The organism is Solibacillus sp. FSL W7-1324 (assembly GCF_038008025.1).
Taxonomy (GTDB): Bacteria; Bacillota; Bacilli; order Bacillales_A; family Planococcaceae; genus Solibacillus.
The window spans coordinates 2,545,568-2,603,238 of the sequence record NZ_JBBOYH010000001.1 but is presented as its reverse complement, the minus strand read 5'-3'; the positions used below and the strand labels follow the sequence as shown (position 1 = coordinate 2,603,238).

The 57,671-nt window shown below is 38.7% G+C and carries 51 protein-coding genes (1 of these 51 cut by a window edge); 41 read left to right on the top strand and 10 right to left on the bottom strand.

Annotation, left to right across the window (positions count from 1 at the left end; genetic code table 11):
- Positions 1–921, top strand: partial view of an alanine dehydrogenase gene (gene ald / locus MKY71_RS12850; protein ID WP_339172589.1) — the 3' portion only. The gene continues 213 nt to the left of window position 1, outside the view; only the last 921 of its 1,134 coding nucleotides appear in the window; its start codon lies off the left edge, out of view; it ends in the stop codon at positions 919–921.
- A 266-nt stretch (positions 922–1,187) separates the two neighbouring features.
- Here the strand turns inward: ald and MKY71_RS12845 are convergent, their stop codons facing one another.
- Both MKY71_RS12845 and MKY71_RS12840 read right to left on the bottom strand, forming a co-directional pair.
- On the bottom strand, positions 1,188–1,823 hold the full coding sequence (locus MKY71_RS12845) for a 5,10-methylene tetrahydromethanopterin reductase (protein WP_339172585.1): 636 nt from the start codon (positions 1,821–1,823) through the stop codon (positions 1,188–1,190).
- 205 nt (positions 1,824–2,028) lie between these two features.
- Positions 2,029–3,117 (bottom strand): M24 family metallopeptidase, encoded by a 1,089-nt coding sequence (locus MKY71_RS12840; RefSeq protein ID WP_340732862.1) that lies wholly within the window; start codon positions 3,115–3,117, stop codon positions 2,029–2,031.
- A gap of 117 nt (positions 3,118–3,234) precedes the next feature.
- Between MKY71_RS12840 and MKY71_RS12835 the strand changes: the two genes are divergently transcribed.
- Both MKY71_RS12835 and MKY71_RS12830 read left to right on the top strand, forming a co-directional pair.
- Complete coding sequence (locus MKY71_RS12835) at positions 3,235–3,915, top strand: metal-dependent hydrolase (RefSeq protein ID WP_339195395.1); 681 nt, start codon at positions 3,235–3,237, stop codon at positions 3,913–3,915.
- A 214-nt stretch (positions 3,916–4,129) separates the two neighbouring features.
- A complete protein-coding gene (locus tag MKY71_RS12830; RefSeq protein ID WP_339172577.1) occupies positions 4,130–5,437 on the top strand; it encodes a DRTGG domain-containing protein in 1,308 nt (435 codons plus the stop codon).
- A 46-nt stretch (positions 5,438–5,483) separates the two neighbouring features.
- Here MKY71_RS12830 and MKY71_RS12825 read toward each other — a convergent pair whose 3' ends face one another.
- The gene (locus MKY71_RS12825) at positions 5,484–5,795 is read right to left on the bottom strand and encodes a YtpI family protein (protein ID WP_339172574.1); all 312 of its coding nucleotides are present in this window, start codon (positions 5,793–5,795) and stop codon (positions 5,484–5,486) included.
- 92 nt (positions 5,796–5,887) lie between these two features.
- Here MKY71_RS12825 and MKY71_RS12820 point away from each other — a divergent pair, with 92 nt between their 5' ends.
- The 8 genes from MKY71_RS12820 (at position 5,888) to MKY71_RS12785 (ending at position 16,083) form a co-directional block, all read left to right on the top strand.
- A complete protein-coding gene (locus tag MKY71_RS12820) occupies positions 5,888–6,832 on the top strand; it encodes a DHH family phosphoesterase (RefSeq protein WP_339172571.1) in 945 nt (314 codons plus the stop codon).
- A 19-nt stretch (positions 6,833–6,851) separates the two neighbouring features.
- Positions 6,852–9,926 carry a DNA polymerase III subunit alpha gene (dnaE, locus tag MKY71_RS12815; protein ID WP_340732860.1) on the top strand — a complete coding sequence of 1,025 codons (3,075 nt, stop codon included), beginning with the start codon at positions 6,852–6,854 and terminating at the stop codon, positions 9,924–9,926.
- A 237-nt stretch (positions 9,927–10,163) separates the two neighbouring features.
- Complete coding sequence (locus tag MKY71_RS12810; RefSeq protein WP_340732859.1) at positions 10,164–10,799, top strand: FadR/GntR family transcriptional regulator; 636 nt, start codon at positions 10,164–10,166, stop codon at positions 10,797–10,799.
- 26 nt (positions 10,800–10,825) lie between these two features.
- A complete protein-coding gene (gene accD, locus MKY71_RS12805) occupies positions 10,826–11,698 on the top strand; it encodes an acetyl-CoA carboxylase, carboxyltransferase subunit beta (RefSeq protein ID WP_339172562.1) in 873 nt (290 codons plus the stop codon).
- Positions 11,691–12,647, top strand: coding sequence for an acetyl-CoA carboxylase carboxyltransferase subunit alpha (locus MKY71_RS12800; RefSeq protein ID WP_339172560.1), 957 nt, complete (start codon positions 11,691–11,693; stop codon positions 12,645–12,647). Before accD ends, MKY71_RS12800 begins: the two co-directional genes overlap by 8 nt.
- 155 nt (positions 12,648–12,802) lie before the next feature.
- Complete coding sequence (gene pfkA, locus MKY71_RS12795) at positions 12,803–13,762, top strand: 6-phosphofructokinase (protein ID WP_339172557.1); 960 nt, start codon at positions 12,803–12,805, stop codon at positions 13,760–13,762.
- A 28-nt stretch (positions 13,763–13,790) separates the two neighbouring features.
- Entirely contained in the window at positions 13,791–15,551 is a 1,761-nt protein-coding gene (gene pyk, locus MKY71_RS12790) for a pyruvate kinase (protein ID WP_339172554.1), read from the top strand.
- Positions 15,552–15,693: 142 nt separating this feature from the next.
- Positions 15,694–16,083 (top strand): FxsA family protein, encoded by a 390-nt coding sequence (locus tag MKY71_RS12785; RefSeq protein WP_340732858.1) that lies wholly within the window; start codon positions 15,694–15,696, stop codon positions 16,081–16,083.
- On the opposite strand, the gene MKY71_RS12780 is transcribed toward MKY71_RS12785, so the two are convergent.
- Positions 16,067–17,035, bottom strand: coding sequence for an AI-2E family transporter (locus MKY71_RS12780; RefSeq protein WP_340732856.1), 969 nt, complete (start codon positions 17,033–17,035; stop codon positions 16,067–16,069). The two genes, MKY71_RS12785 and MKY71_RS12780, sit on opposite strands and share 17 nt — an antisense overlap.
- Positions 17,036–17,298: 263 nt before the next feature.
- Between MKY71_RS12780 and citZ the strand changes: the two genes are divergently transcribed.
- The 3 genes from citZ to mdh all read left to right on the top strand — a co-directional run bounded on the left by citZ (position 17,299) and on the right by mdh (position 20,903).
- Positions 17,299–18,414 (top strand): citrate synthase, encoded by a 1,116-nt coding sequence (gene citZ / locus MKY71_RS12775; protein WP_008407756.1) that lies wholly within the window; start codon positions 17,299–17,301, stop codon positions 18,412–18,414.
- Between the two features lie 79 nt (positions 18,415–18,493).
- Positions 18,494–19,756 carry an NADP-dependent isocitrate dehydrogenase gene (icd, locus tag MKY71_RS12770; RefSeq protein ID WP_339172549.1) on the top strand — a complete coding sequence of 421 codons (1,263 nt, stop codon included), beginning with the start codon at positions 18,494–18,496 and terminating at the stop codon, positions 19,754–19,756.
- Positions 19,757–19,964: 208 nt separating this feature from the next.
- Positions 19,965–20,903, top strand: coding sequence for a malate dehydrogenase (gene mdh / locus MKY71_RS12765; protein ID WP_340732852.1), 939 nt, complete (start codon positions 19,965–19,967; stop codon positions 20,901–20,903).
- Between the two features lie 47 nt (positions 20,904–20,950).
- Here the strand turns inward: mdh and MKY71_RS12760 are convergent, their stop codons facing one another.
- From MKY71_RS12760 to MKY71_RS12750, 3 genes are read right to left on the bottom strand one after another with little or no spacing between them, the layout of a single operon-like run.
- Entirely contained in the window at positions 20,951–21,718 is a 768-nt protein-coding gene (locus tag MKY71_RS12760; RefSeq protein WP_339172545.1) for an ABC transporter permease subunit, read from the bottom strand.
- Between the two features lie 12 nt (positions 21,719–21,730).
- Positions 21,731–22,669: a sulfonate ABC transporter substrate-binding protein gene (locus MKY71_RS12755; RefSeq protein ID WP_340732851.1), complete on the bottom strand. Its 939-nt coding sequence runs from the start codon at positions 22,667–22,669 to the stop codon at positions 21,731–21,733.
- Between the two features lie 13 nt (positions 22,670–22,682).
- Positions 22,683–23,456: an ATP-binding cassette domain-containing protein gene (locus tag MKY71_RS12750; protein ID WP_340732850.1), complete on the bottom strand. Its 774-nt coding sequence runs from the start codon at positions 23,454–23,456 to the stop codon at positions 22,683–22,685.
- Between the two features lie 363 nt (positions 23,457–23,819).
- Between MKY71_RS12750 and MKY71_RS12745 the strand changes: the two genes are divergently transcribed.
- The 16 genes from MKY71_RS12745 (at position 23,820) to MKY71_RS12670 (ending at position 45,715) form a co-directional block, all read left to right on the top strand.
- A complete protein-coding gene (locus tag MKY71_RS12745) occupies positions 23,820–24,530 on the top strand; it encodes a response regulator transcription factor (RefSeq protein ID WP_339172539.1) in 711 nt (236 codons plus the stop codon).
- Positions 24,530–26,068 carry a two-component system histidine kinase PnpS gene (pnpS, locus tag MKY71_RS12740; protein WP_340732847.1) on the top strand — a complete coding sequence of 513 codons (1,539 nt, stop codon included), beginning with the start codon at positions 24,530–24,532 and terminating at the stop codon, positions 26,066–26,068. Before MKY71_RS12745 ends, pnpS begins: the two co-directional genes overlap by 1 nt.
- Positions 26,069–26,335: 267 nt before the next feature.
- Positions 26,336–27,307, top strand: coding sequence for an FtsH protease activity modulator HflK (gene hflK / locus MKY71_RS12735; RefSeq protein ID WP_339172534.1), 972 nt, complete (start codon positions 26,336–26,338; stop codon positions 27,305–27,307).
- On the top strand, positions 27,304–28,377 hold the full coding sequence (gene hflC / locus MKY71_RS12730) for a protease modulator HflC (protein WP_339172531.1): 1,074 nt from the start codon (positions 27,304–27,306) through the stop codon (positions 28,375–28,377). Before hflK ends, hflC begins: the two co-directional genes overlap by 4 nt.
- 167 nt (positions 28,378–28,544) lie before the next feature.
- Complete coding sequence (locus MKY71_RS12725) at positions 28,545–28,985, top strand: DNA polymerase I (RefSeq protein ID WP_340732844.1); 441 nt, start codon at positions 28,545–28,547, stop codon at positions 28,983–28,985.
- Between the two features lie 241 nt (positions 28,986–29,226).
- Positions 29,227–30,378: an ATP-grasp domain-containing protein gene (locus MKY71_RS12720; RefSeq protein WP_340732842.1), complete on the top strand. Its 1,152-nt coding sequence runs from the start codon at positions 29,227–29,229 to the stop codon at positions 30,376–30,378.
- Positions 30,379–30,434: 56 nt separating this feature from the next.
- Positions 30,435–32,117: a methyl-accepting chemotaxis protein gene (locus MKY71_RS12715; RefSeq protein WP_339172525.1), complete on the top strand. Its 1,683-nt coding sequence runs from the start codon at positions 30,435–30,437 to the stop codon at positions 32,115–32,117.
- 411 nt (positions 32,118–32,528) lie between these two features.
- Positions 32,529–35,159, top strand: coding sequence for a DNA polymerase I (gene polA, locus MKY71_RS12710; protein ID WP_340732841.1), 2,631 nt, complete (start codon positions 32,529–32,531; stop codon positions 35,157–35,159).
- Between the two features lie 12 nt (positions 35,160–35,171).
- A complete protein-coding gene (gene mutM, locus MKY71_RS12705; protein ID WP_339172521.1) occupies positions 35,172–36,044 on the top strand; it encodes a bifunctional DNA-formamidopyrimidine glycosylase/DNA-(apurinic or apyrimidinic site) lyase in 873 nt (290 codons plus the stop codon).
- A 12-nt stretch (positions 36,045–36,056) separates the two neighbouring features.
- The gene (gene coaE, locus MKY71_RS12700) at positions 36,057–36,653 is read left to right on the top strand and encodes a dephospho-CoA kinase (RefSeq protein WP_340732840.1); all 597 of its coding nucleotides are present in this window, start codon (positions 36,057–36,059) and stop codon (positions 36,651–36,653) included.
- Positions 36,654–36,837: 184 nt separating this feature from the next.
- Positions 36,838–37,857: a glyceraldehyde-3-phosphate dehydrogenase gene (locus tag MKY71_RS12695; RefSeq protein WP_339172515.1), complete on the top strand. Its 1,020-nt coding sequence runs from the start codon at positions 36,838–36,840 to the stop codon at positions 37,855–37,857.
- Positions 37,858–38,105: 248 nt separating this feature from the next.
- Positions 38,106–38,573, top strand: coding sequence for a transcriptional regulator NrdR (gene nrdR / locus MKY71_RS12690; protein WP_339172514.1), 468 nt, complete (start codon positions 38,106–38,108; stop codon positions 38,571–38,573).
- 22 nt (positions 38,574–38,595) lie between these two features.
- Entirely contained in the window at positions 38,596–41,337 is a 2,742-nt protein-coding gene (locus tag MKY71_RS12685; RefSeq protein WP_340732839.1) for a DnaD domain protein, read from the top strand.
- Positions 41,330–42,289 carry a primosomal protein DnaI gene (gene dnaI, locus MKY71_RS12680; RefSeq protein WP_339172510.1) on the top strand — a complete coding sequence of 320 codons (960 nt, stop codon included), beginning with the start codon at positions 41,330–41,332 and terminating at the stop codon, positions 42,287–42,289. Before MKY71_RS12685 ends, dnaI begins: the two co-directional genes overlap by 8 nt.
- A gap of 534 nt (positions 42,290–42,823) precedes the next feature.
- Entirely contained in the window at positions 42,824–44,755 is a 1,932-nt protein-coding gene (gene thrS / locus MKY71_RS12675) for a threonine--tRNA ligase (protein WP_339172508.1), read from the top strand.
- A 135-nt stretch (positions 44,756–44,890) separates the two neighbouring features.
- Complete coding sequence (locus MKY71_RS12670) at positions 44,891–45,715, top strand: manganese catalase family protein (protein ID WP_340732838.1); 825 nt, start codon at positions 44,891–44,893, stop codon at positions 45,713–45,715.
- Positions 45,716–45,774: 59 nt separating this feature from the next.
- On the opposite strand, the gene MKY71_RS12665 is transcribed toward MKY71_RS12670, so the two are convergent.
- Positions 45,775–46,611, bottom strand: a complete 837-nt coding sequence (locus MKY71_RS12665; RefSeq protein ID WP_339195348.1) for a manganese catalase family protein — start codon at positions 46,609–46,611, stop codon at positions 45,775–45,777.
- Positions 46,612–47,068: 457 nt separating this feature from the next.
- Here MKY71_RS12665 and infC point away from each other — a divergent pair, with 457 nt between their 5' ends.
- From infC to MKY71_RS12640, 5 genes are all read left to right on the top strand, one after another.
- Positions 47,069–47,572: a translation initiation factor IF-3 gene (gene infC / locus MKY71_RS12660; protein ID WP_139377776.1), complete on the top strand. Its 504-nt coding sequence runs from the start codon at positions 47,069–47,071 to the stop codon at positions 47,570–47,572.
- Positions 47,573–47,607: 35 nt separating this feature from the next.
- Entirely contained in the window at positions 47,608–47,808 is a 201-nt protein-coding gene (rpmI, locus tag MKY71_RS12655; RefSeq protein WP_008407727.1) for a 50S ribosomal protein L35, read from the top strand.
- A gap of 75 nt (positions 47,809–47,883) precedes the next feature.
- Positions 47,884–48,243 (top strand): 50S ribosomal protein L20, encoded by a 360-nt coding sequence (rplT, locus tag MKY71_RS12650; RefSeq protein WP_079528354.1) that lies wholly within the window; start codon positions 47,884–47,886, stop codon positions 48,241–48,243.
- Between the two features lie 133 nt (positions 48,244–48,376).
- Positions 48,377–48,637, top strand: coding sequence for a DUF1294 domain-containing protein (locus tag MKY71_RS12645; RefSeq protein ID WP_340732837.1), 261 nt, complete (start codon positions 48,377–48,379; stop codon positions 48,635–48,637).
- Positions 48,638–48,764: 127 nt separating this feature from the next.
- Entirely contained in the window at positions 48,765–49,355 is a 591-nt protein-coding gene (locus tag MKY71_RS12640) for a peroxidase-related enzyme (RefSeq protein WP_339195346.1), read from the top strand.
- Positions 49,356–49,639: 284 nt separating this feature from the next.
- On the opposite strand, the gene MKY71_RS12635 is transcribed toward MKY71_RS12640, so the two are convergent.
- The gene (locus MKY71_RS12635) at positions 49,640–50,020 is read right to left on the bottom strand and encodes a sigma-w pathway protein ysdB (RefSeq protein WP_340732836.1); all 381 of its coding nucleotides are present in this window, start codon (positions 50,018–50,020) and stop codon (positions 49,640–49,642) included.
- Positions 50,021–50,110: 90 nt separating this feature from the next.
- Between MKY71_RS12635 and MKY71_RS12630 the strand changes: the two genes are divergently transcribed.
- From MKY71_RS12630 to MKY71_RS12610, 5 genes are all read left to right on the top strand, one after another.
- Positions 50,111–50,593, top strand: a complete 483-nt coding sequence (locus MKY71_RS12630; RefSeq protein WP_340732835.1) for a dUTP diphosphatase — start codon at positions 50,111–50,113, stop codon at positions 50,591–50,593.
- A gap of 82 nt (positions 50,594–50,675) precedes the next feature.
- On the top strand, positions 50,676–51,764 hold the full coding sequence (locus tag MKY71_RS12625; RefSeq protein ID WP_339195340.1) for a M42 family metallopeptidase: 1,089 nt from the start codon (positions 50,676–50,678) through the stop codon (positions 51,762–51,764).
- A gap of 197 nt (positions 51,765–51,961) precedes the next feature.
- On the top strand, positions 51,962–53,539 hold the full coding sequence (locus tag MKY71_RS12620) for a spore germination protein (RefSeq protein WP_339195337.1): 1,578 nt from the start codon (positions 51,962–51,964) through the stop codon (positions 53,537–53,539).
- The gene (locus tag MKY71_RS12615) at positions 53,536–54,648 is read left to right on the top strand and encodes a GerAB/ArcD/ProY family transporter (protein WP_339195334.1); all 1,113 of its coding nucleotides are present in this window, start codon (positions 53,536–53,538) and stop codon (positions 54,646–54,648) included. The genes MKY71_RS12620 and MKY71_RS12615 overlap by 4 nt, the downstream gene beginning before the upstream one ends.
- Positions 54,649–54,661: 13 nt before the next feature.
- Positions 54,662–55,774: a Ger(x)C family spore germination protein gene (locus tag MKY71_RS12610; protein WP_340732832.1), complete on the top strand. Its 1,113-nt coding sequence runs from the start codon at positions 54,662–54,664 to the stop codon at positions 55,772–55,774.
- Positions 55,775–55,864: 90 nt separating this feature from the next.
- On the opposite strand, the gene MKY71_RS12605 is transcribed toward MKY71_RS12610, so the two are convergent.
- Entirely contained in the window at positions 55,865–56,317 is a 453-nt protein-coding gene (locus MKY71_RS12605; protein ID WP_339172477.1) for a CoxG family protein, read from the bottom strand.
- A gap of 290 nt (positions 56,318–56,607) precedes the next feature.
- Between MKY71_RS12605 and argF the strand changes: the two genes are divergently transcribed.
- Positions 56,608–57,573 carry an ornithine carbamoyltransferase gene (gene argF / locus MKY71_RS12600; protein WP_339176629.1) on the top strand — a complete coding sequence of 322 codons (966 nt, stop codon included), beginning with the start codon at positions 56,608–56,610 and terminating at the stop codon, positions 57,571–57,573.
- Positions 57,574–57,671: the final 98 nt, after the last annotated feature.

Genomic DNA, 57,671 nt, shown 5'->3' with positions numbered 1-57,671 from the left:
AAAGTAAAAGAACCTGTGCAAAGTGAATACAAGTATTTCCGTGAAGGATTAATATTATTTACGTATTTACATTTAGCACCGGAGCCTGAACTGACTAAAGCTTTACTTGAAAACCGCGTAATCGGTATCGCCTATGAAACTGTGCAATTACCAAACGGTTCTTTACCATTATTAACACCGATGAGTGAAGTGGCAGGGAAGATGTCAACACAAATCGGCGCACATTATTTAGAAAAACTGCCGGGCGGAAAAGGTATCTTGCTTGGTGGAGTATCAGGTGTTCCACGCAGTAAAGTAACGGTAATCGGCGGCGGTATTGCGGGAACAAATGCAGCCAAAGTAGCAGTCGGTATGGGAGCGGATGTTACGATTATCGATTTGAACCCTGAAAGATTACGTCAGCTTGATGATTTATTCGGACGTGATGTTCAAACATTGATTTCAAATCCGTATAATATTGCGGATGCTGTTCGTTCTGCTGATTTAGTAATTGGTTCGGTACTTATTCCAGGAGCGAAGGCACCTAAATTAGTGACGGAAGAAATGATTCAATCAATGTCACCTGGATCTGTTGTAGTGGATATTGCGATTGACCAAGGCGGCTGTTTTGAAACATCAGAAAAAGTAACAACACATGACAATCCTACATTTGTTAAACATGGTGTTGTACACTATACTGTTGCAAATATGCCAGGTGCGGTTCCACGTACATCAACGATCGCATTAACAAACAATACGGTTCCTTATGCATTACAGATTGCCAATAAAGGCTTTTTACGTGCATGCCTGGACAATCTTGCATTAAAGCGCGGTGTTAATACATTGGACGGTAAAGTTGTATACCGTGCAGTAGCAGACGCACAAGGGCTTGAATTTGCGGAAGTAGAAGATGTATTAGGTGCACTGACAGGATTAAATTAATCAATAGTTAACAGCAAAAGAGGCAGGAACATAAGTAGAATTATTGTTAAATAAGAGGAAAGCTTTTATTAAGAAACGGATATATTGCAAAATTGATTGGAATGGAGGGCGACTCCTGCGGGAATAGCGTGACGCCTGAGACTACAGGCTCAGGCCACGCCCGCGGAAAGCGTCCCGGAATGGAAATCAATTTTAACGCTCAGCAAAAAAACGCTATTTTTCTCAGAGGAAAATAGCGTTTTTGGGTTATATCCCGGCCTTTTATTTTATTTTACCGAGATTAATTCTGTTGTAATAGTACCTTCAAAGTCGGTAATACGGATAATACCGTAATCTTTTGCCAGGTACAATTTCATGCCGTTTGGATATTTTAATACAACTACATTTTGGAATGTACCTGCTTTTGTTTTAACTGTTGCACTTGTGCTTTCAACATACACTTGTGTTGTTTCCGTAGTACCATCATATAAATAATCCGTATCGGTAATAGTTGTCTTTTCTTTCATTGGATAGCTTAATGAAAAGAAAAATAGATCTGAGTAGGCAACACCTAAGGCAAGCTGCTGCTCATCTTCAATATACGTATATCCGATATAGTCATCTTCCAATAATTCTACCGAGTTTTCAATCGATTCATTTTTTGAAGCGGTATATGTTTTAGGACCGGCATCCTCAAATGATGGTTTATACGTATAAGTGCGGTTTACTTTTGGCATAAAACCAGTATTCGAGACAGGGTTTTTTTCTTTTACTGCTTTATTCGGTGATGCACTTTTTAAAATGACTTCATTATTTACCTTGCTTGTTTGACTTGCTTCGGCTTCCGTATTCCATTCAATTTGACTTATTGGCAATAGTGTAAGCACAATTATAAGTAACGTAGTAATTGACCATCTTTTCATAATGCACCACTTCCTTTCGGTTATTTTTGAGTAATTAATGGTCTATTCCTCATTTTTGCTATTAGAAAACAAGTTAAAAATTGTAAAGTGAGTAATTTGTTGAGTTGTCTATAAAAATTAAAAAGCGAGCAACCCTAATAAAAGGGACTGCTCGCTTAGTTTATGCAAATTTAATAGTATCTATACAATCAAATAAACTAATATATTATAAAATTACAAGTTCTTTCGTGAATGATGTAAGTACTTCAACACCATCTTTTGTAACGACTACATCGTCTTCGATACGAACGCCAGCAGCATCCGTTTTATAAACACCAGGTTCGATTGTAAATACTGCTCCTTCATTTAGAACAAATTCGTTGGCACCGTTGATCGACGGGAATTCATGAACAGAAATACCAAGACCGTGACCTAAACGGTGTGTGAAGTATTGGCCGTAACCTGCATCTGTAATGACATCACGCGCAATTTTATCCAAGTCCATTGCACGGACACCTGGTTTAACTGCTTCAATCGCAGCCTCGTTTGCACGGCGGACAGCATTATAAATTTCAATTTGCTCGTCATTTGGCTGACCGAATGCAACTGTTCGCGTAATATCTGAACAATACCCTTCGTAAATAACGCCTAGGTCGAACAGGATTAAGTCACCTTTTTTTATTTTGCGGTTTCCTGGTGTCCCATGAGGAGAAGCGGCTTTTTCTCCAGCTAAAACCATCGTATCGAAGCTCATCGCATAGCCTTTTGCTTTAATGGCTGATTCGATTGTATTCAATACTTCCATTTCTGTTACGCCTTCTGCAATGGCATCACAGCCAACTTGAATTGCGTAGTCCGCTAATTCTGCAGCTTTACGTAATTTTTCAAGTTCCGCTTCATCTTTTGAAATACGAAGCGCGTTAATTTTTTCATCGATACCTGCAAATTTTAAATGCTCATAACGTTCCTGAATTGCTTCTAAACGCTCAACCGTTAAATGAGATTTCTCAATCGCCAATGTGTCGAATGAAACATTGCGAGCCGCTACATTTTTTGCAACAACATCCCAGGCATTTTCAGTATCTTCATGTCCGACAACATCGAAAGTCCATCCTGCAGCTATTGCATCAGGCATTTCCATCTTCGGGCAAATTAAAAACGGTTCTGCATCCTTGAATACCATCACGCCAAGTAAACGCTCATGTGGCTCACTTCTAAAACCGGAAAAGTAAAAGACATTGTCAGGTGTTGTAATAAAAGCAGCATCCCAACCATTTTCATTTAGATGATTTTGTAATTGTTTTAATTTCGACATTGTATAAACTCCTTTGTTATTCAATTAATGAATTCGCGGTATAAGCATATCAAAAAAAGGAGAATTATGCATAAATATCGAATGATACAGGGAAGGTTATTTTAGGAGGTATGTTATATGCAGATTTCATTTCACGGACATTCCGTAGTAAAAATCGTGACAAATGGGACTACGATTTTAATTGACCCTTTCATTAATGGAAATGGACAAACAGACTTAAAGGTTGAAAATGAAAAGCCGGATGTCATTTTATTGACGCACGGACATAATGATCATGTTGGTGATACAGTAGAATTAGCAAAAAAACATGATGCACTTGTCGTTGCACCAAATGAGCTTGCAGACTATTTAGGCTGGCAAGGTTGCAGAGTCCACAACATGCATATTGGTGGTGCACGCCAATTTGAATTCGGGAAAGTGAAATTTACACAGGCGTTCCACGGGTCTTCCTATGTAACGGAAAACAACGAAATCATCTATATGGGAATGCCGGCCGGAATTTTATTTACAGCTGAAGGTAAAACAATTTACCATGCAGGTGATACGGCATTGTTCGGAGATATGGAGTTGATCGGAAAACGCCATCCGATTGATATCGCATTTTTACCGATTGGCGACAACTTTACAATGGGACCTGAAGATGCAGCATATGCTGTTTCGTTACTGAAACCAAAAATTGTCGTGCCTGTCCACTACAACACATTCCCGCCGATTGAACAAGATCCGGCAGACTTTGCGAAACTTGTTGAAGACGCAGAAGTTCAAGTATTGAAACCAGGGGAGTTTGTGAAATTCTAATCTCATTCTGGTAACCAAACAATTATATAATTCTTGCATAACTTAAACTGCCCAACAAACTATTTTGTTGGGCAGTTTGTCTTATTTAAACCTATCGCTTTTTCATACATTTATAAGCAATTTTACGGGTATATGTATTGAAAATACTATAATTGCGCTGTTTAAATATGGTACACTAAAGACATAAATGAATGATGAGAAATAGGTGATGTAATTGTCAACGAAACACGAGAAGATTTTACAATACATTGAATCACTACCAGTTGGCGATAAAATTTCGGTTCGTCAAATTGCAAAGGAAATGCAAGTGAGTGAAGGGACAGCTTACCGAGCGATTAAAGAAGCTGAAAACCGACGTCTTGTAAGCTCAATCGAACGTGTAGGTACGATTCGAATTGAAAAGAAAAAGAAAGAAAATATTGAACGCTTAACATTTGCGGAAATTGTAAATATTATAGATGGTCAAGTTTTAGGAGGAAAGACAGGTCTCCATAAAACATTGACGAAATTTGTAATTGGTGCGATGAAGCTTGATGATATGATGCGTTATACTGATGCAGGGAGCCTGCTCATTGTCGGTAACCGTACACAGGCACATGAATACGCATTGAAAACAGGGGCTGCTGTATTGATTACAGGTGGTTTTGATACAACTGAATCCAACAAAGAGCTGGCAGATGAAGTGGATTTACCGATTATTTCGACAACATATGATACGTTTACAGTGGCAACGATGATAAACCGTGCCATCTATGACCAGCTAATTAAAAAAGATATTTTATTGATTGAAGATGTATACGTGCCAATGGAAGATACAGCAGTATTAAAAAATAATGATACGATTGCAGATTTCCATAGACAGAACCGTCGTACGACACATGGAGCCTTTCCTGTAGTTACAGGCCAAAACAGGCTAGTCGGGATGATTACGAGCAAGGACGTAATCGGGAAAGAAGAATCGGAACCGATTGATAAAGTAATGACAAAGAACCCGATTGCTGCTTCGATGAAAACGAGTGTCGCTTCAGCAGGTCACCGAATGATTTGGGAAGGAATCGACTTGCTCCCTGTCATTGATGAGGAAGGGTTATTAAAAGGGGTTATTAGTCGTCAGGATGTTTTGAAGGCGATCCAGTTAGCGCAGCGCCAGCCCCAGCACGGAGAGACGATCGATGATTTAGTGAAAAATGAAATGCGCGTCATGGGTGAAGAAGATATTGAAGTGGAATTTACGGTTACACCACAAATGACAAACCAGTTTGGTGCAATTTCATACGGTGCTTTTACAATCCTGTTATCCGAAGTCGGTGCATTTGCATTGAAGCGTCGTAAGCGCGGGGAAGCAGTTGTTGAGAATATGAATATTTATTTTATCAAACCTGTTCAGATGGAAAGTGTTTTAACCGTCCGTCCAAGAATTTTGGACATGTCCCGTAAGTTCGTGAAAATGGATTTTGAAGTATACAGTGCGACAAATCTTGTAGGAAAAGCGATGATGACATTCCAACTATTAGAACGCTAAAAAAGGGTCATGCTGAAAGTAATCACTTTCAACTGACCCCGTTCTTTTACCTGTTTAGTTCGTATTCCTCTTTTATGTATCGCCCTTCATGCTGCATGCGTTTATAGTTATTCACACCTAAACCTGCACCAATGATAAGGAAAATAGCTGCAACGGCAAACCCGAGAATATCCGGATACAGAATCGTTGCATTCAGACCAAAGAAGATGAGAAATGCTGCAAGCGCAACTCCAGCTTTCGCAGTATACCATTTACGACGGATTGGTAATGTCGAACGGAACTGCTTTGTTTTGAAATAAAAATAAAATACTAGTGATGCTATAATACAGGCAACAAACAGAAAATTTAAATAGACCATATTGAACCTCCTAATAGCCAAACTACTAAATATTGTAACGATTTTTAATAGAAATTGATATAGGTATTCAATATGCACGAGGAGGAAATGTATTGAAACGTCAAATTATTGACAAAATTAAACAATATGAAACAATTGTACTGCATCGCCATGTACGGCCAGACCCAGATGCGTACGGCTCACAAATTGGGCTGGCAGAGTTGATTCGGGCAAATTATCCGGAAAAGGCGGTTTACACGGTTGGTGAGCATGATGATTCATTATCATTCATGGCATCTCCTCAGCAAGTTGAAGATGCACAGTTTAAAAATGCACTGGTCATTGTGACTGATACTGCGAATACCGAGCGTATTGACGATCAGCGCTATGTAAACGGCGATTTTCTTATTAAAATCGACCACCATCCGAATGATGATGCTTATGGTGATTTATTATGGGTGGATACGGATGCTAGTTCATGCAGTGAAATGATCTATGACCTTTATGAAGAAGGCAAAGCGTATGCAGACTGGAAGATGTCCGATGAAGCGGCACGCCTGTTATTCGCGGGAATTGTCGGTGATACTGGGCGATTCTTATACCCTAGTGCGGGTCCGAAAACATTTGAAACAGCAGGACACCTTGTACAATATAATTTCGACCGAAATGAAGTATTTGATGGTATGTACGAAATGGAACGCAAGCTATTAAATCTTCAAGGTTATATATACCAGCATTTTGAAATGGATGAACACGGCGCGGCATCGATTAAATTGCCTGCAGATATTTTAAAGCAATTCGATGCTACTCCTTCCGAAACATCCCTATTAGTTAGTTCATTGGGCAATGTAAAGAATATCCGTGCATGGGTGATGTTCATCGAGGATAATGATACAATTCGCGTTCGCATCCGCTCGAAAGGTCCGGTTATCAACGGCCTGGCGAAAAAATATAATGGCGGCGGGCATCCGCTGGCATCTGGTGCTACAGCATATTCATGGGAAGAGGCAGATCAAGTAATTGAAGATTTAAAGGTCATTTGCAGTGAATATAAATAATATGATGGAGGGATGACGGGTGACTGTATATCCACAAGTACGGACAAGTGCAGATTTATTGAAAAGTACAATTCGTATCGAAGAGCTCATCCCTTTTTTACATCAGCAAAAGGCAAAAAGCTGTGCAATTGTTAATACGAAATTGTACGGTCTTTTGCCTTTTTGGTTTGAAATGAAAAGGGCCGGTATTCATCCGGTAGTAGGGTTGACGATTCAGCTCGAATTGACGGAAGATCAATCGTTGCCGCTTGTTTTATATGCAAAAACAAACGAAGGTTATCGTAATTTGTTGAAAATTTCCAGCAGTATATCCATTCGACCAGAGCAGACGATTCCATTAAGATGGCTGCTTGCATATGGAAAAGGAATTGCTTTTATGTTCCCTGTTCTCGAACAGCAGGCAATATGGCTTCAGCAGGATGCAGAATCATTATTGAAAGAAATTATGAAGGCCTATCCGCATGAAGTATATATCGGGATTTCACGTTTATCCGACACAGCAGATGTGGAAAGTGCAGCAGTGCAGCTCGCAGAAAAAAATGCTCTGCCGATTGTGGCAACTCATGAAAGTCTATTTTTCAATGAAGAGGACTTTTTTGCCTATGAAGTGGCACAAGCCATCCACACCGGTGTAAAACTGAGTGATGCTGTAAAAAGCAATAAACAGGGAAATCATTTACTGACAGCAGAACAGTGGCAGCAAAAGTATCATGATCAAAAGCAATGGCTCATACAAATGGAAATGCTATTACTAAGCTGTCAAATCGAAATCAACACAAACAATGTGTATATGCCGAAATTTCCGGTTGGAGAAGGGGAAACGGCAGAGAGCTTGCTGCAGCAGCAAGTGGTGAACGGTTTACAGCGACGATTAAATATGCCTACATTGCCCACTCACTATGTTGAACGGGTGAACTATGAACTTCATGTTATTCAATCGATGGGCTATTCGGATTATTTTCTCATAGTTGCCGATTTCATGCGTTTTGCACGGGAATCACAAATATTAACAGGTCCTGGCCGTGGTTCTTCCGCATCTTCACTTGTCGCATTTGCACTCGAGATTACACAGGTGGACCCATTGCAATATGATTTACTGTTTGAACGTTTTTTAAATCCGGAACGTATTACTTTGCCGGATATTGATATCGACTTTTTAGATACGAGACGGCATGAAGTTATTCAGTATGTTGCAAAAAAATACGGCAAACAATATGTCGCACAAATTATTACGTTCGGTACACTATCTGCAAAAGCGGTTGCCCGTGATGTTGCCCGTATGTTTAACTTCGAAAGCGAAGCACTGGAAATGATATCTAAGCTGATACCGAATAAGCACGGCATTACACTGAAGGAAGCCTATGCAATGTCGGAAAACTTAAGGGCATGGGTTACAGCAGAGCCAATACGCCAAAAATGGTTTCAAACATCCCTTCGATTGGAAGGACTCCCTAGGAATGCGTCTACACATGCAGCAGGGGTCGTATTGAGTCCTGTTCCATTAGTGGATGTCGTACCAATTGAAGAAGGACATGACGGGATATTTTTAACACAGTGGCCGATGCAGGAAGTGGAGCAAAACGGGCTGTTGAAAATTGACTTTTTGGGACTCCGTAATTTGACGATACTAGAACAAATAAGAAAGTCGATACAGTTTACCCATAATACGCAAATCAATTTTAATCAAATTCCATTTAATGATGAAAAAACATTCGAACTATTACAAAATGGTGATACAAATGGTATTTTCCAGCTTGAATCGGATGGAATGAAAAATGCACTCCGCGAAATTAAACCGACCCATTTTTTAGATATTGTGGCGGTCAATGCATTATATCGTCCAGGTCCGATGGAATTTATCCCGATGTATGCAAGAAGAAAGCATAAAAAAGAGCAGGTCATTATGCCACATCCGCATTTAACGCCGATTTTGGAAGAGACTTACGGTGTTATTATTTATCAGGAACAAATTATGCGCATTGCGAATGTGATGGCGGGCTTTTCTTTTGGACAGGCTGATTTGCTCCGTCGTGCTGTGAGTAAAAAGAAGCGGGATGTACTAGAACAGCAGCGGGCAACCTTTGTAAAAGGTGCTCTGTCAAAAGGCTATACCCAGCAGGCAGCAGAAGAAGTGTATGCATTAATCGTACGGTTTGCCGATTATGGCTTCCCGAAAAGCCATGCCGTTGCCTATAGTGTCATCTCCTACCAGATGGCATACTTGAAAGCCAATTATCCGGTCAATTTTTATGCTGCGCTCCTGACAAATGCGACAGGTAATCCGGAAAAGCTTGCCCAAACTATAATGGAGGCAAAAGCAAGGGGAATCGAAATATTACCGCCGTCGGTTAATCGAAGTATGCGTCACTTTAAAGTGGAAAGCGGGAAAATTCGATTTAGTCTGTCTGCGATTAAAGGAGTACCACAGCCATTTATGCAAAAACTGTTAATTGCGCGGGAAGAAAGACAAAAGCCGTTTGATTCAATATTTGATTTGGCGGTGACGTTGACGACAGCGAATTTCAACAGGAAAATTATCGAACCGCTCATTAAAGCTGGAGCGCTTGATGAGTTCGGCAAAGATCGTGCAACATTACTCGCTACAATCGAGGGTGCACAAAAACAGGCCGATTTCGTACGACCGGGCGGGGATGACTTGTTTGAAGGGGCATTGCTCGCATTTGGCAAACCGAAGTATAGTGAAACGTCCCCAATGCCTGAAAAAATAAAACTTCAGTTTGAAAAGGATGTACTCGGTTTTTATTTATCAGATCATCCGATTGTTAAAATTCGAAGCCATTTTCCGGAAGTTACGGCAACAGTTCAGACTTTGGCGCAGCTTAAAGACAATGCATTCGTAAAGATGATCGGTCAAGTTCGGGAAATGCGCCAGCTTCGCACAAAACGCGGTGAACTGATGGCATTTGTACAAATGGAAGATGAGTTTGGCGCGGTTTCTTTAACAGTATTTCCGAAAGAATATGAGCAGGTTGTCGGGAAAATCAGGGAAGAGGGACTGCTTTATATCGAAGGCTTTTACGAGCATCGATTCAATAAGCAACAAATAAAAGTGAAGCAGATTATTATAAAATAAATAGTATTAAAGAGCGCCTTCTAATAGCTTTAGAGGCGCTCTTTTTATATAGGTTCATCTAAATTTATCGAAAAAACGTAAATCTAGTTATATATTCGCAAATTTTATTATATATAAAATATAAGTTTTATATTTTCTCTTTACAATGTGAAAAACATTTTGTATTCTTACTTTAGTAACTGGTCTGACCACTTTTATTGATAAATGAAAAGCGTTCGTCACGGTGAGGTGAAAAATGTGGAAGAGAAGCCCGCAAAAAAGATGTTTATTCAAATTGTGAAGCAATTACATGATTTAATTGCAGAACAAAATATTCAAGAAGGGCAGAAGCTTCCTTCAGAGAGAATGTTAAGCGAGCAACTGCAAGTCGGCAGGTCTTCGGTTCGGGAGGCCCTGCGCAGTCTGGAGCTTCTTGGTTTAATCGAAACAAGGCATGGCGGTGGTACATACTTGGCGAGTATGCAGCACCATCAGTTTGTGGAAATTGTCGGGTCGTTTATTTTACAGGACGAAAAGTCAATCGCGGATGTACATGCGACAAGACAAATGCATGAAAAAGAAGCGATTCGAATTATTTGTCAGTCGGATAATTTAAGGGCATTACCGATTTGGCAGAGCTTTTTTGCAAAGGTAGAGCTTGAACAGGAGCTAAAACGAGAAGACATTCTTCGCGAATGTATGATCGTTTCAGGTAACCGTCTTGCATTAAAAATTTGGCTCCAGCTTGTTTCATTCAGCAATAATTTATTGGCACATGAAATTACAGAAGAAGAGAAAATGGAATTGAAAACAATGCTTGCTTCATTGCAAATGGGTTATTTACATGAAGCAATTGAATCATATGAAAATTGGATGGTCATTATTAAAGGATGATTATGTAAAGATAAAGGGGGATTACGATGGCGATTCGTGATTTATTTACAATTAGTCGTAAAAAAAATACTGATAATATTACTAGAAAAGAAGATGAAAAATCTTTTCCGGAAGGCATCGTGACAAAATGTCCTAAATGTAAAACAATTCATGTCACAAAGGAACTCGAGAAGAACTTAAAAGTATGCGCAAAATGCCAACATCATTTTACTTTGAATGCCAATGAAAGAATTGCCTGTTTTTTAGATGAAGGTTCTTTTGTTTCAATGGACGATCATTTACAAACTACAAATCCGTTAAACTTTCCTGCCTATGTGGAAAAAGTGGAAGCGGATATGAAGAAGACAGGGCTGAACGAAGCGGTATTAACAGGTGTCGGTGCATTAAAAGGGATGCAGGTCGTTGTTGCAGTGATGGATTCGCACTTCCGTATGGGGTCAATGGGTTCGGTTGTAGGTGAAAAAATTACACGTGCTGTAGAAAAGGCAACAGAATTGAGAGTGCCGTTCATTATCTTTACGGCAAGTGGCGGTGCGCGAATGCAAGAAGGGGTATTGTCATTAATGCAAATGGCAAAAACGAGTGTTGCTTTAAAACGCCATAGTGAGGAAGGCTTACTCTATATTTCAATTTTGACGCATCCGACTACTGGTGGTGTATCCGCAAGTTTTGCATCGATCGGCGATTATAATATTGCGGAGCCTCAAAGTCTGATTGGATTTGCGGGACGTCGTGTAATAGAACAAACGGTACGTGAAAAGTTACCGGATGATTTCCAGACAGCAGAATTTTTATTAGATCATGGACAGCTTGATGCAATTTTTAACCGGACAGAAATGCGTGATAAAATTGCAACAATCGTTAAGCTGCATGTACAGGGGGGCGTATCGCATGTCTAAATTAATGGCATTTGAAGAACCGGTTGTAAAACTTCGCGAAAAAATTGTAGAGCTGAAAACAATTGCCACGGAAGCGGATGTAGATATGACTGGGGAAATTGACAAGCTGGAAACTCGCTTACAGGAACTTGAAAAAAGCGTTTATGCAAATATGGAGCCTTGGCACCGTGTGCAAGTAGCCCGTCATGCGGATCGTCCAACAACACTGGAATATATTGAACGTATTTTTGAAGATTTTATCGAAGTGCATGGGGATCGTACATTTAAAGATGATGCAGCGATTGTCGGCGGGATTGCCTCATTCAATGGTCAGCCGATTACGATAATTGGCCATCAGCGCGGGAAAACAACTAAGGAAAATATCCGCCGCAATTTCGGTATGCCCCATCCTGAAGGATACCGGAAGGCATTGCGTTTAATGAAACAGGCAGAGAAATTCAAACGCCCGATTATTTGCTTTATCGATACGAAAGGTGCGTATCCTGGTAAAGCAGCTGAAGAACGCGGTCAAAGTGAAGCGATTGCCCGGAATTTGTTTGAAATGGCCGGAATTCGGGTACCGATTGTTAGTATTGTAATTGGTGAAGGTGGAAGTGGTGGTGCACTTGCACTTGGGGTTGCAAATAAGATTCTGATGCTTGAAAACTCGACGTATTCAGTAATTTCTCCTGAAGGCGCTGCATCAATTTTATGGAAAGATGCAAGCTATGCTAAAGAAGCAGCGGAAGCAATGAAAATTACAGCCCTTGATCTAAAACAGCTTAAAGTAATTGATGGGATTATCCCGGAAGTTGCCGGTGGTGCCCATAAGGATATTGAACAGCAGGCGATTTTTATGAAAGAATATCTTACAACTATTTTAGATGAATTAAATAACGAAAACCCAGATCAATTAGTTGAAAATCGTTATATGAAATTTAAAAATATTGGACAGTATATAGAACAATAAGGTTGTTTTATAACAGTAGTATACTTCGAAGAATGCGTGTGAGCGCATTCTTCATTTTTTTCAAAAGCTTTACAATTTGTTTTCTAGAATAGTTACATATGAGCGTATTTTCTGTTAATGTGGTTAGTAACAGCGTAATAGGAGGAAAAGGTCGTATGAAGAAGATTGCGGTTTTAACGAGTGGTGGAGACGCACCAGGGATGAATGCTGTTATTCGTGCAGTCGTTCGTAAAGCGAGTTTTCACAATGTTGATGTTGTCGGGGTATATCATGGTTATGAAGGTCTCTATAACGGGAACTTCGAGCTTTTAGATATTGGTTCTGTTGGCGATATTATTCAACGAGGCGGTACGAAACTGTATTCAGCACGTTTCCCTGAATTTAAGCAGGATGATATTCAAAATAGAGCGATCGAACGCATGAAAGAAGAGGGGATCGAAGGGTTAGTTGTCATAGGCGGAGATGGTACTTATCGTGGAGCCATGCAATTATCTGATAAAGGATTCCCGTGTGTGGGCATTCCCGGTACAATCGACAATGACGTACCTGGTACAGAATATACGATTGGCTTTGATACGGCACTTAATACAGTAGTCGAATCAATCGATAAAATCCGTGACACGGCAACAAGTCATGAAAATACGTTTGTTATTGAAGTAATGGGCCGCGATGCAGGAGACATTGCTCTTTGGGCAGGATTGGCCGCAGGTGCGGAATCGATTTTAATACCTGAAGAATCGTACGAGCTGGATGATATTGTAAAACGTCTTGAGCGTGGGGCAGCCCGCGGAAAGCGCCATAGTATTATTATTGTAGCTGAAGGTGTAATGAATGGGCATAAACTTGCGCAGCTTCTGGAGGAACGTACAGGAATTAAAATTCGTACATCTGTATTAGGTCATATACAGCGAGGAGGATCTCCATCTGCTCGGGACCGTGTGTTAGCAGGCCGATTTGGTGCAAGAGCGGTAGAGCTATTGTTGGAAAACAAAGGTGGAAGAGCAGTTGGCGTGAAAAATCACGCTATAATCGATTATGATTTAAGAAAAGCATTTGAAACTAAGCACCAAGCAGACTTAAGTCTGTATACATTATCAAAAGAGCTTTCAATTTAAAGTGCATAAAAACGGAGATGACAAAACTATGAGAAAAACTAAAATTGTTTGTACTATTGGACCAGCTAGTGAATCACCAGAAATGTTAGAAAAGTTAATTGATGCAGGGATGAATGTTGCCCGCTTAAACTTCTCACACGGAAATCATGAAGAACATGCAAACCGTATTGCTTCAATTCGTGAAGCAGCAGAACGCATGAAAAAACCGGTTGGAATTTTATTGGACACAAAAGGACCTGAAATCAGAACACACTCAATGGAAAATGGTGAGTTGCATTTAGTAACAGGGCAAGTAATCGATATTTCGATGACAGAAGTTTTAGGGAATGAATCACGTTTCTCCATCACATATGATCAGCTGATTGAAGACGTAGACCAAAACGATATTATCTTATTGGATGACGGCTTAATCGAATTGCGTGTACTTGCGAAAGATACAGAACAAGGGTTAATTCATACAATCGTTGAAAACGCCGGTATTTTAAAGAATAAAAAAGGTGTGAACGTACCAGGCGTTTCTGTGAAATTACCTGGTATTACAGAAAAAGATGCTGCGGATATTTTATTCGGTATTGAGCAGGGCATCGATTTCATCGCCGCTTCATTTGTTCGTACAGCAAAAGATGTCCTAGAAATTCGTGAGCTGTTGGAACAAAATGGTGGAAGCCACATTCAAATTATTCCTAAAATCGAAAACCAGGAAGGCGTTGACAACATCGATGAAATTATCGAAGTGTCAGACGGTTTAATGGTAGCGCGTGGGGACTTAGGTGTAGAAATTCCTGCAGAAGAAGTACCGTTAGTACAAAAATCATTGATCAAAAAATGTAACCAAGTCGGCAAGCCTGTTATTACAGCTACACAAATGCTTGACTCAATGCAGCGCAACCCTCGTCCGACTCGTGCGGAAGCATCAGACGTTGCGAATGCTATTATGGATGGTACAGATGCAATCATGCTTTCAGGTGAAACGGCAGCAGGACTTTATCCGGTAGAATCTGTAGCGACAATGAACAAAATTGCAATCCGTACGGAAAATGCTTTGGATTACCGAGCGATTGTTTCGGCACGAAGCCGTGAAAAAGAAGCAAACATGACAGAAGCGATTTCCCAGGCAGTTGCCTATACTTCGATTAACCTTGGTGTTAAAGCAGTATTAGCTCCAACTGAAAGCGGAAATACGGCAAGAATGATTGCAAAATATCGACCAGGTGTATCAATTATTGCGGTTACAAGTCAGCCAAATGTCGCTCAGAAATTGACATTAGTATGGGGCGTGAAACCAATTTTAACGCAACGTGTTTCTACAACGGATGAGATTTTAGAGTTATCTGTTGATGAAGCGCTAAAACATGAATTTGTCAGCCATGGAGATGTAGTTGTAATTACTGCTGGTCTTCCGGTTGGTGAAGCGGGTACGACGAACTTAATGAAAGTACATGTAATTGGTGACTTATTGGCACGTGGACAAGGTATCGGTAAACTATCTGTTGTTGGTAATGCGATTATTGCTAACAATGCATCAGAAGCATTAGCTTACGATACTGAAGGCGCAATTATTGTAACAGTAGGCTCTGACCGTGAAATGATGCCGGCAATCGAAAAATGCGCAGGTATTATTACAGAAGAAGGCGGATTAACATCCCATGCTGCTGTAGTCGGCTTAAGCTTGGGAATTCCTGTAATTGTCGGTGTAAAAGAAGCAACGACTCTAATTCAGCACGGACAGGAAATCACAATGGATGCCGAAACGGGTGTCATTTATAAAGGCCATGCCAGCGTTCTTTAAGAGTAATAACAGTTAAATATAATTTAGTAAAGCAAAACCACCATTTCTTACAATGAGAATGGTGGTTTGTTTTATGTTATAAGCTCTTTTGAAACTTTTTCTTCACTGTTTCGTATAAAATAGTAGAAGAGGGGGTTCATAAATGAAAAAAATTTTATTTGGATTACTCGCACTCGTATTTGCCGAAATTGCGGTATTTATCGTAATTGGAAACGCGATCGGTGTTTTCTATACATTATTATTAATCACTTTCACATCCATAGCAGGAGTGTTAATCGCCAAAAAACGCGGAACAAAATCTATACAGGATATTCAAAAAAGCATGAAACAAGGTCAGCCACCAGCAGTACCGGTCATTGAAACATTTATGATTTTTATTGGCGGAATTCTGTTGGCATTACCGGGTTTCATTACGGATATTTTTGGATTATTATTTGTATCAGGCATTACACGAAACTTATTTAAACCGGTCATCTTCTATTTTTTAAGTAAAAAAATGAAGAGGGGACAAGTTGTTATTTTGCAAAAATAGCATGTTGTTTCACTTTAATGGCAATCATCAATAATATTGGACTGAGGATGATTCCATAAAAACCGAATAATAAAACTGAGGCAGCGCTGATCAGAAATGTGTGGATCATACGTAAATGTAACGTATGCGACCAGAGCATTGATTCAGTTAGCTGCCTTATCATTTGGACAATAAAGTACAGTACGAGAATAGCAATGCCCATGACCGGTTCATTTACAATAAAATAATAAATCGAAACGGGAATAAGGAAAATTCCGATTCCTAAAAAAGGCAGGCAGTCTGCAAAAGCGATTAAAAAGGCTTTAATAACAAATGCTTCAAACTTCAAAAAGTAAAACCCTATACATAACAGAATGAATGTCAGCGTAAACAATTGCATTTCGACTACGATAAAGCGGCCGATAAGCTCCATTCCTTTTTGAAAGTAGCGGGCCCATGTAGTGCGATACGCTTTCGGAATATAAGCGAAAAACCATAACCGGTTTTTATAGCTTTCCATCAAGGCGAAGTAGAATGTCACAATAAAAATGAAAAATTCAAATATAGACTGAAAACTATTCTTTATAAAATTGATCGTGTAGAACAGCAAGTCCCTTATTAAACTTTGAAGTTTTTCAACAATAAACGGAAGTAGCGGATGTTTCATATAGGTGCTGTCCAAAGACAAAAGTGTTGACTGCAGCTGAGGGAGAATGGTGATAAAACTGTGAATGATGAGCAGGATAACCGAGATGACAACAGAAATTAGAAATACGGAAAGTATAATGACGACGAGAAAGAAGGGCAGTCTGAATTGTTGCTTGAAAAAGAGGAAAACGGGAAACAATAAATAAGCAAAAAACAGTCCGAAAATTATTGGCGGAATGAAATAAAAAAGTATGATATAAAGTAAGAGAACGATAATATTCCTACTTTTTACTAGCCATTGGTTTGTTTTATTTGTATAATCCATTTATCTCAACTCCTAATTAATACCTTTAATAACTCGTTACAAATTGTAAATTCTCTTTTTTGCACGAATTCTATCAGATATGTGGTTTTTTCCTAAAATCCTACTAATTCATTCACAAAGCCGTCAAAATTGATTATAATGAAATTTGTAAGCGATTTACTTATAGGTTCAATTGAGCAGAACGATATGAGTGTGCGACTTTTTAATAGAGTAAAAAGAAAGCACTTACAAAATTAATTTACTAAGTGAAGGAGCGATTTTTTATGTCAGCAACAAAAGGTTTAGAAGGTATCGTAGCAGCAGAATCGAAAATTTCTTCAATTATCGATGATACACTTACATATGTAGGGTATGGCATCGACGACCTAACTAACAATGCGACTTTTGAAGAAGTAGTATTCTTGTTATGGAACACGCGTTTACCAAACGCTGAAGAATTAGCTAACTTAAAAGAAGAACTAGCTAAAAATATGGAAATTCCAGCGGCAATCACAGATTTATTCAAATCTATGCCTTTAAACACAGTGCACCCAATGGCGGCACTTCGTACAGCTGTATCTATGTTAGGTGCATTTGACGAAGAAGCAGATGTTATGGAAGCTGAAGCAAACTACCGTAAAGCAATCCGTTTACAAGCAAAAATTGGTACTGTAGTAACTACTTTTGCTCGTGTACGTCAAGGTAAAGAACCAGTTGCTCCAAAACCAGAATTAGGTTATGCAGCAAACTTCTTATATATGCTGAAAGGTGAAGAACCAGCAGCAATCGAAATCGAAGCATTCGATAAAGCGTTAATTTTACACGCTGACCACGAATTAAACGCTTCTACATTCACTGCACGTGTATGTGTTGCAACATTATCAGATGTATACTCTGGTGTTACTTCTGCAATCGGCGCTTTAAAAGGCCCATTACACGGTGGTGCTAACGAGCAAGTTATGAAAATGTTAACTGAAATCGGTTCAATCGATAAAGTTGAATCTTGGGTTCAAAACAAATTAGATAACAAAGAAAAAATCATGGGCTTCGGTCACCGCGTTTACCGTAAAGGCGACCCACGTGCACCTCACTTACGTGTAATGTCTGAAAAGCTTACTAAATTAACAGGCAAACCAGAATTATACGATATGTCAGTAAAAATCCATGATATGATCGTTGAGCAAAAGAAATTACCTGCAAACGTAGATTTCTTCTCAGCATCAGTATATGATTCTTTAGGTATCGAGCATGACTTATTCACACCAATCTTCGCAGTATCTCGTACTTCAGGTTGGGTAGCGCACATTTTAGAGCAGTATGCAAACAACCGTTTAATCCGTCCACGTGCGGAGTATGTTGGTCCAGATATGCAAAAATACGTTCCAATTAACGAGCGCTAATTAAAAAAGTATGTTAAAATATCTGGGACTGTGATTTGACACAGTCCTAGATTTATGATTATTAGGAGGCAAATTTCCAATGACTAACAAAATCGTAGTAGAGAATGGTAAATTAAACGTTCCAAACAATCCTGTTATTCCTTTCATCGAGGGTGACGGTATCGGTCCAGATATCTGGGCAGCAGCATCTCGCGTAATTGACGCAGCTGTAGAAAAAGCTTACAACGGTGAAAAGAAAATCGAATGGTTAGAAGTATTAGCAGGTGAAAAAGCATTCAACCAAACTGGCGAATGGTTACCAGCTGAAACTTTAGAAAAAATCAACGAATATTTAATCGCTATTAAAGGTCCTTTAACAACTCCAATCGGCGGCGGTATCCGCTCTCTAAACGTAGCATTACGTCAAGAGTTGGATTTATATGTTTGCTTACGTCCAGTACGTCACTTTGACGGTGTTCCTTCACCAGTTAAACGTCCAGAAGATGTTGACATGGTAATCTTCCGTGAAAACACAGAAGATATCTATGCTGGTATCGAGTACAAAGCTGGTTCTGACGAGCAAAAGAAATTATTAAACTTCTTACAAAACGAATTAGGCGTTAACAAAATTCGCTTCCCAGAAACTTCTGGTTTAGGTATTAAACCTGTATCTAAAGAAGGTACTGAACGTTTAGTACGCTCTGCAATCGAGTACGCTATTTCTCACAACCGTCCATCAGTAACTTTAGTACACAAAGGTAATATCATGAAATTCACTGAAGGTGGATTCAAACAATGGGGTTACGATGTAGCTGAAGCTGAATTCGGCGACAAAGTATTCACTTGGAACCAATACGATGCAATCAAAGCTGAGCAAGGCGAAGCTGCTGCTAACGAAGCACAATCTAAAGCTGTTGCAGAAGGCAAAATCATCGTAAAAGATTCTATCGCTGATATCTTCTTACAACAAATCTTAACTCGTCCTAACGAGTTCGACGTAGTAGCAACTATGAACTTAAACGGTGACTACATCTCTGACGCATTAGCTGCTCAAGTTGGTGGTATCGGTATCGCTCCAGGTGCTAACATTAACTACTTAACTGGTCACGCTATTTTCGAAGCTACTCACGGTACTGCACCTAAGTATGCTGGACAAGATAAAGTAAACCCATCTTCAGTATTATTATCAGGCGTATTAATGCTTGAGCACTTAGGATGGCAAGAAGCTGCGGACTTAATTACTAAATCAGTAGAGAAAACAATCTCTTCTAAATATGTAACTTATGACTTCGCACGTTTAATGGATGGCGCTACAGAAGTTAAATGTTCTGAATTCGCTACAAAATTAATCGAAAACTTCTAATTAAAAGTTTTACACATTTGCCTATTTATGTGAAATTATGAACAAATTGTTTAATAATGAATAATATTGTTATATAATTTACATTATTGGAAATAGTTTACTTTTAATACTTGTATATGTTAAAAAGGGAGAGAACATTATGTTTTCTCCCTTTTTTTGTATATAATTTTCTTGTGTACAGATAATTACGATGAAGGAGTGGTTCTAGGTGACATTAAAACGTAAAAAAATCTCAGTTATTGGTAGTGGATTTACAGGTGCAACCGCAGCATTTTTAGCCGCGCAGAAAGAATTAGGCGATGTAGTAATTATTGATCTTCCATCAGCGGAAAATCCTACGAAGGGGAAAGCATTGGACATGTGGGAAGCAGCGCCCGTACAAGGTTTTGATTCTTATGTAAAAGGCTCTTCCGACTATGAGGATACAGCAAACTCGGATGTCGTTTTAATAACTGCGGGTGTTGCCCGTAAACCAGGAATGAGTCGTGACGATTTAGTTCAGATTAATCAGGGTGTGATGAAAGCTGTTGCAACGGAAATAGCCCGTACCTCACCTGATGCAACAATCATCGTACTCACAAACCCAGTTGATGCGATGACTTATACGGTCTTTAAAGAATCCGGCTTTCCGAAACATCGAGTTATCGGACAATCCGGGGTATTGGATACTGCCCGTTTCCGTGCTTTTATTGCCGAGGAACTGAATGTATCGGTAAAAGATATATCTGCTCTTGTATTAGGCGGCCACGGGGATACAATGGTGCCTTTAACACGGTATGCTTCTGTAGGCGGCGTTCCTTTACAAAGCTTAATCCCTGCCCAACGTTTAGAGGAAATCGTGCAGCGTACCCGTGTTGGTGGCGGTGAAATCGTAAGTCTTTTAGGGAATGGTTCAGCTTATTATGCACCTGCTGCGGCAATGGTGGAAATGGCAGAAGCCATTTTAAAAGATCAGAAACGAGTATTGCCGGCTATAGCTTATTTAGAGGGCGAGTATGGATATGATGGGATATACTTAGGTGTGCCGACATTATTGGGAGCTGGCGGTATCGAGAAAATATTCGAACTTGAGCTGACAGCAGATGAAAAGACAGCGCTAGATCTATCTGCAGATGCTGTTAAAGATGTAATGAAAGCACTGAAATAACGAAAAAAGGGCATTTCGGCTGTATACACCGAAGCCCTTTTTTATTTTTACTGGTACACAGGATTCCATTTTAATAATTTTTTCTCTAACAGTTTTGCAATGGAATCGGCAATTTTACCTAAAATAGCATATAAAATAATGGCTAACACAACGATATCAAGTTGCATATATTCACGGGCATTCATCGACATATAGCCGATTCCTGAACTTGCCGCAACGGTTTCTGCAACAATTAATGTGAGCCACATAATTCCTAAAGAGTAACGGATACCAACTAAAATGGATGGCATAGCACCTAAAATAATCACTTTAAAAAACAGTTTGTATTTCGAAAGATTATAAATTTTTCCCATTTCGATTAACCGTGGATCAACATTGCGGATGCCATGGTATGTATTGACGTAAATCGGGAAAAACACGCTGATGGCTACTAAGAAAATTTTTCCTTCTTCCCCAACACCAAACCAAATAATCACTAATGGGATGAGTGCCAAATTCGGAATATTACGCAGCATTTGAATAGTTGTATCCAAATAACGCTGTGCAAAAGGGACGATCCCATTTAAAATTCCGATTACAAATGCGATACTCCCGCCAATCAGGAACCCGATTAGAGCACGCGTCGTACTAATTTGAAGGTGATCAAACAGAACACCGGAAACTGCTTGTTCATAGCCTGCTTTTACTACATCGGAAGGGGCAGGCAAAATGGTATTGGCAAGGATACCTGTTTTGTTCGATATTTCCCATACGACAATAATCAAAATAGGAATAATCCACGGCTCAATCAAATGGAACCATTTTTTCTTCTTCATTTTATTCACCTCTTATGGTTTCCAAATATAATTTTCAAGATCTTCTACAAGATTCGTTGTTAATCCGATGTCATAAAGATCTTCATTTAATCGTTGCAAATCTGCCTCTGCAGCTTCGTCAATATAAGTAGCGACAGATGAGCGGCGGGCTAAGCTTGTTACCCAAATATCTGCTTCGATACCTGTATTTTCTTCAAGAATTTCGGCTGCATCACTTGAATCAGCATCAATTGCTTCACCGACTTTAGATAACTCCTCCACGTAGGCTACGACTGCATCCTTATTGGATTCAATAAATTTATCAGATGCATAGTAGAAACTGCGGTGTTCCACAATGCCTTCTGCTGTAGCTAAAATTTTATTGCCTTTACTTTCTGAGACCGTCATATACGGATCCCAAGTTACCCAGGCATCAACCTCACCGTTTTGAAATGCAATTGTCGCATCTGCAGGGCTTAAAATAACAGATTCTACATCATCCAATGTCAGATCTACTGTTTCCAGAGCAGTAACTAATAAATATTCGGAGATGGAAGCTTTATTGTACGCAATTTTCTTCCCTTTCAATTGTTCGATTGATTGAATAGATCCATCATTCTTTACTAAAATCCCTTCCATTTGTGGAGATGGTTCTTCACCAGCGATGTACTTGAATTTCATTCCTTTTGATAATGCCATCATTGATGGGGCATCACTTGCATTGGCAAAATCGATCGCTCCGGAGTTTAAGGCTTCCATAATTGAACTTCCTGTATTGAATTCTGACCATTCCACTGAATAGCCTAGTTCCTTTAAACGTGATTCCAGTTCGCCATTCGCTTTTAATAGTAAGGTTGTGCCGTTTTTCTGATAACCGATTCGAACTTTCTTATTTTCGGCATTTGATGAGGAGCACCCGACTAAAATAATCGATAAAGTTAAAAGTAAAAAGACAGATAATAGTTTTTTCATTTGTAATACCTCCTTAAATAATCGCTTGTAATTCATTTTGTTTGATTGGTGTTGCTGTTTTTGGTTGCTGTCCTAATAGATGCTGAAGCAAGGTTTCCTCGAGCTCGGCAAATTGCGGATTTGAACGGGTTCTTGGACGAGGAAGTTTTACCGGCAAATCTAAAGCAACGTTCCCGTCTTCGATTAAAATAATTCGATCTGCCAATGCAATTGCTTCTGCCACATCATGTGTCACGAGCAATGATGTGTACTTTTGTTTTAACCACAATTGTTCAATAAGATTTTGCATTTCCAGTCGTGTCAATGCATCCAAGGCACCAAGCGGTTCATCCAATAACAATAGTCTTGGCTGTGCACTAAGCGCACGGGCTAAAGCAACCCGTTGTTTTTGGCCTCCTGAAAGTACATGTGGCCACTCTTTTGAGCGGTCTTCTAAACCTACATGTTCAAGTGATTTTAATGCGATCGGTTTCCAATCCTTTTTCAGCTCAGTGCCAACCCCTACATTTTCAAGTACAGACAGCCATGGGAGTAGACGATCTTCCTGGAACATAACGCGAACACCTGAAAAGTCTTCCTGTTGAATGCCATCCTTTAGAGAGTCTCCGGCAGTTTTCTGTTCTAAATTTGCAATAATACGAAGAAGTGTACTTTTTCCGCATCCGCTTTTTCCGACGATTGCCACGAATTGTCCTGCGGGAATGGTTAAATTAATATCCTTTAAAACTTGTTTTTCACCAAAACTTTTTGTTAAATTTACTAACTCAATATTGATTCCATTTGTCATGGAAGCACCTACTTTCCGTTAAAATACTTAACATATTGATTTACTCGGAATTGTTGTTAAAAAAATTTCCCCCTGCCTGACAACAAAGGTACAACAACAATTTTTCTAAATGTTACCATAATAATAAATATTCAGTCAATAGTAAAAATTATTTTACCTATCGAATTAATAAGGATTAAAGATTTAATTAAGTATACACGGGTAATGGATACCTGAATAGAGGAATAATTGTACTTTTCAAAAAAAGTTGTTACTATGAGGATAGTGATCTAATCAGTTCATATTTACGAATTAGTTGATAGCCATCCACTGGAAGATTGATTTTGAGATGGGGGTTTCAAATCGATTTTGGAGGAATTTACAATGGTTAAAACGGTTTTAGTAGTAGAAGATGAAATGCCAATTGCAACATTATTAAAATATAATTTGGAGCAAGCAGGTTTTGATGTGCTGTTGGCCCATGATGGTCAAGCTGGCCTTGATACAGCAGTGGAACAAGCACCGGATCTGATCTTATTGGATTTAATGCTTCCGAAACTTGATGGTGTTGAAGTGTGTAAAGAATTAAGACGTTTGCGCATCAATATCCCGATTATTATGTTGACTGCGAGAGACGATGAATTTGATAAAGTATTAGGTTTAGAGCTCGGTGCGGATGATTATATGACAAAGCCATTCAGCCCGCGTGAAGTAATCGCTCGAGTGAAGGCTGTGCTGCGACGTTTTTCTGGACCGGTTGTAGAAGAAACAGTTGAATCGGGTGAAGTTGTCTATTCATTCGGTAACTTGAAAGTTTTCCCTGAGCGATTTGAAGCATTTATTGATGAAGAGGCTTTGGAGTTCACACCAAAGGAATTTGAGTTGCTAGTATATCTGCTTAAAAATAAAAACCGTGTTTTAACACGTGATCAGCTGCTGAGTGCCGTATGGAACTATGATTTTGCCGGTGATACTCGAATCGTAGACGTACATATTAGTCATCTAAGGGATAAAATTGAAGAAAATAGCCGTAAACCACTGTTTATTAAAACAATCCGTGGTTTAGGTTATAAATTTGAGGAGCCAAAAAAATAATGAACGCAATGAAAAATCGTTTGTTTTATTCGTTTATTTTAGTAATTGGATCAAGTTTAGCTGTTCTAGGATTGTTCATAGGGCAGCTTTTTCCTTTTTTCGCCGATGAATTTGTTCATGAAGCAACAAAGGATTCCGAGAAGCAATTGGAGCAAGTAATCGTTCAGGAGCAGATTGAACTTACGGAAACCCAGAAAGAGGCCATTATTGGTACTTATGAAATTAATCGACATACAGAAGACTTACAACGTACAAAACAAAAAATTTATCTCATTATTGCCGCTTTATTAGTGGGCGGTTTAGTAATTATGAGTTTTATGGCATACCGGGTTGTCAGCAATTTCATTACACCGATTATGAATATTACAAAAACCGCTAGAGAACTCTCGAAAGGTAATTACCGTGCCCGTGCTTTTGCGAATGGACCGAATACGATTGTTGAGTTAAGAAATTCGATTAATATTTTGGCCCGTAATTTACAGGATATTACGAAAACAAGAGCGATTGAAGAAGAACGTTTGAAAACATTAATTGAAAATATGGGCAGTGCATTAATGATGATTGACCGTGAAGGGAATATCTCGATTGTAAACAGGAAATTCCAGACGTTGTTCGAGCTGCCGAAAGAGAAGCTTATTGGCAAGAATTTTATGATGCTCGGATTGCCGAAAGAGCTTGAAAAGTTTATTGATCATGTGTTTTTGACGGAATTACCCTATCGTCAGCAGCTTGAAATGGAAATCGCGAATGAAGAATATTATGAGCAAGTTTACGGAGCACCGGTTGTTGGTGAACATGGACGCTGGCTAGGTGTCGTAATTGTTATGCATGATATAAGTGAACTTGTGCGATTGGAGCAGATTCGAAAAGATTTCGTAGCGAATGTTTCGCATGAACTTCGGACACCGATTACATCGATTAAAGGATTTTCAGAGACGCTTCTGGATGGGGCATTTAAAGATGAGCAGATGCTGTTGTCATTTTTAACGATAATTTATGATGAAAGCAATCGGATTCAGGTACTCGTCAATGATTTGCTCGAGCTATCCAAAATTGAGCGACACGGTTTTACACTTGATGTAGTGCCGACAAAGCTGCAGGATATTTTAGTTCGGGTTGTTGATCTGACAAGTGCGCAATTGGAAAATAAAAATATGCAGTTTAATGTGGAGATAGAGCAGGATGCGGTCATTTTAGGCGATGTAAATCGTTTAATGCAAATTTTCACGAATCTCATTAATAATGCCATTGCCTATTCGAAAGAAGAAACAACCGTTACGCTGCGAATTAGTGCCAATGAACGATACGGGATATTTGAAGTGAAAGATGAAGGAATCGGAATTGAAAAAGCGGAAATTTCCCGTATTTTTGAGCGGTTTTACAGGGTAGACCGTGCACGCAGCCGAAATTCCGGGGGCACAGGTCTTGGGTTGTCTATCGTAAAACATTTAATTGAAGCGCATAACGGAAAAATCATAGTTGAAAGCGAAATTGGAAAAGGGACAAGTATTAAAGTGTTTTTACCATTGAAAGATTAAAAATTTAACAGTAAATTTACAAAACATTCAATTGAACTTTAAATTGCAGTGTTATAGTTCTTAATAGAAACCCCCGTTTCTAAAAGAAGGTAATGCTTAGCAAGAAATTAAATATTATATTGAAGAAACTGCGCAAAAAGTAAATAGCTTTCTGCGCAGTTTTTTGTGTTTTAAATTTCTGAAAGCTCATTTTGAAAAAATATGAAACTTTTACAATTCATTACCCGTAGAATAAGGGGAAATTGAAAAGTAAGGAGGCTTTATACGATGAGTGTAAAAAGAACATTAATGTGGGTAGCATTAATTCTATTGGCTGTCGTAGCTATTATTGTTGTGACGACATCCTGGTATACAGTAGATGAATCGGAACAGGCAGTAGTAATTACATTTGGTCAAGCGGATGAGACAATACAAGATTCAGGACTTCATTTTAAATTGCCATGGCCAATACAGTCTGTAGAGATTTTATCAAAAGAGACATACAGTTTACAGTTCGGTTATAAGCAAAACCCGGACGGTACGGTGGAAGCATTCGATAAAGAAACAAAAATGATTACAGGTGATGAAAATATTGTTTTAACAGACCTTGTAGTTCAATGGCGTATTGTTGAGCCAAAAAAATATTTATTTAGTTCACAGGAGCCGCGAACGATTTTACATAATGCGACTTCCAGTGCGATTCGTTCAATCATTGGCAGCTCAACGATCGATGAGGCATTAACGGATGGGAAAGCGGATATTGAAGCAGAAACACGTGAATTGCTCGTATCATTAATCGATAAGTACGACATCGGTATTGGGGTTTTAGGAGTAAAGCTTCAAGATGTAGAAGTACCGAATGAAGAAGTACGTGCTGCATTTACGGACGTTACCGATGCACGGGAGACAAAAAATACAAAGATTAACGAAGCGGAAAAATATGAAAACCAGCGTGTGAGTGAAGCGGTTGGTGAAGCAGCGGCAATCCTTTCAAAAGCGGAAGGGGAAAAAGCTTCACGTATCGAGCAAGCGACAGGTGAAGTAGCGCTCTTTAATCAGCTTTATGATGAATACCGCCTGAATAAGGATATTACACGTGAACGATTAGTGCTCGAAACATTGGAGGCAGTTTTACCGAATGCCCAAATTTATATTATGAATGATGATGGCAGTGGTACGATGAAGTACTTGCCGATTCAGCCAATGCAAACGACACCTCCTTCTACAGAAGAGAAAAAAGAAGGGAGCAAAAATGAATGAGTAACAACAAAAATAATTTTGATGGCGATTTAGATGAGTTTGTGAAAAAACTATTCGGCAACAAAAAAGGATCGAAAGAAGTAAAGGAAGTACCAAAAGCAAACGATCCGGATCAACAAGTAAATAACGGCGAAACAAAAGCAAAAAAAGCACCTACGCCATTAAAGAAAGATAAAAAGCCGGTAAATGTAAAGCAATGGGTATCTTCTGTGATTGTATTAACTGTTGTATTTGCTGCATTAATTATCGTATTTGCGAATCTGTATATTGTAAAAGAAAATGAATATAAAGTAGTTCGCCAGTTCGGGGAAGTAGTGAAGTACGAAAGTAAACCGGGACTTCATATGAAAATTCCATTCATTCAAAGTGTGACAACTCTTCCAAGCAATTTAATGACACATGATATGACGGAAGAAGAAATCAGTACGAAAGATAAAAAGCGAATTATTATTGATAACTATACGGTTTGGCGTGTAACAGATCCAAAGGCTTTAATTTCAAATGCCGGTCAGTTGCTGAATGCGGAAAGTCGTATGGAGGAGTTCATTTATTCGGCACTTCGTACAGAGTTCGGTCAGACGGAATACGGTGATATTATTAATGAAAAAGATTCAAAGCGCGGGAATATTAACGACCGTGTTACGCAACGTGTCAATGAGCTAATTGATTCTGCGAATTTCGGTATTGAAGTAATTGATGTGCGTATTCGCCGTACGGATTTACCGGAAGAAAACGAGCAATCTGTTTATACAAGAATGGTTTCGGAACGTCAATCGATTGCGCAAAAGTATCTGTCTGAAGGGGATGCGGAAAAGCGCAGTAAAGAGGCAAAAACGGATCAGGAAGTACAGGTAACACTTGCGAAAGCAAATAAAGAAGCCTCTGTCATCCGTGCAGAAGGGGAAGCACAGGCTGCTCAAATCTATAATGCAGCTTACTCGAAAGATCCGGAATTCTACAGTCTATTCAGAACGTTAGAATCATACAAGAAAACAATCGGGAATGAGACGATGATTATTATTCCGTCAGACTCGCCGTATGCTAAACTGTTATCCGGTCAATTGGATTAAATATAGTAAGCCATTTGGAATACAATCATTCCGAATGGCTTTTCTTTGTGTGGAGAAATTTACATTATTTAACTTCATTAAATTTTCAAATTATATTATTGGAAACTATTATTTTACTGTTATACTATAGTATAGTTAGTTCATTCATATAGGGGGAGTGGCGAAGTTTGAGTAAAGTAATACAAAATAGTTTAATTGCATTTATTATGGCAACATCTGTAACGGCGCTTTTTTATCAATCCAATATTAATTTCGTGAAAGTGGAAATTTTTCATATACCAATTTTATTTATTGCTATTTTAGTATTAAGCTTGTTTATTGCAGAAGATGTACGGGATTCGTTCAAGAAAGTACTATGGTTCGAAAAACGTGAAGATAAGCGTCCGATCTGGCAAGTGGGTATTGGTATGATCTTTTACTTCACACAGATTGGATTCGTGGAAGTATTTGCGCGCGGTTTAATGCAATACGATTTAGGCGGCATGCCGATGTATGTGATCATTCCATTTTTAAATGCCTTTTTATTAACGGTTATTTTTGAAGAGATTTTTTATAAAGAAGAAAAAAACAATGTACATGCTGTGAAATTCAAAAATAAAATAAAATAGAGATATATAGAACGCGCAGGAATTTATCCTGCGCGTTTTTTTTGCATTATAGCAAGATTATTAATAAAAATTGAAAATAAATAGGAAAATTTGAATTAATGTGTATAATATAACAAGTGTAGTATTTTGTGCATATAGTAAAATAATTTTTTTAGGGTACAAATGCTTATGTATTCAGAAAAATTAGGTAATAATGCGCTTTGTTTGAATAGTATTCCATACATATAAGGAAGTGAAAATTTTGATTCTATTAGATACAGCTTATGTTTCACCGCTTTTAGCAGAAACATTGATTGAAAAAAAAGTAAAGGTTTTGGATATTCAACAACAGTTGATTCTAAATCACAAATCACAAGCTGAGCAAAATCTTGAGAAAGTATTTCAACAAGAGGATTTAATTATCATGAATTCCGAAGAAGCTGTTCAGATTCTAAATGAATATTATGCAGAATCACATGTAACAAAAACAGCGAATTTATTTAAAAACAAATTTGCATTCAGAAAGCGTTTAGCTGAGAGTTATCCTGATTTCTTCTTTTTAGAAACTACTTCAGTTGAATTAGGACAACTTGATCTATCCTCACTACCTTATCCGATCATCTTTAAGCCAACTGTCGGATATTCAAGTGTTGGGGTTTACCGAGTAGAGAATGCACAAGAATTCCAAAGGATAATCGAGACGATGGAATGGAGTGAAAACGATTCAAAGGATGTTTTGGGTAGCGATTCCTTTATCATTGAAAGTTATATTGAGGGGCAGGAATTTGCAATCGATCTATTCTTTGATGAAAACAATGAACCGGTTGTGCTTAATTTATTTGCGCGTATGTTCAAAGACGAAAAAGATATGAGTGATCGTATTTATTATACGAGCAAGCAAGTGCTGCAAAATTACTTAGCTCCGATTACCGAGTATCTGCAAGGACTTGGGGAAATCTTCAATTTACGCAAAATGCCGCTACACATAGAACTGCGCATGGATGATGAAGGAACAATCGTCCCGATTGAAGTAAATCCATTACGCTTTGCAGGAGCAGGTACGACAGAATTGGGAAGTTTCGCATATGGGGTTAACTCGTACGACTATTTTTTCGAACAGAAAAAACCGGATTGGGCTGACTTAATCAATGCAATGGACAATCGAATTTATAGTTTTACTTGTGCCGAGTTTGAAGGTGAGATAAAGGTTGATGATGAGTTTGTAATACACCATGAATTATTGCAACAACAATTCCACCATATTTTAGAATATCGTCATATTCCGCATGGGCAGGGTGCAACGTTTGCTGTTATTTTCTTTAGCAGTGAATCACTGGCACAAAATGACCATATTTTAACGCTGGACTTTATGGAGTTTGTAGAAAAAAAAGAATATTTGCATGTAAATAACTAAATTTGGGGGGACGCTTGGTGGAAACAATTTAATTTTTGTTTTCAAGAGCAATATAAATGTTAAAGAAATTTAATTCAGTAAAAACTAGGATTTTATTAGGAATTTTAGTACCGATTATTTTATTAAGTATAGTTTTTAGTTCAATTTTATTTTTAGTTTCGAGCAACCTGATTAATAACCAGATCATTCCGCAGCACAACCAAAATTTATTGATGAGTATGGATAAATTCAATACGCTATTTGACCCAGGTATTGTGAATGATGCTAAGAAAAACAAGGCTTCATATGAAAAATTACAGGAAGCCACAACCGATTTTCAAAATGAGTTTGATTTGGAAAATGCCTATATTATGAGTAAAGTCGATGGAGAGGAAGTTATTTTGGTATTGGGGAATTCGGATGATTACCTGACACCGCTTGCTTTTACAGAAGACCAGACAGCGGCACTCTCCACAACGGACATAGTGGCGAGCGATATTTATGAAGATGATTATGGAAAACATCAATCAACCTTCCTTCAAATTCCGGGGACGGACTCTGTTCTAGGATTGGATGCCGATGCGGATTTTATTGATGAATTGAATCAATTGTTAATTACAATTATTGTAGCTTCCCTGCTTGTTGCATTGATTATAGGATCAATTATAGCGGTGATCGTATCTAAAAAAATCGTAAATCCTTTAAATCAGCTTTTAAACCACACTGAAGTTGTGGCACATGGTGATTTATCAAAACAATTGGAAGTTTCCAGTCATGACGAAATTGGGCATTTAACATCTAGCTTCTCGGATATGCAATCCCAGTTGAGAGAGACGATCTATCATGTAAATGACACATCCGAGCATGTTGAGGAAAGCTCTTCGATATTAAAAGAAACAATCGAACAGTTAACCATTACATCGAATCAGGTATCGGGCGCAATTCAGGAAATTGCTTCAAGCACTGAGATGATTACAGAAGGTGCTGTACAGAACCGGGAGGCAGTGGAACAGATTGCATTCAAAATTGCAGAAATTTCCAATGTTACAAAATTAGTAGCACAAGAGGCGATCGATACTAATAATGTCGCAACAGAAGGAAAAGAAGTTATTCATAAATCTGTTGCAGGAATCGAAACAATCAATGAAACAGCGAAAATGTCACTATTGAAAACAGAGCAAATGAATAGCCGTTCTTTAGAAGTTGGTCAAATCACGAAAATTATTTCAAGTATTTCAGATCAGATCAACCTACTTGCTTTAAATGCGGCAATCGAAGCGGCAAGAGCAGGGGAATACGGAAAAGGCTTCGCAGTAGTAGCGGATGAGGTTCGTTCATTGGCAGAACAATCGGCGAATTCGGCAAGCGATATTACGACATTGATTAACGAAATGCAAAAAGATTCAAATGAATCCGTTATTGCCATTAATAGTGTAGTAACTAAAATCGAGCAGGAAAGTGCGACGATCTATTCGGCTGTTGAAACATTTAATACGATTTCCAAATTAGTGGATAATATGAAAAATGAAATTCAAAATGTAACAGATGCATTCCAAGGCATTGTAACGGACTCTAATCAGGTACTTGAAACAACGGACGTAACCGTTCAGTCATTGGAACAATCCAATGAGCATTCTCAAAGCATTGCTGCATCAATTGAAGAACAGACAGCATCGACTGAAGAAATGCTTAGCATCGCACATGAATTGAATGAAATGATTATTAAGTTAAAAGGCCAAATTAATCACTTCAAAATATAAAGATATTCTTTAGTTGTTTAAATAACTTCTAAACTAAATGAACTTAATTCAATGATGGAAAAATCCGGATTATGCGATAATGCATTGATCTGGATTTTTTCTTTATCTTTATGTCCAGCTTATTTGTGGCGAATAAGAATTTTATTGGAGAAGAATTTGCGTTAATGTTGGCAATTCAATGCAATAATCGCTAAAGTAGAAAGAGAACATACAATCGTAACGTAACCTCTTCCGGTGCGTTTTGAACACATGCCAAATGTTGCTGCTTCCAGGTGGAGCAATACATTCGGTCATGAGTATTTAAAAGAAAATCAGGTCAAAAGCGTCGGATGACTGATTGGCGTCCTGTGAATTTGACTCGAATCCGGGCCTAATCACATCGAGGTGAAATTGATTAATGGAGGAACTTGCATGACAAAACAAAAATTGCTTTTATTAGATGGAAACTCATTAGCATACCGTGCCTTTTTTGCATTACCGCTGCTGACGAATGACAGTGGTATTCATACAAATGCAACTTACGGATTTACAACAATGCTGCAAAAAATTATCGGTGAGGAAAATCCGACACAAATGCTAGTTGCGTTTGATGCCGGAAAAACGACTTTTCGCCATGAATCATTTGGTGAATATAAAGGTGGACGTCAAAAAACACCGCCTGAGCTTTCCGAACAATTCCCTTATATTCGTAAGCTGATCGATGCATATAAGATTAAACGCTATGAACTGGAAATGTACGAAGCGGATGATATTATCGGAACGTTGGCGAAACAGGCTGCCGGACAAGGAATCGAAGTTATCGTTGTTTCAGGAGATAAAGATTTAACGCAGCTCGCAACAGAGGATGTTACTGTATATATTACACGTAAAGGGATTACTGATATTGAAAAATATACACCGGCCCATATTGAAGAAAAGTACGGACTGACACCGGAGCAAATTATCGATATGAAAGGGCTTATGGGCGATCAATCGGATAATATTCCGGGAGTTCCGGGCGTTGGTGAAAAAACAGCGATTAAATTATTGAAGGAACACGGTACGATTGAGAAACTATATGAAGCGATGGATTCATTGAAAGCATCGAAAATGAAAGAAAAGCTGGTAGATAATGAAGAAATGGCCCATTTGTCTAAAAAGCTTGCGACTATTCATACAGATGCCCCGATTACCATTACACTCGATGATTTAGCGTATTCAGGTCCGGATGAGGAAGCGCTTCTTAACGTCTGGCAGGAGCTTGGGTTTAAATCTTTAATCGATAAAAGTGATTTTGAAGCAGTAGAAACAGAACAAGCTGAACTCGTATTTGAAAATGTGGAGCATATTACGGCTGACATGCTCAAAGATACGATGGCTATACATCTGGAGCTGGAAAATGAACATTACCATAGCTGTAATGCCCTCGGTTTAGCATTAACAGATGGGGAACGTACTGTTTATACAGCAATTGATCATGTTGTTGATAATGCGGAGTTAAAAACATGGTTGGAAGATGAAACAAAGAAAAAGTATGTGGCTGACAGTAAAGCGACACAAGCGATGCTCCATCGTTTAGGAATTGAACTAAAAGGAGTAGAGTTCGATTTATTGTTAGCTTCATATATTGTAAAGCCGTCGATTTCAGGTGATGATGTTGCAACACTTGCAAAAGAATTCGGTTATCATGATGTACAAGCCAATGAAACGGTGTACGGAAAAGGGGCAAAGTGGATCGTTCCTGGTGCAGATCATGTAGCAGAGCATGTAAGCCGAAAAGCCGTAGCGGTATGGAAATTGCAGCCGGTTTTAGAGAAAACATTGAAAGAAAACGAACAGTTTGAATTATATAAAGAACTGGAGCTTCCGCTTGCACATATTTTAGGAAAAATGGAGAGCGAAGGGATAACAGTCAATATCGATACATTGCGACAAATGGGCGATGAACTGAAGGCAAAGCTTGAAGTGATGGAAGCGACAATTTATGATTTGGCAGGCGAGAAGTTTAATATCAATTCGCCGAAGCAGCTAGGGGTTATTTTATTTGATAAACTGGGCTTACCTGTTATCAAAAAGACGAAAACAGGATACTCAACAGCGGCCGATGTGCTGGAAAAGCTGCAGTCCGAGCATGATGTTGTCAAGCATATTCTGGAATACCGGACACTTGCAAAACTGAAGTCTACTTATATTGAAGGGTTGATGAAAGAGGTTCATGAAGCGGATTCCAAAGTGCATACACGTTTCCAGCAGGCATTAACTTCAACGGGACGTTTAAGCTCAACAAACCCGAATTTACAAAACATCCCGATTCGTTTGGAAGAAGGACGCAAAATCCGAAAAGCATTTGTTCCATCGAAAAAAGACTGGATTTTGTTTGCGGCAGACTATTCCCAGATCGAGCTGCGCGTACTGGCTCATATGTGCGGTGATGATGCGCTTGTGGAGGCATTCCAGCAAGGAATGGACATCCATACACGTACGGCAATGGATGTGTTTAATCTTGAAAATCCGGATGATGTGACAAGCCTAATGCGCCGCACAGCAAAAGCTGTAAACTTTGGTATCGTCTACGGGATTAGTGATTACGGCTTATCACAAAGCCTTGATATTACACGTAAAGAAGCTGGGATTTTTATCGAAAACTATTTGCAAAGCTTCCCGGGTGTAAAAAACTATATGGACACAAGTATTGAAGAAGCGAAGAAAGCAGGCTTCGTTACAACGATTTTAAATCGACGCCGCTACTTGCCGGACATCACAAGTTCGAACTTCAACTTAAGAAGTTTTGCGGAGCGTACTGCGATGAACACACCGATCCAGGGAAGTGCAGCGGATATTATTAAAAAAGCAATGATTGACATGAATGCCCGACTTGAACAAGAAGGATTACAGACAAAGTTATTATTACAAGTACACGATGAGCTTATTTTTGAAGCACCGAAAGAAGAAGTTGAAATTTTAGAACGTATCGTACCAGAAGTGATGGAAAATGCAATTAAGTTAAGTGTGCCGTTAAAAGTGGAGTTTTCATATGGTCCTACATGGTACGATGCGAAGTAAGGAGTACCATTTATGCCGGAATTACCAGAAGTAGAAGGGGTCGTACGTGATCTACGGCCAATCGTAGAAGGTAAGACGATCGAATCTGTCTCTTTATCGGATGTCGTTTATACTTCTCATGAAGCAGGCAAACAGGCGATTGTAAAAAATGCAAAGCCTGCTCAATTTGAATTATTGGTACGAGATATGACAATCGATAAATTGGAACGCAGATCGAAATATATATTTTTTCACCTTGAGAAAAATGATGAACGTTTTATATTGGTGAATCATTTAGGGATGAGTGGAGCCTGGTTTATAGTAAATGATGTGCTGGAGATTACGGAAGAAAAGTTCCGGAAGCATATTCATGCGATATTTACATTGGCAAGCGGAGAATTGCTTGTGTATGCGGATATCCGCCGTTTTGGGGAACTGCGTTTTATTAAAGAGATTGCTGATCATCCTCCATTGCTAAAAATGGCGCCTGAGCCTTTTGATGAGATTGCCTGTGATTTTTTCCTTATGCAAAGTGAAAAACCAAAATTCGCAAAAAAACCGATTAAAGAAGTCATCATGGATGGTCAGGTGATTTCCGGTTGCGGCAATATTTATGCAACCGAAGCCTTGTTCAAAATGCTTATTCATCCGGGGAAAACAACGAGTGAATTAAGTCGTGAGCAAAAGACGATGCTCTTTCACGTCATTTGTGATGTATTGCAGGAAAGCATTGATTCGGGCGGATCGACAATTTCTGATTATCGCAGTATTAACGGCGGTGCGGGAACAATGCAGCACCGACTGAAAATGTATGGGAAAAAACAATGTGTTGTATGTGAAACAAATACAGAGTCGCTCGTCATCGCGGGCAGAACATCAACATATTGTCCGCAATGTCAAAAGTAAAGGGGAATTGCAGTGATTATTGGATTAACAGGTAGTATTGCCAGCGGAAAAAGTACCGTTGCAAAGATGATTGAGTCATACGGATTGCCGATCGTTGATGCCGATGTAGTCGCACGACAAGTAGTCGAGCCTGGTACACCGACATTAAAAAAGATTGCAGAAGCATTCGGACCGGAAGTCATTGCACAAGATGGTTCAATGGACCGTGTGAAAGTCGGGAGTATGATTTTTCATAATGAAGAAATGCGGAAAACGTTAAACAGTATCATCCATCCGGCTATTCGTGAAGAAATGCTGCGTCAGCGTGATGAATTTATCTATTTCGGCGAAAAAAATATTTTCATGGATATTCCGCTACTATTCGAAAGCAAGCTGGAACATTTCGTGGAAAAAATTATTGTCGTTTCTGTAAAGAAAGAGGTACAGCTGCAACGCTTGATGGAACGAAACGGTTTTTCTGAAGAAGAGGCGAATGCCCGTATTGCGACACAGATTCCAGTCAAAGAAAAAGAACAGTTAGCTGATGCGGTTATTCATAACAATGGAACCTTGGAAGATACAGCGGTTCAGCTTCAAAATATTTTGTATGAGTGGAATGTATTGAAGTAAAATAATACCTCAACCAATTTAATTAAAAAGTTGGTTGAGGTTTTTATTTTAAGGGTATGTATTATCTGAAAATAACAAATTTAATTAAGTGGATTAAATATGTTCAACTTTTTATAATATGTGTTATACTAATCAACGAATAAATAAAACGAATGAATCGTACTTTTAGGAGGATTTAAATAATATGACAGTTTCTATTGCAATTAATGGTTTTGGCCGCATTGGTCGTATGGTGTTCCGACAAGCAATGATGCGCGGTGACGTGAATATCGTAGCAGTGAACGCAAGCTATCCATCTGAAACGTTAGCACATTTAATTAAGTATGACACAAATCATGGTGTTTTCCCGGGAACTGTTGAAGCAGTCGAAGGTGCTTTAATTGTAAATGGCAAACGTGTTGAATTAGTTAGTGAACGTGATCCGTTAAAATTACCATGGGCTCAAATGGGTGTCGATATCGTTATTGAAGCGACTGGTAAATTTAATGACCGTGAAAAAGCAGCAAAACATATTGAAGCTGGCGCGAAAAAAGTTATTTTAACTGCTCCTGGTAAAAATGAAGATATTACGGTTGTTTTAGGTGTAAATGATGATAAATTGGATTTAACAAAGCATGATGTCATCTCAAACGCTTCTTGTACAACAAACTGTTTAGCTCCTGTAGCTAAAGTATTAAACGATGAGTTCGGTATTGTAAACGGTTTAATGACAACGGTTCATGCTTATACAAACGATCAAAACAATATCGATAACCCACATAAAGATTTACGTCGTGCACGTAACTGTGGATCATCAATTATCCCGACTTCAACTGGTGCTGCAAAAGCATTGCGTCTTGTATTACCGGAATTGGACGGGAAAATCCATGGTATGGCATTACGTGTGCCAACACCAAACGTTTCTTTAGTTGATTTAGTAGTAGATGTAGAAAAAGACGTGACGGTAGAAGAAGTAAATGCGGCATTTAAAGCGGCAGCTGAAGGCAAAATGAACGGCATTTTAAACTTCTCTATGGAGCCATTAGTATCGTCTGACTACAATACAACAACATACTCTTCTACTGTAGACGGTTTAACTACAATCGTATTAGGTGACCGAAAAGTAAAAGTGATCGCTTGGTATGATAATGAGTGGGGTTACTCTGCTCGCGTAGTAGACTTAACAAAGAAAATTGCAAATGAATTAGCAGCAGTAAACGCATAATCGATTGCTGCATTAAGAGTCATTGATCCCTTCATAAAGGCACTGACACGAGTTATAATGACAGAGAGAAAACCTTTTGCAGAAAGTAAATCATTTTTGCAAAAGGCTTTTTCTATTGTGTGAAGCAACGATGCACTATATAATTGAATGACTTTCCATTGGAAAATTTCAACGCGCGTGAAGCACTATTTCAAGCGCGTTGTTTTTGTTATAATAGAATTAAACTAACTTTTAGGAGAAATTATTATATGAGATGTCCAGCTTGTCAATACAACGGGACACGCGTTGTAGACTCAAGACCTGTTGATGATAATAAAGAAATTCGAAGACGTCGTGAATGTGAATCATGCGCCTTTCGCTTTACGACATTTGAAAAAATTGAAGAAACCCCGTTAATCGTCGTGAAAAAAGAAGGTTCACGTGAGGAGTTCAGCCGTGAAAAAGTATTGCGTGGTCTTATACGCGCATGTGAGAAACGACCTGTTGCATTAGAACAATTAGAAGAAATCGTTCTTTCGATTGAAAAGGAATTGCGCCGTTTAGGCAATGCGGAAGTACGTTCGGAAGATGTCGGGGAAATGGTAATGGACCGACTAGCGAAAATTGATGAAGTAGCCTATGTACGCTTCGCATCTGTTTACCGCCAATTTAAGGATATTACGGTATTTATAGAGGAACTGAAAGAAATCATGACCCGTCAGTCAAATAACAAATAAGTGTTAGGAGGGATAAATGGTAATGATGAATCAGCTAAATCCATATGACCATTGTGAAATTCATTGCCCTCAAACTATCACTAGTGAGCATCAGCTTGCATTACAATTATGCTATCAGCCGATTATCGGTGTTGAAGCTACTGCACTATATTTAAAGTTATGGGTTGAAACACAACAACATGAAAAGGCAACTTGTTTTCATAGCAACCTGCTCGATTCATTAAGTTTTAAACCGAAGCAATTACTAGAGGCAAGAATAATATTAGAAGCAATCGGTTTAGTGAAGTCCTTTGAGAAGATGATGGATTCATATAAATCGATGAAGTATATTTTATATCCGCCATTAACTGGCTATGACTTCTTTGACGATTCCATTCTTTCTGTATCACTTTTACGTAAAATCGGCCGCGAACAGTATGAATCATTACGAAATAAATTAGCGAAGCATGATATTTCCTTACAAGGGTACAAAGATGTAACATGCAGCTTTAATGATGCATTTGTTGCGATAACGGAATCTGAGCTAAAGCAAGTAATGCAGGAAAATACGGGTTCTGTTAATGAACGTTCAAAAATGTCGTACCCGTTTGAGTATGACTTATTTGATTTTAAGAGCTTCATGATGGGCATGAGCCAAAACTTGATCCCGAGTAGATTATTCACGCTCGATATAAAGATTGCCATTGCTAAATTAGCTTTTATGTATAATTTCTCAGTGACGGATATGCAAAGAATCGTCTTACTGGCATGGGACACAGATGAAGGACTTACGAAAAAAGAGCTTGAAAAACGCTGTGAGGAATACTACCAGCTGAACGTAGGTGTCGCAAAACCAAAGCTGATCAAAAAACAGGACATTTTCCGTTCGGTGGAAGTAATCAACACTGCTCCAGCAAAAGCACCGCAAAATATTAACGATAAAGAAGGTTTAATCGAGTATTTGGAAAAAACTTCACCGATTGAAGTTTTCCAAAAATTTAACGGTTATTTGCCGCCGGAATCCGTTGTAATGGAATTTAATCATTTCATTAGAAAAGGCGTTTCTTACGGCACCTTGAATGTTTTAATCCATTATATTTCAATGAATGACGAACTAAATTACAATAAGAACTTTATGAAGGTAGTCATGAATAACTGGCTGAAAAAAGGTGCGAAAACAGCTGAAAATACGATGGAAATTGCAAAAGTTGAACATAGCTACCGTGATCGAAAATCAAAAAACCTATCGCAAATTACAGTTACGAAAAACGATTTAAATAAAACGGAAGAAAATAATAACTCGAAAACCGATTCTCCTGATTCAGCGCTAGTTGATTATAAAAATTCTACACCTTATCAGTATTTGCTGATTTTGACTCATGGTGAAGAACCATTTTCAGGGCATGTAAAAATAGCAGAATCGCTTTACAGTTCTTATGATATCCCGATAGAAGTGGGAAACGTCATCATTCGTCATGTGTGGGACTCGACAAAAGGCAACTTGCCGGAATCGTTTGTTGAAGCATTGGCATCTGAAATCCGGTACAATCAGATTAAGACAGCCGAGCAAGCACTGGACTATATTGAAAAGCGAAATGAACGCAACCTTATTAAAGTGACAGAAGATTATTTAACAGTAGATGACCAGTCAATTCACTATGATAAAACGGTTCCTTATTATTTCCTGAAGTCACTGTATAAAGGAAAAAAACCGGTGAAGTTTATTGTCGATTTAGCCGAAGAACTCGTATTGCAGCAAGGCCTTTCGGTAGGTGCAGTCAATGTGCTGATGGAATATGCCTATAATGAGAGCAATGGGAAACTGACGAAAAACTTTGTGCAGTCTATCGCCGGAAACTGGATGTTAAACCCGCCGGCCAATGCATTGGAAGCGCTTCGTATTGTAGAAGAAAGCGATGGAACTCAACTCAAAGCATCAAAAATTACGATGGATACTCCGCTTGCCTTTAAAGTTACCGTTAAGGATATGTCAAAATGGATTCCGGCTTTCGATGAAACGTTGCCGTATGATTTCATGAAAAATTTGCTTAACGGAAAAGAACCGGTTGAAATGTTAGTGAAGCAAGTGGATGATCTTGTTTTAAAACACGGTATAAAAGTCGGTGTTGTCAACGCCATTCTAGAATTTATATTAACGAATAAAACGAGCCGTTTCGGACGTAACCAAATTCAGACACTTGCTTTGAATATGCAGCTGAAAGACATCTTGTTGGCTAAAGACGCACTTGCTTACATCGAAACGAATTATAAAGAAAATAAAGTAGACGTGAAAATTACCGAGCAGGATTTACCGAAATATTATCCTCAGGATTATGTGTTTACACCGGAATTGGCCCGCTATGAAAAAGCGACGCCATATGCATTTACAAAAGAATTAAACGATGGTCATGAGCCTTTTGCATATGTTGTCTCAACAGCGGAAAAATTGATTTTGCATTACAAGATGATTCCGGCTGTCGTCAATTACATGCTCGAATATGTAATGGAAAAAACAGAAGGTGCATTGCCTGAAAAATATATTAACAGTGTCGCAAATACTTGGCGCAACAATAAAATTCAGACGATAAAACATGCAAAAGTTTATATTGAAATGCAAGAGAAGAAAAACAAACAGCGCGGGGCAAGAAAAGTTGGCGTAGTTCCGGATTGGTTTAAAGAAAAAGATCAGGAATCGATGCAACCAGCTAATTCCGGCACTACTCAAAACCAGATTGATTTTGAAGAGCAGCGCAAAAAATTATTAGAGCAACTAAATAGTGATTAAAAAGCAGGTGAGTACAATCGAACCAATAAAAGATTCGCTCAATAAAATAAATATCCCATCTTTTGAGCAAAAATATAATGAATTAAAAAACCGTGTCCTTTCACACCCAAGTGTAAAACAGTTTATGGAAGACCATAATATGACGGAAAACTCGGCTGTTATTCAATATGGCATGACAACTCTTTTTGAATTTGTGGAACAAAAACACACTTGCTGTGGAGCAGGTTCTACCGCGCAATGCCAAAATTTCTATAAAGGCCATGTTCCGCAATTAATGCTTTCGAATGGTCAGATTAATATCATTTACAAAAAGTGCGAACAAATGCTTAAAGAAGATGACCAGCGTGAACTGGCTTCCATGATGAAGACGATGTATATGCCGAAAGATGTCCTGAAGGCAGACTTTAATGAAATGGATATGAACGATAACTCCCGCATGGCAGCGACCCAGTTTATGGTTGAGTTTAGAAAGCAATACCGCGAGACGAAGGAGCTTCCTGCAAAAGGGCTGTATTTATACGGAACATTTGGTGTTGGGAAAACCTATATTTTAGGTGCGATTGCAAATGCTTTATCGAAAGAACGTATTCAAACGTTATTAGTATATATGCCGGAATTCATCCGTGAATTAAAGTCGTCGGTAACAGAAGGGTCGATTGAACAGAAAATCGATTTTGTAAAAAAAGTGCCGGTATTAATGCTTGATGATGTGGGCTCTGAGCCGATTTCTACATGGACAAGAGATGAAATTATCGGATCGATCCTGCATTACCGTATGGCAGAAAAATTGCCGACATTTATCTCTTCAAATTTCAATTACAAACAGTTGGAAGAACAATGGTCCGTAACAGAACACGGGGCAATAGATGAAATGAAATCGGGCCGTATTTTACAACGGGTACAAGCATTAACGACACCGCTTGAGATTACCGGAACAAACCGCAGAAAATAAAATATTAAAAGTTTTATTTTTCAATATTGCTTTTCTCCAAAATCGAGCGTATACTTTGTACGTAAATAAACAATAAATGCATTGAAAAGGACAACAAGTTTAACGAACTGGCTTTTAGAGAGGGAAGACACGGCTGCAAGCTTCCTAGCACAAGCGTTATACTTTACTACCTTCGAGCAGTGACGGGGCCAATCCGTCATCGTTTCTCAGTACGTTAACTGACCGAGAGCTTCTGATTCGTTTAACGAAGAAGGAAGAAGGGTGGCACCACGAGCATACAGCATCGTCCCTTTGTTGGGACGGTGCTTTTTATTTTGCCTAAAAGTGCTGAACAAATTTTATAAAAGAGTAGTGAAATGATATTTGCAGGGAAAACTAGTTGATTGGAGTGGAGGTTCGACTCCAGCGGGAAAAGCACGAGTGAGAGACTACAGGCTCGAGCCGTGCCCGCGGAAAGCGTAACCGAAACGGAAATCAACGGCATTTAAAGACGGCATTTTATCACTTTCAAATATTTAAAAGGAGGACAACAACATGTCAGAAATGATCAAATTAACATTCCCGGATGGCGCAGTAAAGGAATTCGCCAAAGGAACATCTACATTGGACGTTGCAGGTTCAATCAGCCCAGGACTTAAAAAATCAACATTAGCAGGTAAAATCAACGGCACATTAATCGATGCAAAAACAGGGATCGAACAAGACGGTGCAATCGAAATCATTACAAACAAATCAGACGAAGCATTAGAAATCCTTCGTCACTCAACTGCCCACTTAACAGCACAGGCAGTAAAACGTCTATACCCAGACGTAAAATTAGGTATCGGTCCAGTTATCGATTCAGGCTTCTACTATGACATCGATTCACCAACACCGATTACTGCAGAAGATTTACCAGCAATCGAAAAAGAAATGAAAAAGATTATTTCTGAAAACATCGAAATCGAGCGCAAAAACGTTTCTCGTGATGAAGCACAAAAAATCTACGAGGAAGTTGGCGACGAGTATAAATTAGAACTACTTGAAGCAATTCCAGCTGATGACCAAGTATCAATTTACTACCAAGGCGATTTCTTTGACCTTTGCCGTGGTGTACACGTACCATCTACAGGCAAATTAAAAGAGTTCAAACTATTATCATTAGCGGGTGCATACTGGCGCGGTAACTCAGACAACAAAATGCTGCAACGTATTTACGGTACTGCATTCTTCACAAAAGATGAGTTAAAGCACCATCTTCAAATGCTTGAAGAAGCAAAAGAACGTGACCACCGTAAGATCGGTAAAGAATTGGATTTATTCATGACTAGCCAAACTGTTGGTCAAGGATTACCGCTATGGTTACCGAACGGTGCAACAATCCGCCGTACGATCGAACGCTACATCGTAGACAAAGAATTATCTTTAGGCTACAAACACGTATATACACCAGTGCTTGGCTCGAAAAAACTGTATGAAACATCAGGTCACTGGGAGCACTATCAAGACGGCATGTTCCCTCCAATGGAAATGGACAATGAAACACTTGTTTTACGTCCAATGAACTGTCCTCACCATATGATGGTATTCAAAAACGGTCTGCACTCTTACCGTCACTTGCCAATCCGTATTGCGGAACTTGGTACAATGCACCGTTATGAAATGAGTGGAGCGGTATCTGGATTGCAACGTGTACGCGGGATGACTTTAAATGACGCGCACATTTTTGTACGTCCTGACCAAATTAAGGCAGAATTCAAAAAAGTAGTGGAACTGATTTTAGAAGTATATAAAGACTTCGATCTAAAAGACTTCTCATTCCGTCTTTCTTACCGCGATCCGAACAACACAGAGAAGTACTTTGATGACGATCAAATGTGGGAAACAGCACAGGCAATGTTAAAAGAAGCAATGGATGAGCTAGGATATGACTACTTCATCGCAGAAGACGAAGCAGCTTTCTATGGTCCAAAACTTGATGTTCAAGTAAAAACTGCAATTGGTAAAGAGGAAACTTTATCGACTGCACAACTTGACTTCTTATTGCCACAACGTTTTGACCTTTCTTACATTGGTGAAGATGGGCAGCCACAACGTCCAGTAGTTATTCACCGTGGTGTTGTATCAACAATGGAACGTTTCGTAGCATTCTTGATCGAAGAATACAAAGGAGCATTCCCGACATGGTTGGCACCGGTGCAAGCGACAATTATTCCTGTATCAAACGCAGTGCACTATGATTATGCACGCGAAGTACAAGAAAAATTAGCAGCAGCTGGTATCCGTGTAGAAATGGATGACCGTGAAGAAAAACTAGGTTACAAAATCCGTGAAGCACAAATGCAAAAAATCCCGTACATGCTTGTACTTGGAGATAAAGAAGTAGCAGAAAATGCGGTTAATATCCGCCGTTACGGTTCAAAGGATTCAGAAACAATCAGCTTTGAACAGTTCCTTGCAGATATTACAGCAGAAGTGAAGAAATAATATGAAGAAGGCGGCCCTCATTTTGTGGGCCGCCTTTTTAGCTTTCGAAATGCAAGTTCCGTTTTTCATTTTTATATTTCTTAAAGCATTTTTTAAATAAATGCATAAAGTAGGAAATATAAAAGGAGTGAATGAATGTTTTATCATATAAAGGAACTGCAATATGAAGCCAAGCCGTGCAGACCGGATCCGGTTATGGCCCGTAAAATGCAGGAAATTCTAGGTGGTCAATTTGGAGAAATGTCGGTAGCGCTACAATACTTATTTCAAGGCTGGAATACGAGAGGCAATGAAAAATACCGTGACTTACTGATGGATACAGGCACGGAAGAACTTGCACATATTGAAATGATTTCGACAATGATTGCGAGATTGCTGGATGGTGTTGAGCCTGTAGCACTGGATGAGGCGGCAAAGGACCCACTGATCGCAGCAATTCTAGGAGGCAGTAATCCCCAGCATATAATTGTCACTGGTCTAGGGGCAGCGCCGAAAGATTCCAATGGGGTACCATGGAATGCGGGCTATATTGCAGCAAGCGGAAACTTACTGGCAGATTTCCGTGCGAATCTGAATGCCGAATCGCAAGGGCGTTTACAGGTAGCGCGTCTTTATTATGAAACGGAAGATCCGGGTGTACGTGATATGTTTTCATGGCTGCTTGCTAGAGATACAATGCACCAAAATCAGTGGGTTGCTGCGATTAAAGAATTAGAGGCTCAGGAAAATATTGTTGTGCCGAGTACCTTCCCTAAAGAACTTGAAAAACGTGAAGTAGCCTATACATTATTCAACTTCTCCCGCGGAAATGAAAGTGCACACGGACGTTGGGCACATGGACCGAGTATGGACGGGGAAGGTGTCTTCAATTATGTGGAACACCCGCAGTCTTTTGCGCCTGCTCCTGTTTTACGTCCAGCACCACCAACTATTTTCGACACACCACCTAATATGATGTAAACAAAAAACTGTCCTCGACCTGTAGGTAATATCAGGTCGAGGACAGTTTTTATAGTAGATTATAATTTTTTGTCTACATCAATATCATGGTGTAGCGTTGTTGGCGGTACGACCGGGTTCGGTACTTGTCCCATTGGTGCCGGGTTATCCAAGAAAACAAATTCCCCAGTTCCATCCGGTGCTGTACCTTGTGCCCACGGACCATTTTTAGAAGCTGTACCCTCAGATAAGCTCCATAGTTCATAAGCATGCGGCTGAGCTTCCAACTCGTCTTCCGGTGCAAATGAAGCAGGAACGACAACGCCTTTCTTTTCTTCAAGCTCTTTAATAGCTGCCATCCATTGATATTGGTGGTAACGGTCACGTGCCAGCATTTTTCTGAATACTGTACGTACACCTTCATCTTTTGTCATATGGTATAAACGCGCAACTTGTAAACGGCCTTGTGATTCTGCATTTAAGTTAGCGCGGAAGTCTGCAAGCAGGTTACCGCTCGCTGCAATATAACCGGCATTCCATGGTATACCGTTAGAGTCTTTTGGAGTAGCCCCTAAACCACTAACAATTAAGTGCTGCGGATTGATGCCGCCCATAATAGAATCCATCATCGGATCTTGCGCAATTTTTTGCTGGTCATCAGGTGATGCACCATCAAGTAATTGACTAATTAAAGAACATAGCATTTCAACGTGACCGATTTCCTCGGTACCGATATCCATTAATAAGTCTTTGTATTTTTCTTCGCCACGACAGTTCCAACCTTGGAAAAGGTATTGCATCATGACACTCATTTCACCGAACTGACCGCCAAGAACTTCCTGAACTTGTTTCGCTAATAATGGATCTGGTCTTTCAACTTTTACCTCAAATTGTAATTCTTTTTGATGTCTGAACATATTAAAAATTCCTCCTATCGATAAAATGTGAGTCCCTAATTAGATTCCACTAATTTTTTAAGTAAAACCTGGAAATGAAAATTAATTTCATTTATTTTAAAAAAAAAGAGAAACAATAAAATTAATCATATAAAAAAGCTTGACGTTACTTTAAGCACGTGTTAAGATTATTTAGGTTATGAATACAAAAGTTTGAAAGTAGAGGCTGCCCGCTTCTCACCTGACAAGTGCTTTTATATAAGTTACGTGCAGGTATCAGAAACGTTGAATTGTTTTACGCATGAATGCGTATGCACATATAGCGGGCGGACATCTCAAATGTCCGTCCTTTTTGTTTGTAAAGACAAGAAGAACATATGGACATCACGCAGAGGTGTACCGTTCGACAGGGTTATACTTTACACCAACTCATGTATTCGCGACAAACACTTGGAGGTGGATTAATATTAGCAAAGACATGTATGTAAACGAAGGCATCCGCGCGCGCGAACTTCGTCTAATTGACCACAATGGTGATCAGCTTGGTCTAAAAACGCGTACAGAAGCGTTGGAAATTGCCGCTCGTGCTAACTTGGATCTTGTCCTTGTGGCCCCTCAAGCCAAGCCACCAGTCGCTCGTATCATGGACTATGGTAAATTTAAGTTTGAACAGCAAAAGAAAGACCGTGAAATTCGTAAAAACTCTAAAGTAATCGTAATGAAAGAGGTTCGTTTGAGCCCAACAATCGATGAACATGATTTTCAAACGAAATTACGTAATGCGATTAAGTTCCTTGAAAAAGGAGATAAAGTTAAAGCTTCAATTCGCTTTAAAGGTCGTGCAATCACACACAAAGAAATTGGTCAGCGTGTGCTGGATCGCTTTGCTGAAGCTTGTGCTGAAGTATCTACGGTTGAGCAAAAACCGAAGATGGAAGGCCGAAGCATGTTCTTAGTTCTTCAACCGAAGACAGAGAAATAATACGTATGTAGAAACAAGTTTAGGAGGAAATCGACATGCCAAAAATGAAAACTCACCGTGGAGCTGCGAAACGTTTCAAAAAAACAGGTACTGGTAAATTAAAATTTGACCGTGCTTATGGCTCTCACTTATTCGCTAACAAATCAACTAAAGCAAAACGTCACTTACGTAAAGCAAAAGTTGCAACTTCAGGCGATTTCAAGCGTATCCGTACATTATTAACTTACATGAAATAATCTTGACCGTTTAAAAGATTATTAAAAACAAAAATAAAATTAAGCATTCGAAAGAATTAGCAGGAGGTAATTACTATGCCACGCGTAAAAGGCGGAACAGTAACACGCGCTCGTCGCAAAAAAGTTTTAAAATTAGCTAAAGGTTACTTTGGTTCAAAACATACTTTATATAAAGTAGCTAACCAAGCAGTAATGAAATCAGGTCAATATGCATACCGTGACCGTCGTCAAAAGAAACGTGATTTCCGTAAATTATGGATCACTCGTATCAATGCGGCAGCTCGCATGAACGGTTTATCTTACTCTCGTTTAATGCACGGCTTAAAAGTAGCAGGTATCGAAGTTAACCGTAAAATGTTAGCTGACTTAGCTGTAACTGATGCAACAGCATTCGCTCAATTAGCTGAAGAAGCTAAAAAAGCAGTTGCTAAATAATTTTTGACCTTGTCAAAAACTATTTCTGTACTGAAAGCGTAAGCGACAGGTGCAAAATATTTAGTTGAAGCTATAATAAAGACTGATAGGGAATTGTTCCTTATCAGTCTTTTTTTGACTAGGGGGAATTCAGATGGAATTAGCAGCACTTTCATATGTTGCCGTTGTTTCACTCGTATTATGTGTATATATGTACATAGATAAAGAACGTGCAAAAAAGAAGGAATGGCGTATTTCCGAACGGACATTATTAACATTGGGCGTTCTGGGAGGGGCACTTGGCGGTGTTTTAGGAATGTACTTATTCCGTCATAAAACAAAGCATAACAAATTTGCATTTGGCTTTCCTTTACTTGGAGCGATTCATATATTCTTACTCGTTCAGCTATTTTAATATCATTTTAAAGCATAGACTAAATAGGTCTATGCTTTTTTGTATAATATGGCAGATTATTCATTTGTTAGTTTAATAGTTGTAATTTATAATGAATTCAGTAAATTTAAAAACGGGGAGTAATGAAATGACGAAATATGAAGAGCAGTTGTCTTATTTACAAAAGCCAAATGAAGAGGAAATCCCGGATGATATACAGCAACTTTTTGATGAACAAGTTGAAAAGCAACTGGAGCAGAACGGTTTTGTAAATAATTTGTTTAAGATTCTTCCATTAAATGCGTTGCAGTATAAAGGTTTTTTGGAATTTAAATATTCCTTATTCAATGAAGAAACAACTTATTTGTCGTTAGCAGACAAGGAAATGATCGGACTTGTTGTCTCTTCGACGAATAATTGCAATTATTGCCTTACTTCACATAGTGATGTCCTCCGCGGAATAACAAAAAATCCGGGATGGGTGGACCAATTAACATACAATTACCGCTCTGCAAAACTTACGGAAAAGCAGCGTGCGTTATGTGATTATGCCTACCGGGTTACGAGATATCCAAATGAAATAACGACTAAAGAAGTTGATTTACTACGTGAGGCTGGCTTTAATGATCACGAAATACTGGAAGCCGCGTATGTTGCCGGCTTCTTCAATTATACAAACCGCTGGGTAAGTACGATTGGGGCTGTCGCAAATCCCGGGCATTACGGACATAATCGATAAAAAGGATGCTAAAATGCAGCATCCTTTTGGTTTATATGATAAAAAATAGGAGCATCATTACAACACCAATCGGAGTAAAAAAGCGGTATTTGATACGTTTCTTTGCCTGAAACCACTCGTTTTCGTGAACAGACATTAGCTGGAAAAAAGGCGCTTGTTTAATTTCATTTAAAATAGAGCTAAGCGCAACATTTAAACCGATAGAAGAAAATATAAGGACTGGTAATGGAAGAAAAAGGTTTCAAAAAAGCGAACCTCTCAATTATGAGGTTCGCTATCTCCAGTTAATCTTTCATTAGTTGCTCAATCGGATTTTTCCAATTGATCGTGGCGTTTGGATAATTCATAAGAATTTCATTTTCCAAATACAAAAAATCTTCTTTCGTAAACCCTTGAAGTTTCATCGCATCATGGACAAAGACGAAAATACTGACGACTTCAAATGCATTGTCAGTCGTGCCTAAATACTTTTCTCCTTCAAATAATGCTCCCTTATACGAAATGAAAAAGTTTTTCCGAATGTTTTTCACATCATCATAAAAATAATATTGTCCATTTTCATATGCCTCATCCAATTTACGCTTTGGGTCGATTAAGTAGCGTACCCCTCTATAAAATATGTAAATGATGAGAAGGATGATGGCAAGTCGTAACAAAATAGCCATGAAACTTCCTCCTTGCTTACGTTGATTCCCTCCTATACGATTGAGTAGTATAAAAAGTTTCATTTTATTTCGAAAAAGAGGGATGTTTTGATGCAATTTCATCAATTATTTGAAAAGCAGAGGAAACTAGATCTATTCATTGAAGAAAACCAACATGTACAGAAGGATGTATTTGCCGAAAAAGGGCTTGCATTATTAGTCGAACTAAGTGAACTTGCCAACGAAACGCGCTGTTTCAAGTTTTGGTCAACAAAGGGGCCTTCGGAAAAAACTGTCCTTTTAGAAGAGTTTGTAGATTCGATTCACTTTATGCTTTCACTTGGAAATATGCGCGGCTTTCAATTGAAGGAATGGCCCTATTTGAAAGAGAAGCAGGAGTTGACTGAAACCTTTCTTACTACGACACAGATGATTCTGACATTTCTGCAGCACCAAAATGAAGATAATTACAGGGCAATGTGGCAACAATACAGCATAATTGCATACAACTTGAATTTTACAATCGATGACGTTTTGCAAGCATATGAATTAAAAAATGAAAAGAATTATGACCGACAACGAAATGGCTATTAATTTACATAAAGTCAAGAAACTATTTCACATTTCGAAATATTGTCGCTATAATAAAGATGAGTAATTATTAGGGGGAAACCACATGACAAAGCTCGATGCTACATTACAAATGTTCAAAGATTTAACAGATGCAAACGGCATTCCAGGAAATGAACGTGCACCACGTGAAGTAATGAAAAAGTATATCGCACCATATGCAGATGAAGTAGAAACAGATAACTTAGGCAGTTTAATCGCCAAAAAAGTAGGCGATGAAAACGGTCCGAAAATTATGGTTGCGGGCCACTTGGATGAAGTTGGTTTCATGGTGACACGCATCGATGATAAAGGGTTTGTGTTCTTCCAAACTGTAGGCGGCTGGTGGAGCCAAGTAATGCTTGCCCAACGCGTGACAATTACAACGCGCAAAGGGGAAGAAATTATCGGAGTGATCGGTTCAAAGCCACCACATATTTTACCGGCTGATGTTCGTAATAAAGTAGTCGACATTAAATCAATGTTCGTTGATATCGGTGCCACTTCAAAAGAAGAAGCAATGGAGTGGGGCGTACGTCCAGGCGATATGATCACACCATATTTTGAATTCAACGTTATGAAAAACGAAAAGCATCTTTTGGCGAAAGCATGGGACAACCGAATTGGCTGTGCAATTGCAATCGATGTACTGAAAGCATTAAAAGAAGAAAAGCATCCAAACATTGTTTATGGTGTCGGGAATGTACAGGAAGAGATTGGCCTTCGCGGTGCGAAAACATCATCATTTAAAGTTCAACCGGATATCGGTTTCTCTGTAGATGTAGGTGTTGCTGGTGATACACCTGGCGTGACACCGAAAGAGTCGACTTCAAAAATGGGCGCAGGTCCACAAATTGTCGTATATGATGCATCCATGGTATCACATACAGGTTTACGTGAATTTGTTTTAGATGTAGCTGACGAAGCGGGCATTCCATACCAGTTCGAAGCTATGGCTGGCGGCGGTACGGATGCAGGTTCAATCCATATTACAGCAAATGGTGTGCCATCATTGGCAATCGGTGTAGCAACACGTTATATTCACTCACACGCAGGTATCCTGCACCGTGACGATTATGATAATGCTGTGAAATTAATTGTAGAAGTAATTAAACGATTAGACCGTGAAGCAGTAAATAAAATTACATTTGAATAAAAATGAAATTACGATCTGGAACTATGAATGAAGATGTAGACCAGGTGAAATAAAAATCAGTTTTCCGAAAGGGAAATTGATTTTTTTTTTTTGCCTTTACCACAACGAAACCTATAAAGAAATCGATATTTGATGAATAGAAAAATAATATAGGGAAATAATGCTTCTATTAATTATTTTAGAATGGGGGCAATAGAATGTTTTTTGGAAAAAAGAAAAATGAATCACGCAAAAAACAAACTGAAACATTACCGCCATCTTCTCAAAATAAAGAAACACCGGAACAGGTATCCGTCCAAACACAAAAAAGTGAAGCCATTTCTGAAACTACTGAAATTTTTATTCAGGATATGAAGGAGCGGGTGCTGTCACCAGCCGATTTGGTCGTACGCCATGTAACTGAAAAAATTACGATTATTTTTGTGGATAATTTAATTAAAGAAGATATTTTGAACTTAAAACTTTTGCCGGCTTTACAAAATATTGAAAACGAATCACCGGAAACAATCATAAGTCAATTGCCGCTTCCGCAAATAAATGAGACTGATAAAATGACTGATTGTGTAGATACAATGCTGACGGGAGCAGTTGTTATTCATGTAGAAGGACATAGCTGTGCGATACTTGTCATTATCCCGGCGAGAGAGTCACGAGGTTTAACACCTCCGGAAAATGAATCGCAAGTAATTGGATCACAAGTTGGTTTTAATGAAAGTTTGTCGACCAACATTTCTCTTGTTCGGCGCTATATAGCAAATCCGAATTTGGGGAACGAAAAATTCAAGGTTGGTAAACAAACAAATACCGCGCTTTCAGTAATGTATATTAAAGGAATTGTGGCGGAGCAAAATGTTAATACAATAAGGCAAAGAATTGAAGCACTTGATATTCAAGACATAATAGATAGTGCGGAACTGTCTGAGTTGCTTGATGACAATAAGCTTTCCTTTTTCCCGCAAATGTTAATAACAGAACGTCCAGATCGATTTTGTGATGGATTGCTAAGCGGGAAAGTAGGGATTCTTGTTGATGGGAGTTCAATGGCAATTCTTTGCCCATACAGCTTTTTTGAGTTCTTTCAGAGCAGAGAAGATAAAAACTTACGATGGCCAATCGCAACGTTTTTAAGGCTCTTAAGGTTCGTCGCTATTTTAATTTCCATCTTTTTAACACCACTGTATGTAGGAGCTTTAACTTTTCATTACGAAGTCATACCGCAGTCGCTGTTAGTTCCGCTAAGTGAATCGAGGGCCCGGGTTCCTTTCCCACCAATACTGGAGGCGCTTTTCCTGGAATTGATTATGGAATTGCTTCGGGAAGCAGGGGCAAGGTTGCCCACAAAAATAGGTCAAACAATAGGAATCGTCGGCGGTATTGTATTAGGAACAGCCGCAGTACAAGCAGGGATTACTAGTAATATCCTGATCATTATTGTTGCGCTATGTGCCTTGTCATCGTTTATTACGCCAAGTTACATGATGGGGAATGTCATTAGGATTATTCGTTTTCCGATTATTATTATTGCAGGGTTTTGGGGTTTTTATGGAATAATGCTCGCATTTTGTATTTTATTGATTCATCTATTGAGACTGACAAGCCTGGGTGCTCCTTATTTGTCGCCATTTTATCCTCCAAGAATTCGAAGCTGGGGCGACAGTATAATTCGCTTTCCGTATCGGTTTACTGTTCGCAAATCGGCAACTACAAGAGTAGATGGTGCTGAATTTTCATCAGGCCAGGATGGTCAGAAGAATGATAGGAATGTGGAAGAATGAAAAATAAATTGCAAATCGGAACAAATGAGATGTTTAATGCTCCTCTACTTTTCTATATAATTTGTGCTTCCCAGGTTGGAGTAGGGGTTCATGGATTTCAGGCAGTAATCTATCAAAATGCAAAACATGATGCCTGGATTTCCATTATTATTAGTTTTTTGGTCGCCTATCTTTCGGTATTTATGTCATTGAAGCTATTGAAAATGTATGAAACGGAGGATATTTTTGGCGTTAATCTCGATCTATTTGGCAAATATATTGGGAATTTTATTAATTTACTTTTAGTCATATATAGCAGCTTAGCTTTTTTTGCAATTATAAGGAATTATACTGACGTTATTAATGCTTGGGTTTTTCCGGAATTAAAACCTTCCTTTATTATGATTACATTGATGATTCTGGTAGTGTATGCCTTTACTGCAGGTCTTCGGACAATAATCGGGATATGTTTTTTTAGCTTTTTTTTAGGATTGTGGATTCCTGTTGCGCTAATCATTCCATTGAATTATGCTAACGTAAATTATTTATTGCCTGTATTTAGCGCTGATTTAGTTGAACTACTTAAAGGGGCCTATTACATGACCTTTACCGTAGCGGGATTTGAAGTGATTCATACACTTTATCCGTTTATTAAGGAAAAAGAAAAAGCAAAAAAATATGTTTCTTTAGGGTTATTTTTTACAATGTTTCTGTATTTGTTTGTCATGATTGTCACATTAACTTTTTTTAGTGGGGAACAGCTTGAGCGTACAATCTGGGCAACATTGTCGCTCTTTAGTAATATTCGTCTTCCTTTTCTTGAAAGGATTGAACTGATTACTGTCTGTTTTTGGATGATTGTAATATTACCGAATCTCTGTTTATATGCATGGTCGGCTTTCAGGGGAATGAAAAGGATTGCCAATATTTCAGAAATGAAATTTATTTTAGGCATGTTTTCTTTAATATTTATCGGATCTTTCTTCATTGAAACAAGAAGTGAAATCTATGAATTCAACAACAAGTTTGGATATATGGCATTTATTATTGTGCTGATTTATCCGATGGTTCTGTATTTAATAGCTTATATAAAAAATTCAGTCTCCAGACAGAGAGCCGGAAAGGAATGAATGAGCTGGCTATATGAAAAAATTCATTATAGTAATCGCTTTTACATTTATGTTAGGTGGCTGTGCAGAACAGAAAATTTTAGAAAATATAAGTTTAACGACATTGGTCGGGTATGAATTGGAAGATGAAGGGGATCTGACTTTCATAGCTGTAATTCGACAAGTTAATCAAGATTTGGAAAGCCGTGTAGAGATACAATCTGCAACAGCTGCGACAAGTAAGTGGGCACGCACTAAAATTGACTTAAAAACATCTAAAATAACTGGTTCAGGTCAATTGAGGGTTGCCTTGTTCGGTGAAAACTTGGCCAAAGAAGGGTTGGACCACAATCTGCACATTTTAAAAATGAGTGCTGAAATTAGTAATGCTACCTATTTAGCCATTGTTGAAGGTGATATAAAAGAGTTACTGGAATACCAGTACAAAAATATAACGGATATTGGGCAGTATATTTACCAGTTAATCCAGCAAAATATTGAACATCATCATGCGCTGTCATCAACTCTTCATGAAGTGAATAGAGATAAATACTCTTTAGTAAAAAGCTATGCCCTTCCAGTAATCAAAAAAGAAGAAGAAAATATTGTCATCTCAGGAATGGCACTTTTTAAAGACAGCAAAGTTGTCGGTCAGATTTCTGCTGACGATACAATGTTTATAATGATGATCAGAGAACGCACTCATAATGGAACACTACAATTAGAATTGCCTGAATCAACGCTGGATGGCATAACTGAAAACCCGTTTGATGAATTGGCTGTAGCGATTGATTCCATTGATTCGAAGCCCGTACTTAGACTTGTGGATCCATCAGTACCTGAATTTGATCTAACGATAAAAATGGAATGCCGTTTAAGAGAAATAAATACGGATATAATTGTAGATGATCCGGAAACAATAAAAAAACTTGAAAAGGAAATCAATCATAAAATCGAAAGCGAGATAAAGCAAATTATTAAGTACAGTCAAGATGTGAATTCGGATATATTTAACTTTGGTGAGCGTTTTAGAGCAAGGGTACGCAATGTGATAGTCGATAAAGAAAAATGGTATGAGTTATATCCGCAAATGAAAGTGAATGTTAAAGTGGAATCACAAATTGTACGCGATGGTGTGTTTCAATAAGTTTTGTGAATTTGGTCTGGAATCTATATAAAGCTAAAGGTCAAAAAACCATTAATTTTCCGGTCAGTGGGAAAGTTAATGGTTTTTTGTTTATTTTACGTCATGAAGGGCAGTTAGCTTTGTCTCAATTGAGTTCGTCAAATCAGTCGTCGCTTTAGGTACGAAACTTTCCAATACTGGGTTGATCATCATCCCCATAAAACCGCCCGCGGATAGATCAAGGCTTCCTGTAACTTGAGCGGATTCGTTATTACCGGCAGTAATATTAAAATAGCCGTTACCGTCAAAGTTGTCCGACAAGCCTTTAATGTTAAATTTTACATCACTTGGCTCAATAGAATCCGTAATATCGACTTGAAGGGTAATCTTTTTTTTCGTAAATCCTAAATCTGCAAGTAAAGTCCAAGTGAACTGTGTATCATGTTGTGCTTCATGTTCGATATAGCCTGGGATTAATGGTGCCCAATTGTTGTAATCCTTTAGAAAATTCCATATTACATCGTTTGATAATGGTAATTGCACTGTATGGATAGCGTTCGGCATAATAATTCCTCCTAAAATCAATTAGCAGTACGAGTAAATTATTTCCAAAAAGTACCGCTGTAAATAGTATGCTAAAAAATGAATAGGAATTCCATAAAAATCATAAATTTTCTCCATTAATCATTATAAGTATCGCTTAAGTAATTATTTTGTTTTGAAGAAGCGTTATCGAGACAGTAGTAATTATTGAACAATTAAATTAATTTAAATAATTTATAATAATTCACTTGATTTTATAATTATTCATTTGTATAATAAAACCAACATAAAGCTCACAGAGGTGTGTAATGATGAAGTTATTAGAAGAGGTGCAATTAAAACCCGTTGAAAGTTTACAAGGAAAAGACTTATTAACACTGCTTGACTATACGAGTGAAGAAGTGAAACAACTGCTTGAACTTGCGACACAGTTGAAAACAATAACGAAGGCAGGCAAATGTCCACGATTATTGGAAGGTAAAACACTTGGCATGATCTTCGAGAAAAGCTCAACTCGTACACGGGTATCGTTTGAAGTAGGGATGCAGCAGCTCGGGGGATATGGCATGTATATGAATGCACGTGATATGCAAATCGGCCGTGGTGAACCAATCTCCGATACAGGAAGAGTTCTGTCAGGCTATTTAGACGGGATTATGATCCGTGCCAATTCCCATACGATGGTTGAGGAATTAGCTGATAACGCATCGATTCCGGTCATTAATGGATTAACGGATCTTGATCATCCATGCCAGGCATTAGCCGATCTTGAAACAATTGCCGAAAATAAAGGCGAATTGAAAGGGTTAAAAATCGCTTATGTAGGTGATGGCAATAACGTAGCACATGCGCTAATAGTTGCTGCAGCACATGTTGGAATGCATGTAGCAGTTGCAACACCACCAGGATATGAATGCGATACGCGTATTATAGAAAAAGCACAGGTGATTGCTTCGCGTAATGGCAGTACCATTATCGTAACGAATGATCCAGTGGAGGCAGTTACAAATGCAGATGCTGTTTATGCAGATGTATGGACATCTATGGGGCAGGAAGAAGAAACGCAAAAACGCTTGAAAGATTTTGCGGGATACCAGATCAACGATGAATTGGTTGCCCATGCAAAGCCGGATTATATGTTCCTGCATTGTTTACCGGCACATCGTGAGGAAGAAGTTGCGACGTCAGTAATTGATGGTCCAAATTCTTATATATTTGAGCAAGCAGAAAATCGCCTGCATGCACAAAAAGCAGTTTTAGTATCTCTATTGGCGTAAAAAAGGCAGTGGCTTTGTACTACGGGTTGTAGTCGCCACTGTGAACCATACATTATTTATGGGCAGGAAGGGCAAATAAATAATGTAGTAGTCCAACG

What these genes read in the sequence shown, in the direction of transcription:
- MKY71_RS12845 (WP_339172585.1), bottom strand. Translation starts at nt 1,823, where the DNA reads ATGAAAAGATGGTCAATTACTACGTTACTTATAATTGTGCTTACACTA.
- MKY71_RS12840 (WP_340732862.1), bottom strand. Translation starts at nt 3,117, where the DNA reads ATGTCGAAATTAAAACAATTACAAAATCATCTAAATGAAAATGGTTGG.
- MKY71_RS12835 (WP_339195395.1), top strand. Translation starts at nt 3,235, where the DNA reads ATGCAGATTTCATTTCACGGACATTCCGTAGTAAAAATCGTGACAAAT.
- MKY71_RS12825 (WP_339172574.1), bottom strand. Translation starts at nt 5,795, where the DNA reads ATGGTCTATTTAAATTTTCTGTTTGTTGCCTGTATTATAGCATCACTA.
- accD (WP_339172562.1), top strand. Translation starts at nt 10,826, where the DNA reads ATGGCGATTCGTGATTTATTTACAATTAGTCGTAAAAAAAATACTGAT.
- MKY71_RS12800 (WP_339172560.1), top strand. Translation starts at nt 11,691, where the DNA reads ATGTCTAAATTAATGGCATTTGAAGAACCGGTTGTAAAACTTCGCGAA.
- pfkA (WP_339172557.1), top strand. Translation starts at nt 12,803, where the DNA reads ATGAAGAAGATTGCGGTTTTAACGAGTGGTGGAGACGCACCAGGGATG.
- pyk (WP_339172554.1), top strand. Translation starts at nt 13,791, where the DNA reads ATGAGAAAAACTAAAATTGTTTGTACTATTGGACCAGCTAGTGAATCA.
- MKY71_RS12785 (WP_340732858.1), top strand. Translation starts at nt 15,694, where the DNA reads ATGAAAAAAATTTTATTTGGATTACTCGCACTCGTATTTGCCGAAATT.
- MKY71_RS12780 (WP_340732856.1), bottom strand. Translation starts at nt 17,035, where the DNA reads ATGGATTATACAAATAAAACAAACCAATGGCTAGTAAAAAGTAGGAAT.
- citZ (WP_008407756.1), top strand. Translation starts at nt 17,299, where the DNA reads ATGTCAGCAACAAAAGGTTTAGAAGGTATCGTAGCAGCAGAATCGAAA.
- icd (WP_339172549.1), top strand. Translation starts at nt 18,494, where the DNA reads ATGACTAACAAAATCGTAGTAGAGAATGGTAAATTAAACGTTCCAAAC.
- MKY71_RS12760 (WP_339172545.1), bottom strand. Translation starts at nt 21,718, where the DNA reads ATGAAGAAGAAAAAATGGTTCCATTTGATTGAGCCGTGGATTATTCCT.
- MKY71_RS12755 (WP_340732851.1), bottom strand. Translation starts at nt 22,669, where the DNA reads ATGAAAAAACTATTATCTGTCTTTTTACTTTTAACTTTATCGATTATT.
- MKY71_RS12750 (WP_340732850.1), bottom strand. Translation starts at nt 23,456, where the DNA reads ATGACAAATGGAATCAATATTGAGTTAGTAAATTTAACAAAAAGTTTT.
- MKY71_RS12745 (WP_339172539.1), top strand. Translation starts at nt 23,820, where the DNA reads ATGGTTAAAACGGTTTTAGTAGTAGAAGATGAAATGCCAATTGCAACA.
- pnpS (WP_340732847.1), top strand. Translation starts at nt 24,530, where the DNA reads ATGAACGCAATGAAAAATCGTTTGTTTTATTCGTTTATTTTAGTAATT.
- hflK (WP_339172534.1), top strand. Translation starts at nt 26,336, where the DNA reads ATGAGTGTAAAAAGAACATTAATGTGGGTAGCATTAATTCTATTGGCT.
- hflC (WP_339172531.1), top strand. Translation starts at nt 27,304, where the DNA reads ATGAGTAACAACAAAAATAATTTTGATGGCGATTTAGATGAGTTTGTG.
- MKY71_RS12715 (WP_339172525.1), top strand. Translation starts at nt 30,435, where the DNA reads ATGTTAAAGAAATTTAATTCAGTAAAAACTAGGATTTTATTAGGAATT.
- polA (WP_340732841.1), top strand. Translation starts at nt 32,529, where the DNA reads ATGACAAAACAAAAATTGCTTTTATTAGATGGAAACTCATTAGCATAC.
- mutM (WP_339172521.1), top strand. Translation starts at nt 35,172, where the DNA reads ATGCCGGAATTACCAGAAGTAGAAGGGGTCGTACGTGATCTACGGCCA.
- MKY71_RS12695 (WP_339172515.1), top strand. Translation starts at nt 36,838, where the DNA reads ATGACAGTTTCTATTGCAATTAATGGTTTTGGCCGCATTGGTCGTATG.
- nrdR (WP_339172514.1), top strand. Translation starts at nt 38,106, where the DNA reads ATGAGATGTCCAGCTTGTCAATACAACGGGACACGCGTTGTAGACTCA.
- MKY71_RS12685 (WP_340732839.1), top strand. Translation starts at nt 38,596, where the DNA reads ATGATGAATCAGCTAAATCCATATGACCATTGTGAAATTCATTGCCCT.
- thrS (WP_339172508.1), top strand. Translation starts at nt 42,824, where the DNA reads ATGTCAGAAATGATCAAATTAACATTCCCGGATGGCGCAGTAAAGGAA.
- MKY71_RS12670 (WP_340732838.1), top strand. Translation starts at nt 44,891, where the DNA reads ATGTTTTATCATATAAAGGAACTGCAATATGAAGCCAAGCCGTGCAGA.
- MKY71_RS12665 (WP_339195348.1), bottom strand. Translation starts at nt 46,611, where the DNA reads ATGTTCAGACATCAAAAAGAATTACAATTTGAGGTAAAAGTTGAAAGA.
- infC (WP_139377776.1), top strand. Translation starts at nt 47,069, where the DNA reads ATGTATGTAAACGAAGGCATCCGCGCGCGCGAACTTCGTCTAATTGAC.
- rpmI (WP_008407727.1), top strand. Translation starts at nt 47,608, where the DNA reads ATGCCAAAAATGAAAACTCACCGTGGAGCTGCGAAACGTTTCAAAAAA.
- rplT (WP_079528354.1), top strand. Translation starts at nt 47,884, where the DNA reads ATGCCACGCGTAAAAGGCGGAACAGTAACACGCGCTCGTCGCAAAAAA.
- MKY71_RS12645 (WP_340732837.1), top strand. Translation starts at nt 48,377, where the DNA reads ATGGAATTAGCAGCACTTTCATATGTTGCCGTTGTTTCACTCGTATTA.
- MKY71_RS12640 (WP_339195346.1), top strand. Translation starts at nt 48,765, where the DNA reads ATGACGAAATATGAAGAGCAGTTGTCTTATTTACAAAAGCCAAATGAA.
- MKY71_RS12635 (WP_340732836.1), bottom strand. Translation starts at nt 50,020, where the DNA reads ATGGCTATTTTGTTACGACTTGCCATCATCCTTCTCATCATTTACATA.
- MKY71_RS12630 (WP_340732835.1), top strand. Translation starts at nt 50,111, where the DNA reads ATGCAATTTCATCAATTATTTGAAAAGCAGAGGAAACTAGATCTATTC.
- MKY71_RS12625 (WP_339195340.1), top strand. Translation starts at nt 50,676, where the DNA reads ATGACAAAGCTCGATGCTACATTACAAATGTTCAAAGATTTAACAGAT.
- MKY71_RS12620 (WP_339195337.1), top strand. Translation starts at nt 51,962, where the DNA reads ATGTTTTTTGGAAAAAAGAAAAATGAATCACGCAAAAAACAAACTGAA.
- MKY71_RS12615 (WP_339195334.1), top strand. Translation starts at nt 53,536, where the DNA reads ATGAAAAATAAATTGCAAATCGGAACAAATGAGATGTTTAATGCTCCT.
- MKY71_RS12610 (WP_340732832.1), top strand. Translation starts at nt 54,662, where the DNA reads ATGAAAAAATTCATTATAGTAATCGCTTTTACATTTATGTTAGGTGGC.
- MKY71_RS12605 (WP_339172477.1), bottom strand. Translation starts at nt 56,317, where the DNA reads ATGCCGAACGCTATCCATACAGTGCAATTACCATTATCAAACGATGTA.
- argF (WP_339176629.1), top strand. Translation starts at nt 56,608, where the DNA reads ATGAAGTTATTAGAAGAGGTGCAATTAAAACCCGTTGAAAGTTTACAA.